The sequence below is a fragment of the Pseudomonas sp. FA-1 genome (assembly GCF_056856075.1).
Genome location: NZ_JBWXTH010000006.1, coordinates 217,312 through 273,522, shown reverse-complemented (window position 1 = coordinate 273,522; position 56,211 = coordinate 217,312). Strand labels below are relative to the sequence as shown.

Sequence of the window (56,211 nt, the reverse complement as noted above, 5' to 3'; positions counted from 1 at the left end):
AGGTGCGCAAGACCTTGACGTCGTTGACCATCGAGCGGCCGTTACCCAGGTTTCGTAGCTGAGCGCCAGTCGAGGTGACGTGGGGCCATTACGCGCCCCAGTAACGATACAAGGCCGCCCATGCAGCATCCATCGGGTGCTTGTAGAGGCGGCTTTGCGTCATGCCGGGAAACCCCGCGGTATTTGAACGATCAGTGTTGCATGTGCCCGTGGTCATGCCCCGCTTCGGCGGCCAGCGGGCGTACAGGGGCCTGCACCTCGAGGGTCTGCCTGGCGCCCTTGGCATCTTCGACGACCAGGGTCAGCGGTACCTGTTCGCCTTCCTTGACCTGCTTGGCCAGGCCCATGAGCATCACGTGATAGCCGTTCGGGTCCAGGCTTACGGCTTTGCCGGCCGGCAGCTCGACGGCCTTCACTTCACGCATGCCCATCACGTCGCCGTTCATGGTCATTTCGTGCACCTGCACGGTCTTGGCCACGGGCGAGGCCACGCTCACCAGTTTGCTGTCGCTATCGGCGGTCAGGGTCATGAAGGCCCCGGTCGATTGCTGGTGCGGCACGCTGGCGCGTACCCAGGCGTCGCTCACGGTGGTCTGGGCCAAGGCCGGCAGGGCCAGGCCCATCAGCGCCAGGGCGGCCAGGCCGTGCTTGAGTTGCATCGAAATTGCCATTAGCAGATCTCCATCAGGGTGAGCAGGTCTTCGGCGCATTCCTTGGCATTGAGGGAATGGCCCAGGCTCAGGCGCAGGGTGCCGCGCGAATCGTAGACATAGCTGGTGGACGAATGGGAGATGGTGTAGGTATCGCCGGCCGGGACCTTTTCATAGAACACCTTGAACTCCCTGGCCACCTCGGCGATCTCCTCAGGGGTGCCGGTGAGCGCCGTGAACGAAGGGTCGAAGGCCTTGACGTAGGCGTCGAGCACCTCGGGGGTGTCGCGCTCGGGGTCGAGGGTGATGAACACCACTTGCAGGAAACCGGCGTCACGGCCCATCAGCTTCTTGATCTGCACCGCACGTGCCAGGGTGGTCGGGCAAACGGCCGGGCACTGGGTGAACCCGAAGAAGATCATTGGCATCGAGCCATAGAAACTCGACAGGGTACGTTCGTTGCCTTGGGTATCCTTGAGCCGGAACTTACGGCCGAGGATTTCGTTGCTCATGTTCTTGCCGTACTTGAATTCGAGCCCCCGGGCCGGGTTGCAACCGGCCAGCAGGCCAAGCCCCAGCACGCCCATCCCGGCGACGACAGCACGCCGGGTCAGTAAATCAGTCATGGAACCATCCTTTACAGGGAAGGTGCCGGCCCCTGGGATGGACCAGCCGAAAACCGGGGCATTCTGGCATGACACCCCCTGGGCATCCAGCCGACAGAGGTCCAACCCCGCGCAAGCCATTGAATTCCGGGCTGCGTCTTGTTGTCGCAGGGGTTGATCTCGTAACACTTTGTTGCTCTACAGCATGGCACGGCACATATCCTGCTTGCGTGATTGGAGCAGCCACTGTGGGCGCGGGCTTGCCCCGCGATCGAGGGCGAAGGCCTTGTCATCCCACTGTGATGGCAGGCCCTGCCCAATCGCGGGACAAGCCCGCTCCCACAACTACGCCAGCTCCCCCAACTACCCGGCAGTACCCTTGATACCGCGGGACAAGGTCAGGGCCAGGTCTTCGATCATGTCCTCCTGCCCGCCGACCGTGCCGCGACGGCCCAACTCCACCAGCAGGTCGCGGGCCGGGATTCCGTACTTGGCCTCGGCACGCTTGGCGAACAGCAGGAACGAGCTGTACACCCCGGCGTAGCCCAGGGTCAGGGCATCACGGTCCAGGCGGATCGGCTGGTCCATCATCGGCACCACCAGGTCCTCGGCCACGTCCATGATGCGATACAGGTCTACCCCGCTCTCAACGCCCATGCGCTTGAGCACGGCGACGAACACCTCCAACGGCGTATTACCGGCACCGGCACCGAGCCCGGCCACCGAGCCGTCGATACGCACCGCACCGGCTTCGATGGCGGCCAGGGAGTTGGCAATCGCCATGCCCAGGTTGTGATGACCGTGGAAGCCAACCTCGGTAGCCGCCTCCAGGCCATCGCGCAGCACGGCGATCTTCTCGCTCACCTCGTCGGGCAGCATGTAGCCGGCCGAGTCGGTGCAGTAGATGCAGTTGGCGCCATAACTCTGCATCAGGCGCGCCTGCTCCAGCAGCTTCTCGGCGCTGACCATGTGCGCCATCATCAGGAAGCCCACGGTATCCAAGCCCATCTTGGCAGCCATGCCGATATGCTGGCCGGAGACGTCAGCCTCGGTGCAGTGGGTCGCGACGCGAATCGTCGAGACACCGTGCTCATGGGCCATCTTCAGATGGTCGAGGGTGCCGATGCCCGGCAGCAGTAGCGCCGAAACCTTGGCGTGCTTGAGCTTGGGAATCACGACACTGAAGTACTGTTCGTCGCTGTGGGCAGGGAAGCCGTAGTTCAACGAGGCGCCACCCAAGCCGTCGCCATGGGTGATCTCGATCAGCGGCACGCCCGCGGCATCCAGCCCGGTGGCCACGTCCACCATCTGCTGCAGGCTGATCTGGTGACGCTTGGCGTGCATGCCGTCGCGCAGGCTCATGTCGTGCAACAGCACATTCTTACCTTGAAGGTTCATCGCACTCTCCTCAGCGGGCCGGCAATTGCAGGGTGCCCTTGTGGGCTTCTTCGGCGAACATCTCGGCGGTGCGCAGGCCGGCGGCGGTCATGATGTCCAGGTTGCCGGCCGACTTGGGCAGGAAGTCGCCCAGGCCTTGCACCTCGACGAAGATCGACACCTTGTTGCCATCGAACACCGGGCCGTTGACCAGCGTGTAGCCGGGCACGTAGCGCTGCACTTCCTCGACCATGGCCAGCACCGAGGCGCGGATGGCGTCCTGGTCGGGGGTGTCGTCGGTCAGGCAGTGGATGGTGTCGCGCATCATCAACGGCGGCTCGGCCGGGTTGATGACGATGATCGCCTTGCCGCGGCGGGCACCACCGATGCTTTCCACGGCACCTGCGGTGGTGCGGGTGAACTCGTCGATGTTCTGCCGGGTACCGGGGCCCACGGAGCTCGACGACACGGTGGCGACGATCTCGCCATAGGCCACAGGCTGCACACGCGACACCGCCGCGACCATGGGGATGGTGGCCTGCCCGCCGCAGGTGACCATGTTGACGTTCATCGCAAGCTTGGCGGCATGCTCCTTGAGGTTGACCGGCGGCACGCAGAACGGGCCGATGGCCGCCGGCGTCAGGTCGACCATGATCACCCCAAGCTCGTTGAGCTTACGGCTGTTATGCGCATGCACATAGGCGGAGGTGGCATCGAAGGCGATGCGGATATCGTCGTCCAGCACATGGGGCAACAGGCCGTCGAGGCCTTCGGCAGTGGTCTTCACGCCCATCGCCCGGGCCCGCTTCAGGCCCTCGGACTCCGGGTCCACGCCTACCATCCAGACCGGCTCGATCCACGCCGAACGGCACATTTTCATCAGCAAGTCGGTGCCGATGTTCCCCGGGCCGATAATGGCCGCTTTCAGTTTCTGGCTCATGGGCCTTGCTCCTCGATCAGGCTCGGAAGGACACCTGGGCACTGCCCAGGCCGTCGATGGTCAGGGAAAAGCGGTCGCCTGCCCGCACTGGCTCCAGCGGCACCAGCGAACCGGAGAGGATCACCTCGCCGGCCTTGAAGGGGATGCCGAAGGCGCCGAGGGTGTTGGCCAGCCAGGCGACCGCGGTCAACGGGTTGCCCTGCACCGCCGCGCCCAACCCTTCGCTCAGCGGTTCATCGTTCTTGAACACACGCATGTGCAGCGCCGGCAGGTCCAGCTGGCGTGGGTCGACCCGTTCCTGGCCAAGCACGAACACGCCACAGGAGGCGTTGTCGGCGACGGTGTCCTGGATACGGATGCGCCAGTCATCGATGCGCGAATCGACGATCTCGAAGCACGGCGTGATGAAGTCGGTGGCCGCCAGCACGTCGGCCTCGGTGACGCCCGGGCCGACCAGGTCATGCTTGAGCACGAAGGCGATCTCGCCCTCGGCGCGCGGCTGGATCAGGCGGTTCTCGGCCAACGAGATCTCGGCACCGTTATCGAAGGCCATGGCACGGGTGATGAAGCCGAAGTCCGGCTGGTGCACGTCAAGCATGCGCTGCACGGCTGCCGAGGTGACGCCGATCTTCTTGCCGACGATACGGTCACCGGCGGCGACTCGTCGCTCGATGCAATGCAACGAGATGTGGTAGGCATCCTCGATGGTGATCTGTGGCCAGCGCTCGGTCAGCGGTGCCAGCGTCTGCCCTTCGCACAGGGCCTGGTACAGTTCGTCGCCGTGCTGGCGGCGCAGTTGCAGGCTCATGGGCGGCCCTCCTCGAGAAATGCCAGGCAGTCACGGTTGAACAGGTCACGGTGCTCGACCATCACCCAGTGGCCGCATTCGCTGAGCAGCACGAAGCGGATGTGCCGGCAGGCCTGCATCAAGGTGTTGGCACCGGAGACGGGGCAGAACTTGTCGTTCATGCCCCAGAACCCCAGGATCGGGCAGGCCAGCTCCGACAGACGCTCGGCCATGTTCGGCACCTCCATGGTGGAAAGCACGCAAGGGGGCTGCTGCGCCACCACTGCGACCCGCTCGGCCACCGTCTCGTCGTCGATCAACGACGGGTCGAACAATTGCAGGCCCAGCAGGCGCTTCATGCCGGCGGCATCGCGCAGCTCGCCGCTGGCGAAGGCCGTGGCCATGCGCTGGATGCCTTCCATCTGCAGGTAGTACTGGGCCTTGTCCATCAGGCCACCCGGGGCCATCAGCACCAGGCGGGCCACCCGCTGCGGCTGACGCAGGGCGATGGCAATGGCGATGGCCCCGCCCAGGGAGTTGCCGACCAGCGCGCAGCGCTGGATATCCAGGGCATCGAGCAGGCCCAGCAAAGCCTCGACGAAGAAATCCAGGGTATAGGCGGTTTCCGGTTTGTCCGAGGCACCGTAGCCTGGCAGGTCAGGCACGATGGCGCGGTAGCCGGCCTCGGCGAATACTGGGTAGTTGTGCTTGAAGTTGCTATGCCCGCTGGCACCCGGGCCGCTGCCATGGATGAACACCACCGCCTCGCCCGAGCCGACATCCTGATAGTGCAATTGCAGGCCACCCGGCAACCTGACCTTCTGCCCTTGCGCTGCTGCGCCCATGGGGAACCTCCCGGCTTGTTGTTGTACCGGGATTATTCAGAGCCGCCGCGCCTGGCGGCATCGTCCGACAGGACTACAGGACACTAGTCCCTTTGGACGTAGGCCCGAGGGCAGCTGCCGCCTAGCATCGAGGGACTCTTCTGACAAACGAAAGGCATCCCCATGCAAGACCCATTGGATTTTCGCGGCAAGGTCGTCCTGGTCACCGGCGGTGCCAAGGGCGTGGGCCGTGGGATTACCCGACGCTTTCTCGAATGCGGCGCGCAGGTGGTCATCTGTGGCCGCCAGGCACCGGAGCGTCTGCCCAGCGGTGGAGGCCGCCATGCCGTGTTCATGCAATGCGACGTGCGTGACCTGGAGCAGCTGGAGCACCTGGTAGGTGGCATCCTGAAGTACTTCGGCCGTCTCGATGTGTTGGTCAACAACGCCGGTGGCGCACCATTCGCCGAAGCCGCCAGCGCCTCGCCGCGCTTCAGCGAGTCGATCGTGCGGCTTAACCTGCTGGCGCCGCTGAACCTGAGCCAGCTGGCCAACCGGGTGATGCAGGAACAGGCCGAGGGCGGCAGCATCATCAACATCTGCAGCGTCAGCGCCACCCGCCCCTCACCTGGCACCGCCGCCTATGGCGCAGCCAAGGCAGGCCTGCTCAACCTGACCCGCTCGCTGGCGGTGGAGTGGGCGCCCAAGGTGCGGGTCAATGCCATCACTGCCGGCTTGATCCTTACCGAGCAGGCCGAACTGCATTATGGTGATGCCCAGCAGCAGGCCCAGGTAGCCGCCACGGTGCCCCTGGGGCGCCTGGCCGAGCCGGACGACATCGGCGACACCTGCCTGTACCTGGCCTCGCCCCTGGCCCGCTATGTCAGTGGCGCGGATGTGGCGGTGCATGGTGGCGGGGAGCGCCCAGCGTTCCTCGATGCGGCAAAAGAGCAATAACCGACGAAAGAACCCCGGGCATGTCTTCGTCTGCGCCCGGCCGCCGCATATCACACGGCTGGCCGGGATCGAAGACTCAGCGGGGCACCACGTTCACCTCGCTCCAATAGGCCTGCATGCTGCTGATAAGCCCTTGTTCGTCGAACGTCATCACGTCGATCACATGCAACGAGCAGTCTTGCCCTTGCCACTGCATGTCGACCCGAAACGGCATGGCGCCACAGCCGCTATGGCTGGCACGTACCGGCCCGGTGAGGGTCGCGCTGACCTTCATCTGACCCAACCCTTGGCGGTAGAACTCGGCGATCTGGTCGATGCCCTGCAACGGCGCCTGGCCCACCGGGTCCTCGACGGTGGCATTTTCGGCATAGAGCTGGACGATGCCATCGATATCACCGGCATCCACCCGCTCGACATAACGCTGCATGATGGCCTGGACCTGCTGTGCTGTCGGCAAGCCCATCTCAGGCCACCTCGAACAATGCAGCGGCGCCCATGCCACCGCCGATGCACATGCTCACCACCACATAACGCACGGCCCGGCGCCTGCCCTCGATCAGCGCATGGCCGACCATCCGCGCCCCGGACATGCCGAACGGGTGACCGATGGCGATCGCGCCACCGTTGACGTTGAGGCGGTCGTTGTCGATGCCCAGGGTGTCACGGCAGTACAGCACCTGGCAGGCGAACGCTTCGTTGAGCTCCCACAGACCAATGTCATCGACCTTCAGCCCATGGCGCTTGAGCAGCTTGGGAATCGCATACACCGGCCCGATGCCCATTTCGTCGGCGTTGCAGCCCGCCACCGCCAGGCCGCGATAGATACCCAGCGGTTGCAGGCCGCGTTGTTCGGCCAGGCGGGCGCTCATGAGCACCGAGGCCGAGGCGCCATCGGACAGTTGCGAGGCGTTGCCGGCGGTGATGAACCGCCCTGGCCCGGTCCACTGTCCTCCCGCCCACACCGGCTCCAGGGCCGCCAGGCTGGCGGCGCTGGTATCGGCGCGGTTGCATTCGTCCTGGCGCAGGGTCACGGCTTCATGGCGGCTTTCGCCGGTGGCCTTGTCCACCAGCAGCTTCTGGGTGGCCAGTGGCGCCAGCTCCAGGTCGAACAGCCCGGCCTGCTGAGCGCGCGCCGTGCGCAGCTGGCTCTGCAGGCTGTAGGCGTCCTGCTCCTGACGGCTGATGCCGTAGCGCTGGGCGACGATCTCGGCGGTCTCGATCATCGGGATGTAGGCCGTCGGGTCACGCTCGAGCACTAGGGCGGACTGGTTGCGGTAGGTGTTCTTGTGCTTGTTCTGCACCAGCGAGATCGACTCCAGGCCGCCGGCCACGGCGATGTCGAGCTCGTTGCAGACGATGCCTTTGGCGGCGATGGCGATACTCATCAGGCCCGAGGCGCACTGGCGCTCCACGGCCATGCCGGACACCTGTGCCGGCAGGCCGGCCGCCGTAGCGCACAGGCGCCCGAGGTTGTAGGCCTGGGTGCCCTGCTGGGCGGCGGCGCCGATGATCACATCGTCCACTTCCTCCGGCGCGATGCCGGCGCGGCGCACCGCCTCGGCTACCACATGGCCACCAAGGGTCGGTGCCTCGGTGTCGTTGAAGGCGCCACGGAAGGCTTTGCCGATCGGCGTACGCGCCGTGGACACGATCACTGCTTCGTTCATGCTCAACTCCTTGGACGGCCTAGGCCGGGTAGTAACGGCTGATGGTGTCGACCACGCAGCCAGGACGCTCCTGGCCTTCGATCTCGACGCTGACGCGAATCACTGCCTGCACGCCGTCGCCGACCGCCTCGGTCGACAGCAGCACGGCGCTGCCACGTACCCGCGAGCCCACCCGCACCACCGAGGGGAAGCGCACGCGCTCGCAGCCATAATTGACTCCCATGGCGATGCCTCGCACCTCGATGATCTGCGGCAGGAACAGGTTGACCAGGGCCAGGCTCAGGTAACCGTGGGCGATACAGGCGCCGAACGGCCCCTGGGCAGCGCGCTGCGGGTCGACGTGGATCCACTGGTGATCACCACTGGCTTCGGCGAACAGGTCGATGCGCGCCTGGTCCACCAACAGCCAGTCACTCTCGCCCAGCGCCTGCCCCACCGCCTCGTGCAGCGCCTGGGGCGCCTCGAATACTCGGGTCATGCTCAGGCCCTCTGGCTGGAAACCGACAGCACTTCGCCGGTCATGTACGAGCTGTAGTCACTGGCCAGGAACATCATCACATTGGCTACCTCCCAGACTTCGGCTGCACGGCCGAAGGCCTCGTTGGCCGCCAGCTGATCGAGCACCGCCTGGGGCGCGGAGCGGGCCAGGAAATCGTGCATGGCGATGCTCGGGCTCACCGCATTGATGCGGATGCCATGCTCGGCCGCCTCCACCGCGGCGCAGCGGGTCAGGGCCATGACCCCGGCCTTGGCCGCAGCGTAGTGGGCCTGCTGCTTCTGCGCGCGCCAGCCGAGCACCGAGGCGTTGTTGACGATGATCCCGGCATGGCGCTCGATCATGTGTGGGAGCATGGCGCGGGTCATGCGCATGGTGCCGGTGAGGGTCACGTCGATGACCCGCTGCCATTCTTCATCGGGCATGTCCACCAGGGCGCGCGAGCCGCCCAGGCCGGCATTGTTGATCAGCACGTCGACGCCGCCCAACTCGCGCTCAGCGGCGTCGACCAGCTCACGCACCTGGGTTTCGTCGGTGACGTTGCACAACTGTCCGTACACGGCCAGCAGCCCGGTGGCTTCGCGGATGCGTGCCACCGCCTCGCCCAGCCGGCCTTCATGGATGTCGCTGATCATCAGGGCCCGGCAGCCCTCCTCGGCCGCACGCAGCGCCGCGGAGAAGCCGATACCGGAGCCAGCGGCGGCGGTGATCAGCACCGATTTGCCACGCAGCAGGCCGTGGCCGGGAACATAGTGTGGAACGGACATGCAAGAACTCCTCGATCAGGGACGTGGCCGCGGTTCCCGGGGCATACCCAGGGCGCGCTCGGCAATGATGTTGCGCTGGATCTCGTTGCTGCCGCCGTACAGGGTGTCGGCGCGGCTGAACAGGTACAGCGACTGCAGGCGGCTCAGCTGGTAGGGGGCGGCCTCGAGCAGCTCGGCCTGGGGGCCGAGCACGTCCATGGCCAGCTTGCCGAGGTTGGCGTGCCAGCTCGACCAGCCCAGCTTGTAGATGGTCGCCTCGCGGCGCAGCGAGCCGTCCTGGGGCCCGGAGAGCATGCGCAGCGAGTTGTAGCGCAGGATGCGCAAGCCGCACCACGCCTCGGCCAGGCGCTGGCGCAGGTGCGGGTCGCGGTCGGCACCGTTGCGCCGGGCGATGGCGATGATCTCGTCGAGTTCGTTCTGGAACTGCATCTGCTGGCCGAGGGTGGACACCCCGCGCTCGAAGCCCAGCAGGGCCATGGCGATCTTCCAGCCCTCGCCTGGCTGGCCGACGATGTTGGCAGCCTCGGTGCGCGCGTCGTCGAAGAACACTTCGTTGAACTCCGAGGTACCGGTCATCTGTTCGATCGGCCGCACGCTGATACCCGGCTGGTCCATCGGCACCAGCAGGAACGACAGGCCATGGTGGCCGACACTGCCCGGCTCGGTACGGGCCAGCACGAAGCACCAGTCCGACTCATGGGCCAGGGAGGTCCAGACCTTCTGCCCGTTGATCCGCCAGTCGCCGTTGACGTCCTGGGCCGCACGAGTCTTCACCGCGGCCAGGTCGGAGCCTGCGCCGGGCTCGGAATAGCCCTGGCACCAGAACGTGGTGCCCTGGACGATGCCAGGCAGGAAGCGGCGTTTCTGCTCCTGGCTGCCGAAGGCGGCGATGGTCGGGCCGGCCAGGCCTTCGCCGATATGGCCCATGCGCCCCGGGCCGCCTGCGCGGGCGTACTCTTCGTGGAAGATCACCTGCTGGCTGATCGACAGGCCACGCCCACCATGCTCCGGCGCCCAGCCCACGCACGTCCAGCCACCTTCGGCGAGCTTGCGCTCCCAGGCCTTGCGCTCTTCGGGGAACATGTGTTCGTCGCCCGGGCCGCCACGAAAACGCAGGGCCTCGAACTCGCCCTGCAGGTTGGCGGCCATCCAGTTGGCGATCTCCTGGCGGAAACGCTCGTCCTGCTCACTGAAACGGATCTTCATGGCTGCTCCCCGATAATCACATTGGCGATCTGCTGCAGATGCCAGGCCGGTGCACCGAGGTAGCTCTCGCTGGCCCGGGCACGCTTGAAGTACAGATGCGGGTCGTACTCCCAGGTGAAGCCCACGCCGCCGTGCAGCTGGATCGACTCCGCCGCGCAGTGGAAGTACGCCTGGGAGCACTGCGACTTGGCCAGGGCCGCGGCCAGTGGCAGCTCGGCCGCCACATGTGCATCACCGGCAGGGTCCAGCGCTTCCTGGGCGACGCAGGCGGCGTAGTAGCAGGCCGAGCGCGCGCACTCGACCTGCAGCATCATGTCGGCGGCGCGGTGCTTGAGGGCCTGGAAACTGGCCAGGGGGCGGCCGAACTGCTGGCGCTCCTGCAGGTAGGCCACGCTCAGGTCCAGCGCCTGCTGGGCCCCACCCACCTGCTCGGCGGCCAGGCCCACGCAGGCCAGGCGCAACACGTCCTGCAACCGCGGCCAGGCGTTGCCGGCCTCGCCTAGCACCGCGTCCGGAGCCACGTACAGGCGCGTGAAGCGTATACGGCCCAGGCGGCGGGTCTGATCCATGGTCGGCTGCCACTGGCGTGCCAGGCCCGCCTGCCCGGCTTCGACCAGGAACAGGCCGATGCCCTGCTCACCCGAGCTGCCGGCCAGGCGCGCCGCGACCACCAGCAGGTCAGCGCTGTAGCCATCGATCACTTGCGCATATTCGCCATCCAGGACATAGCCGTCACCTTCGGGCGTGGCCGTGACGCTGATGCCGTGGACGGTCCAGGCACCGCCGTCACCAAAGCCCAGGGTGCCACGCACCCGGCCCTCGGCAATGGCGGGCAGCCAGCGCTGTTTCTGCGCTTCGCTGCCGGCCAGCAGCAGCGCCGGCGTGGCCAGGCAGGCGGTGGCGAAGAAGGGTGAGCACAGCAAGCGCCGGCCCATCTGCTCGAGCAGGATGGCCAGCTCGACGAATCCCAGGCCCAAGCCGCCATAGGCTTCGGGAATATGGATGGCAGGCCAGTACATCTCGCTGCACAGGCGCTGCCAGAGGTCGGTGTCGTAACCGCGTTCGCTGACCATCGCCGCGCGCACGGCGGCACAGTCGGAAACATCGGCGAGAAAGCCCTCGGCCGATGCGCGGATCATTTCCTGCTCGTCGCTGAATGCAAAGTCCATCGCGGCGTCTTCTACTCGTCTGGCGGGGGTACCTGCGAGTGTGGCCAGATGCGCGGCGGCGGGAATCGGCCAATTGGACTAGACCTTTGGGGTCTGCTTCGCGGATAGCCAGTGCACTGCAGAACCTGTGGGAGCGGGTTTACCCGCGAAGGGCGCGACGCGTGGCCTGGCACCGGCTCTGCCGGTGATCGCGGGGCAAGCCCGCTCCTACGTACAGCGGTGACAGCGAAAGGACCGCCCGGGGTCTTTCAACAGACGAAAAAAACCGCACCACCCTGGCATGTGGTGCGGTTCGCCCTACTGGCGAGAAAACGTCGAATCAGGTGCCGTAGACTTTCTGCGCCGGCACGGCGCGCTCCAACAGCTCGCCGACGGCCGCGCCCACCTCGGTGACGGCCCAGCGGCCTTGGTTGTCGACCTGTGGCCCACGGCGCCAACCGTCGGCGATGGACAGCTTGCCCCCTTCGACTTCGAACATCTGCCCGGTGACGCCTGCCGAGTCGCTGGAACCCAGCCATACCACCACCGGCGCGACGTTCTCCGGGGCAAAGTAGTCGAAGCCCTCCTCCGGCTTCTTCATCACCTCGCCGAACACGCCCTCGGTCATGCCGGTGCGCGCGGCCGGGGCCAGCGCATTGACGGTGATGCCATAGCGGGCGAGCTCGGCGGCCTGGACCAAGGTCAGCGACGCGATGCCGCCCTTGGCCGCGGCATAGTTGGACTGCCCGATCGAGCCCTGCAGGCCTGCGCCGGAGCTGGTGTTGATGATCCGCGCATCGACTTGCACGCCGTTCTTGGCCTGCTCGCGCCAATGGCGCACGGCGTGGCTGGAGAGGCAGAAGTGACCTTTGAGGTGCACCGCCACCACCGCGTCCCAGTCCGCTTCGGTGAGGCTGGCGAACATGCGGTCACGGCAGATCCCGGCGTTGTTCACCACCACGTCGAGGCCGCCGAACGCCTCCAGCGCCGCCGCGACGATGCGCCCGGCGTCCTCGTAGTGGGTGATGTCGTTGCTGTTGGCGATGGCCTGGCCACCCTGCTCGCGGATCTGCGCGACCACCGCTGCTGCGGCGTCACGGTTGATGTCGTTGACCACCACCTTGGCGCCCTCGGCGGCGAAAGCCAGGGCGTAGGCACGGCCCAGGCCGCCACCGGCGCCAGTGATGACCACGACTCGGTTGTTGCAACTGCTCATGGGTATTTCTCCTGTGCTTACAGGCGCTCGATGATGGTCACGTTGGCCTGGCCGCCGCCTTCGCACATGGTCTGCAGGCCATAGCGGCCGCCACTGCGCTCCAGCTCATGGAGCAAGCTGCACATCAGCCGGGTACCGGTGGCTCCCAACGGGTGGCCCAGGGCGATGGCGCCGCCGTTGACGTTGGTCTGGGCATGGGGGTAGCCGGTCTCGCGGAGCCAGGCCATGGCCACCGAGGCGAAGGCCTCGTTGATCTCCACCCGGTCGATGTCGTCCAGGCGCATGCCGGCACGCTTGAGGGCGTAGGCGGTAGCCGGGATGGGCGCAGTGAGCATCCAGACCGGGTCGTCGGCACGCACGCTCATGTGGTGGATGCGTGCGCGGGGCGTGAGGTTGTAGCGCTTGAGCGCGGCCTCGGAGACGATCAGCACGGCACTGGCGGCGTCGCAGGTCTGGCTCGATACGCCGGCAGTGACCCGGTCGCAGCCGAACAGGCTTTCCAGTTCGGCCATTTTCTCCAGGCTGGTGTGGCGTGGGGTTTCGTCATGCTCGACGCCGGCCAGAGGCACGATCTCGCGTTTGAAATACCCTTGTTCGATGGCACGCAGGGCCCGGCGATGGGACTCCAGCGAGTAGGCCTCCAGCGCCTGGCGGCTGAGCTGCCAATGCTCGGCAATCATCTGCGCGGCGCGAAACTGGGTCGGCGGGGTCGCGCCGTAGCGACGCACCCAGCCCTCGGAGCCGGTGAACGGGTCACTGAAGCCCAGCGGTTCGGCGGCGGTCATGGCCGACGAGATGGGAATCTGGGTCATGGTCTGCACGCCACCGGCGACCACCACATCCTGAGTGCCGCTCATCACCGCCTGGGCGGCGAAATGCACCGCTTGCTGGGAGGAACCGCACTGGCGGTCGATGGTGGTGCCCGGCACCGCCTGGCTGAGCCCGGCCGCCAGCCAGGCGGTGCGGGCGATGTCCCCGGCCAACGGGCCGATGGTGTCGACGCAGCCGAAGATCACGTCATCGTAGTCGTGGTCAGGAATCGAGTTGCGCTCGACCAGGGCGCGCAGCACATGGCCGCCCAGGTCCGCTGCATGAACGTGCGCCAGGCCGCCCTTGCGCCGCCCGGTAGGCGTGCGCAGGGCATCGACGATATAAGCTTCAGGCATCTTCTACCTCACAAAACACATCGTGTTGAATCGACGCAGACCCTGTGGGAGCGGCTTGTCCCGCGACAGGGCCAAGCCTGCCCTGCGCGAGGGCTTCGCCCTCGATCGCGGGACAAGCCCGCTCCCACACAGGCCATGCGTCAGAAGGTGGTGCCGGCACCGATGGCCAGTTCGCGATCGAACAGCGCCTCGCGGATCCGCGCCTTGTGCAGGGCGTGGTCGCCCCAGGTCTTGTCCAGCGCCCAGGCGCGCTTCATGAACAGCTGCAGGTCGACCTCCCAGGTGTAGCCCATCGCACCGTGGGTCTGGATGGCGTTGCGCGCAGCGAGCAGCGCAGCCTCGGACGTCGCCAGGCGTGCATGGGAAACGGCCAGCGCCTGCCCCGGCTCGTCGTTGGCCACGGCGTGGGCTGCGCGGTAAAGCGGGCCCTTGGCGAACTCGATGCGCACCGCGACATTGGCCATCAAGTGCTTGACCGCCTGGAACGAACCGATCGGCTTGCCGAACTGCTTGCGCTCGAAGCTGTAGTCCACCGCCAGGTCCACCATGCGCTTGGCCAGGCCCAGCAGCTGCGCCGCACAGCCCAGCGCACCGCGCTCGAAAGCCCGCGCCAGCAGCCGCGCCGCCGCCTCGCCACGGGCCACGCAGGTGGCCGCACCCGGCGTCCAGACCACCTGGAACAGCTGGCGGCTGGGGTCGACCGACGGGTTGCGTACCAGGTCGACGTCCTCGCGGGGTACTGCATGCAGTTCATCGCCGTGGCTGAGCAGCAGCAGGTCGGCGACGTGGGCGTCGCTGACCAGCGGGTTGCCCGGCTCGCACACCGCCAGGCGTGCCTGCCCTTCGGCCACACGCCCCAGCCAGTCGTGCTTGAGCCCTTCGTGGGCCTCGCCCAGCTCGGCCAGCAGCGGCACCGCCACCAGCATGGTCTCCACCAGCGGCTCGGGCAGCCCAGCGTAGCCGCATTCCTGGGCCAGCAAGACGAAGTCCAGGGCCCCCAGGCCCATGCCGCCATACTGTTCCGGTACGGTCAGGCCGGTCAGGCCCAGCTCCACCAACTGCGCCCAGAGCTGGTCGCAGCGGCCGCTGTCGGTCAGCCACAGCTCGCGGATACGTTCAGGGGTCACTTCGTTGATCAAGAAACTGCGCACATTGTCCTGGAAGAGCAACTGGTCGCTGTTGAAACTGAAGTCCATGGTCTCTCCCTCAGGCTCGCGGCATGCCGAGCATGCGTTCGGCGATGATGTTGCGCTGGATCTCGTTGGTGCCGGCATAGATCGGCCCGGCCTGGGCGAACAGGAAGCCGTCCAGCCAATGGCCGACATCGCCTGCGGCCGGGGCCTCGGGCAATAGCTCGCCGCGTAGGCCAAGAATGCTCATGGCGGTTTCGTGCATGCGCAGGTCAAGCTCGGACCAGAAGATCTTGTTGGTCGAGGACTCAGGCCCGATACGCCCACCCTTGACCAGCTGCGAGGCGGTCATGTAGGTCTGCTGGGTGTAGGCTTCGGCATCCAGCCAGGCACGCATCACCGCTTCGCCGATGGCCGGGTCGCGGTCGGCGCTCTCGCGGTTGGCCTGGTACAGCTGCACCAGGCGCCGGGCAGTTTCCTGGAAGCGCGCCGGCGAGCGCAGCATCAGGCCACGTTCGAAGCCGGCCGTGGACATCGCCACGTGCCAGCCCATGCCCTCGCCGCCCAGCACGTTCTCCACCGGCACACGTACATCGTCGAAGAAGATTTCGGCGAAGCCCGGCAAGCCATTGAGCTGGGGGATCGGCCGCACGGTGATGCCAGGGCTGTCCAGCGGCACCAGGATGAAGGTCAGGCCGTGGTGACGCTGGGAGCCAGGGTCGGTGCGGAAGATGCCGAACACCCAGTCGGCCCAGACCGCGCGAGTGGACCAGGTCTTCTGGCCATTGATCACGTAATGGTCACCGTCACGCTCGGCCCGCGAACGGATCGCCGCCATGTCGGAGCCGGCGCCGGGCTCGGACCAGCCCTGGGCCCAGATATCCTGGCCGGTGGCCATGCGGGGCAGGAAGCGCGCTTTCTGCTCCTCGGTACCGTATTCCATCAGGGTGGGCCCGAGCAGGAAGATGCCATTCTGGTTGACCCGCGCCGGGGCGTTGGCGCGGTAGTACTCTTCTTCGAAGATCAGCCATTCGATCAGGTCGCAACCGCGCCCGCCCAGGCGGGTCGGCCAGGTGACCATGCCCCAGCGCCCTTCGTTCAGGCGTGCTTCCCAGGCGCGGTGGGCGGCGAACCCCTCCTCGGTGTCGAACGAGGGCAATGGCTGGGCCGGGACATTGGCCTGCAGCCAGGCCCGCACCTCGGCGCGCAAGGCCTGCTGGGCCGGTGTGTAGGTAAGGTCCATGTTCGCTCCCTCAACCATTGAAGTTGGCGTTGCGCTTCTCGACGAACGAGTCGCGGGCTTCCTGGGAGTCCTGGGTGCGGTAGGCTTCGAGGGTGAAGCCTTGCTCCCAGCGGTACTTGTCTTCCAGGTTGCCGTCCTCGATGCCGTTGAGCGCTTCCTTGGCCAGGCGGATCATCGCCGGGCTCTTAGCGGCGATGGATGCAGCGATGCCCAGCGCGGTCTCGCGCAATTGCTCGCGCGGCACCACGCGTTCGACTGCGCCCAGGCGGTAGGCCTCGGCGGCATCGATCATCTCGCCGGTGAAGTACATATGGCGCACCTTCTGCACCGGGAACAGGCGCTGCAGGTGGGCACCGCCGCCCATGGCGCCGCGGTCCACCTCGGGCACGCCGAAACGGGCACAGTCGGCGGCGACGACGATGTCGGCGGCGCCGCAGATACCGATGCCGCCCCCCAGGACAAAGCCATGCACGGCGACGATCACCGGCACCTTGTTGCGGTGCACGGCCTTGAAGGTGTCGTAGTTGCCCTTGTTGACCGCGACGATCAGATTACCGTCGGCAGCCAGTTCCTTGATGTCGACCCCAGCGCAGAAGCCACGGCCTTCGGCGCGAATGACGATGACCCGCACCTGCTCGTCTTCGCCCAGCGCCTGGAGGGTGCTGGCGATGTCGGCCCAGCCCCGGCTGTTGAAGGCATTGACCGGGGGATGGTCGAAGACCATCTCGGCGATGCCGTTGTCAATGCTGACACTGAATGGTTGCATTCGGTTTCCCCCTTACGAAATTCGGCAGCACAGCGCGCCCAGGCGCTGCTCGGCGTCCTGGACGATCTGCGCGATCAGTTCGGCGCACCCCGGCAGGCTGTCGATGCCCGCGGCCACTTGGCCGGCCGGCAGCACGCCCTCGGCCGGGCGGCCTTCGACCATGGCCTTCTGGATGACCATCGGCGCGTTGGCGGCCATCAGGCTCTGGGCGGCGCTGAGCCCACCGTCGCGGCGCATCTTCAGGGCGCTGCCGAGCAACTGGCCCAGGCCAAGGCCGGTGTGGCGGCGGTAGGCCAGGCCGCTGCGCACGGCCAGCAGCCAGCGGCGCAGGCCGCTGCCGGACTCGAGCTCATCGAGCAGCTCGTTGCGGATCATGCGTTGCGGCAGGCCATCGATGGCCCGGCTGACGATCACCGCCGCCGGGTCCTTGACCGCCAGGTAGCGTGCCAGGGTGGCCTGGGGCACCGGACTGTCGGCGGTCATCAGAAAGCGCGTGCCCATGGCGATGCCGTCGGCACCCTGGGCCAGGGCCGATACCAGCCCGCGGCCATCCTTGAAACCACCGGCGGCCACCACCGGCACCTCGACGGCATCGAGCACCTGGCCCAGCAGCATGGCGGTGGGCACGGCGCCAGTATGGCCGCCGCCCTCGCCGCCCTGTACGGTCACCACGTCGGCGCCCATCTCCACGGCCTTCTGCGCGTGCTTGAGGGCGCCCACGGTGGGCATGCAGACCACGCCGGCGTCCTTGAGCCGAGCGATCATCTGCTTGCCCGGCGAGCGGCTGTAGCTGACCGCGCGCACCTGGTGGCGCACCACCAGCTCGACGATCTGTTCGGCGTTGGCCTGGTACATGTGGAAGTTGACCCCGAACGGGCGGTCGGTCAGGCGCCTGGTTTCGAGGATCGCGGCCTCCATCTGCTGCGGTTCGATGGTCGCCCCGGCGAGGAAGCCAAAGCCGCCGGCATTGCAGGTGGCCGCCACCAGGCGCGGGTCGGCGACCCAGCCCATGGCGGTCTGGACGATCGGGTAGCGGCACCCGAGCAAGGCGGTCAGGCGGGTATCGAGCGACACGGCCATGCTCATGCCCTCCCCTGGTCGCGCTGGGAGCTGGCCATGGCCTTGGCGTCGTAACCGCCCAGGCGGTCGCCCGACACCAGTTCATTGTGAGCATGGGCGAAGTGGTGCAGGCCGAACACCATGTCCATGGTGGCGCGCTTGCCCATCAGGTCCTCGGCGTTGTTGACCGCCTGCTTGCTCAACTGCAGGCCCAGGCGCGGCATCTGGGCGATCTGCGCGGCCAGCTCCAGGGTTTGCACCTCCAACTGCTCGCGCGGCACCACGCGGTTGAGCATGCCCATCTGGTAGGCACGCGCCGCCGGCATCGGCGCGCCGAGGAACAGGAATTCCTTGGCGATACGTGGGTTGAGCTCATGCACGTGGGCGAAATATTCCACGCCCGGAATCCCCATGCGCACCACCGGGTCGCGGAAGTAGGCATCGTCGCTGGCCACGATCAGGTCGCACACCCACGCCAGCATCAGGCCCCCGGCGATGCAGGCGCCCTGGACCATGGCGATGGTCGGCTTGGGGATGTCCCGCCAGCGCCGACACATGCCCAGGTACACCTCCTGCTCGCGGGCGTAGAGGAACTCGCCGCCCGGCTTGCCGACATGGTCGTACCACAGGCTCACGCGCTCGAAGCTCTGGTCCACGTCGCGCCCGGGCGTACCGATGTCATGGCCGGCGGAAAAGTGCTTGCCAGCGCCGCACAGGACGATGACCTTGACCTGGTCATCGGCGCAGGCGCGGGCGAAGGCGGCGTCCAGGGCGTAGGTCATCCGCGAGTTCTGGGCGTTGTGGTACTCGGGGCGGTTCATGGTGACCAGGGCCACCGCGCCACGCACTTCGTACAGCACCACCTCATCGGCCTCTTTGTTGTTTTGCTCGCTCATTACTGCACTCCGGCAAGGCGGTTGGCGGGTACGGGCTGTCAGCGCGCCTGGCGCTGGCCCGGTGGGTTGTCCTTGAGCTGGCTGGCGCGCAGGTTGTGCGGGTCCAGCTGCTGGATCAGCTGCAGCTGCGCCTCGGTGGGCGCCGGGGTCACCGGGCAATGCTCGGGCACGTGCAGGGCAAAGCCTGTGTTGTCGCGCACCTCGTCCAGGCTCACGCCCAGGTGCAAGGAGCGCACCCGCACCTGGTGTTGCGGCCCGAGGAAGTCGAGCACGCACAGGTCGGTGACGATCAGGCGGATGTCGATGTCGTCCAGCGACCAGCCACGGGCCAGGCGCGCGGGGTTGTAGCCCACCGAGGCGACCACGTCGCACTCGCCCTCGACGAATACCCGGCGGTTGTGGCTGGGTACGTAGAACGAGTTGGCATGGCTGATGGAGTTGCCCGGCAGGCCACGCACGCCGAGCATCTGCGCCTTGGGCTTGTGGTAGTCGCCGCCGATGCAGGAAATGTTGGCCTGGCCGAAGCGGTCGACCTGGATCGGGCCGATCATGGCGTGGCGCTTGCCGCTCCAGACGTTGTCGAAGATGCGCGAGAAGCCCATCCAACTGTCGCGCTTGGGCTCATAGCCGTTGCGCGGGCCGACCGGCACCGGCTCGGCGACCATGTAGGCTTCCGAGTCGGTCATCATCAGCTGCGGGTTGTTGTCGAGCATGCTCAGGGAGGCGGCCAGGCGTGGGATCACGCCGATACCGGTGGCCAGGACTTCGCCGTCGTCGCGCCAGGCCTGGGCGGCGGCGCAGATCATCAATTCGGCGAGGCTGTAGGAGGTTGCAGGGGTCATGGCGTTCCTCGCTTAGAAAACCGGCAGGGGCAGTCGACGGATGGCCTCGAGGCCCCCGCAACGCTCCAGGTACTGGGTGTGGGAACAGGCCACGTACTGCTCGACATAGGCCTGCCAGCCCTCTTCGCTCTGCGCCGAGGCCACGTAGGCCTTGAAGTGCGGCACATCGAAGCCATACAGCGGCGCGCAGGAAGAGGGGTGCGCGCCGCCGGGCACATTGGCCACGGCGGTGGTCAGGTTGCGCTCCCAGAACACCTGGTGGGCACGGGCCGGGTCGGCGTGGAACCACGCGCTGTCGACCAGCTCGTCGCAGGTGACGAAGGTGTGTGCCGCGGCCCGCACGAACAGGTCGTCCATGTAGTGGTCAGGGCCGGCGATCTGGCAGATGCCACGTGCATCGGCGCGGTCGACGTGCACCAGGGCAGCGTCGAGCTTGAGCGCAGGCATCGCGACCCAGTCGCGACCATCGGCGTAGGGCGAGGCGATCAGCTTGATCTCCGGGTTATGGCGCAGCACGTCGGTGCCCAGGCCCACTGCGGTGGGGATGAACGGCACGTTCATGGCGGCGGCGCGCAGGCCCAGCAGCAGCATGCCTTCATCGATTTCCATGACCTCGATGGCCCCGTCCTGGCGTGCCTTGCGGAAGTACGGCTCGAGGGGGATGAAGTCGAGGGAGACGAAGGCGAAGATCAGTTTCTTCACCTTGCCGGCAGCGCACAGCAGGCCGACATCGGCACCACCGTAGGCGACGACGGTGAGGTCCTTGAGGTCCGAGCGCAGGATCTCGCGCACCAGCGCCATGGGCTTGCGGCGCGGGCCCCAGCCGCCGATACCGATGGTCATGCCGTCGCGCAGCTGGGCGACCATCTGGGCCGTGGTCATCTGTTTATCCATGGGTACTGTCCTCACTGGCGGCCGACACTGAAGTCGTGGCCCCATTGGCTGACCACCGTGCTCTCGAACGGTGTATGGCGGCTCCAGTCCACCACCAGGCCGTCGCAGCCGTACTCCAGGTCGAACCCGGAGGGGGTCTTCATGTAGAAGGAAATCATCTGGTCATTGGTGTGCTGGCCCAGGGTGGCCGAGAGCTTCACGCCATTGGCGTGCATGCGGTCCAGAGCGCGACCCACGTCCTCCAGGCCATCGACCTCGACCATCATGTGCACGCAGCCACTGGGCACCGGGCATTCGAAGATCGCCAGCGAATGGTGGCGGCCGTTATTGCAGTGCATGAAGTGGATGCGCTTTTCCGGCTCGGCAGGATCCGGGGTGAAACGCACTTTCATCAGGTCCGACAGGCCGAAGCCCATCACCTGTTCGTAGAAGTCGCGGCAACGGTCGAAGGTCGGTGCCGGCAGCACCACATGGCCCATGCCCAGGGCATCGCTGACGAAGCCGCGCACGCCCACCGGGGACACGAAGCGGGCGAAGTCCTGGCGCGGGCCCCAGTACAGCTCGTGGCGATTGCCATCGGGGTCGGCGAACAGGGCCAGCGCCTGCACCTGGCGCAACGCGGCCTGCTCGGCGCTGCCCTGCTCCACGGCCACACCAGCAGCGTGCAGTTCGGCCACGGCCTGGTCGAAAGCGGCCTGACCGGCCACTTCCCAGCCGCAGGCGCCGAAACCGTCCTGGGCGCTGTGCTGCACCAGGATGCGGTACGGGCGCTCGTCCATCTTCAGGAACAGGCGTTCGCCGCTTTCGTCCTCGACCACCATCATGCCCAGCACCTGGCTGGCGTAGTGGCGCCACTGCGCGAGGTCGGTGGAACGTACGGTGACGTAACCCAGGCCACGGATATCCATGCACGATCTCCTCATGTTGTTCTTGTCACGAGCCGCTGGGGCTCTTGGATGGTCGTATTCAAGCCAGTTGGCGGTGGAGCGTCATCGTCCAATAGGACTACCGGCCAAGGGGTTGCCATGCAGCCCAATCGCGGGACAAGCCCGCTCCCACAGGGGTGACGCAGGTCCCTGTAGGAGCGGGCTTGTCCCGCGATTGGGGCGCAAAGCGCCCCTGGAGTTATTGCTTGTTGCGGAAATGCGGAATGACCTTCTCGCCGATGTTGCGCAGGGTCTCCAGCTGGGCCCACTGCGGCACGGTGCCCATCTGGCAGATGAACAGGATCTCGTCGGCGCCGGCATCGATCAGGCGCTGCACGTAACCGATGCAATCCTCGACGGTGCCGTAGGCGTGGTTGGGGTTCATCATCGCCATGGTCGGGTCGGAGAAATCGACGCGCACTTCCTCGGAGGCGAAGCGCGACTTGATCACCGCCTGCCCGTTGCCGTCGACGTAGGTGTCGTCCTTCCACTTCTCCGGGTCAGGGCGCTCACCACCGCCGTACCAGTAGCCCAGCGACTCCATGAAATAGCGCTGGCCACGGATGCCGATGCGGCGCGCGGTTTCGTTGTCGTCCAGCACGATGGCCGGGCACAGCGCGGCGATGTGGCGGTTGGGGCGGAAGCCCACCTGGTTGCGGGCATCACGGTTGTCGAAGGCCTGGTGATACACCTCGACCTTCTTGGCAATCTCTTCAGGGCCACCGAAGCCCAACACCAGCGCGCCCATGCCACGCCCGCCAGCGTTCTTCAACGAATCGGTGTTGGTGCAGGCCAGGTACATCGGCGGGTGCGGGTCCTGGTACGGCTTGGGGTGGATCGGTCGCTTGGGGATCTTGACGAAGTCGCCGTGGTGCTCGATCTCGTCCTGCACGAACATCTTCGGAATCAGGTACATGGCTTCGTCGATCTGCGGCTGCAGGGTCGCCAGGTCGTAGCCGAATGTGCCGGCCTCCTGCTGGGTGCCGCCCTTGCCCACGCCGAAATGCACGCGGCCCTTGGACAGCAGGTCGAGAGTGGCGATGCGCTCGGCCACCTTGACCGGGTGGTTCATCGCCGGTGGCAGGCACACCACACCATGGCCGATGCCGATGCGCTCGGTCTTGCCGGCGACGAAGGCCAGCATGGTTTCCGGGGCAGACATGTGCGAGTAATTGGTCAACGCGGTGTGCTCCACGCACCAGAAGGTGTCGAAGCCCAGCTTGTCGGCCAGCACCGCCTGCTCGACGGTGTCATCGAAAATCTTGCGGTCACCCTCGCGGCTGGCATCGATCGTCTGGGCTTCGTAAATCAGCGAGAATTTCATGTGCGTTCCTTGTTGTTCTGTGGACGTTGGCCGGCACGCGCCGGCCTTGGTCACATCCTCAGGCATCGCAGGTGGGCTCGAATCCCTAAAACGGACTAGCCGGTTTCGGTGAGCAGGCTGCGGCCTAGAGGAAGAAGTCCGTGGTGTCCTGGCCCATGCTCACGCCACCGAGGTTCCAGGCGTACTTGGCCGGGCTGTTGGCCACGTGGGCACGACCGGTATGGATGTCGCGGAACGCCCGGTTGATCGGGTGGCTACGGAAGATGGTCGAGGCGCCACTGTTGAACATCAGCTCAGCCACTGCCTTGGCGCAGCGGTCGGCCACCAGCGCCGAGTCGTAGCGCATCTTCACCCGCAGTTGCATGTCCAGCGGCGTGCCGCTGCGGGCGTTGTCGAGCATCAGCTCGAAATTGCGCAGCAGCACGGTGCGGCATTCGTCGACACAGACCATGGCGTTGGCCAGGGCGCTTTGCGCGGCCGGGTCCTGGAGCACCTTGCGGCCATCATTGACCGCCACCCGCGCCTTGTTGTGGGCGATGAAGTGGTCCACCGCCCCCTGCAGGGCGCCGATGGCCGACGAAGACACCGCGCGCACGAAGATCTGCCCGAACGGCAGGCGATACAGCGGCGAGGTGTTGACCGCATTGCCCGGGCTGTCCTGCATGAAGCCATCGACGGCGCGGTGGGTGCGGTACTCAGGCACGAAGGCGTCTTCGACCAGCACGTCATGGGAGCCGGTGGCCTCCAGGCCCATCACGTTCCAGTTGTCGATGATCTGGTAGTCGGCACGCGGCACCAGGAAGGTGCGGTAGTCTGGCGCACCGCCCGGCTCAGCCGGCGGCACCATGGCGCCGAGGAAGGCCCATTGGCAATGCTTGCTGCCCGAGGAGAACCCCCAGCGCCCACTCAGGCGGAAACCGCCCTCCACCCGCTCGACCTTGCCCACCGGCATATAGGAAGAGGAGATCAACACGCTGGTGTCCTGCCCCCAGACATCCTGCGCGGCGCGGTCGTCGAACAGCGCCAGCTGCCAGTTGTGGATGGCCACCACGCCCAGTACCCAGGCCGACGACATGCAGCCTTCGGCGAGGATCATCTGCACCTCGAAGAAGTCCTTCGGTTCGAGCTCCAACCCCTGCCAACGGGCCGGCTGGAGGATGCGGAAGAAGCCCGCCTCGTGGAAGTCGGCGATGGTCTCCTCCGGCAAGCGGCCCATCTGCGCGGCCTGTTCGGCGCGCTCGCGCAGCACGGGCACCAGCTCACGGGCGCGCTGGCGCAACTGTTGACGCATGAGGTCTTGATTCATCTTCTTGTTCTCCTCTGGTCGCCCCGTTCCCCGGGGCGTGCGAGAGAGGCGCTGTGCCTCCACCGTGGGCATTGCAACAAGGTGAATCGGGCGCGGCATCCCTCAAACGGACCATGCGCGGCCTGCATCGACTAGTCCCGTTGGACGATGTTGGGGCTTGCCCCCCTTGCAAGAATCCATCGCACTGAAACAGCCAAACCGAGGGCGTGCGATGAACGACAACAATAATTTGAAAGCCGACATGCTCCAGGCCATGCGCCGCCTGGCCAAGTCGGTGACCATCATCAGCACCAGCGATGGCAGCCAGCGTTACGCCATGGCCGCCACCGCGGTGGACTCGCTGAGCACCGAGCCGCCGTCACTGCTGATCTGCGTCAACCAGAGCGCATCACCCCACGCGGCGCTGGCCGCCGGCGCGAGTTTCTGCGTGAACATCCTGGGCCTGGAGCAGCAGCACCTGGCGCACCTGTGCAGCGGCAGCATCAAGGGTGAAGCCCGCTTCGGCCAAGGCCAATGGCTGACCAGCGACGAAGGCATCCCTTACCTGGCCGACGCTCAATCGTCGATTCTCTGCCGCCAGGACGGCCAGTTCGCCTACGGCACCCACACCGTCTTCATCGGCCGCATCCTGCGCATCCACACCACGCCGACCATCACCCCGCTGGTGTACCTGGACGGGCACTACACCACCACCGCCAAGCCTGTGCCCCTCGCGGCCAGTGCCAGCTGAGGCGCAAGCATGAGCGAGCAGGCGGTGCAGGCACCGCTTCGCGTCGACAACGCCGAGCAGTTGCAATGGCAGCAACGCGCCGACCTGGTGGTGGTGGGCTTCGGCGGGGCCGGGGCCAGCGCCGCCATCGAGGCCGCCAGCCGTGGCCTTTCGGTGCTGGCCCTGGAGCGCTTCGCCGGCGGTGGCGCCACCGCCCTGAGCGGCGGCGTGGTGTATGCCGGCGGTGGCACACCGCAACAGCTGCAGGCGGGCTACCCGGACAGCAGCGAGGCGATGTTCGACTACCTGCTCAGGGAAGTCGGCGATGCGGTGAGCGAACAGACCCTGCGTACGTTCTGCGATGGCAGCCTGGAGCAGCTGGCCTGGCTGGAGCGCCAGGGCGCGGTGTTCGAAGGCAGCATGGCGCCGCACAAGACTTCCTACCCCAGCGACAGCTACTACTTGTATTACTCAGGCAACGAGGCAGTACCGGCCTACGCCGTAGAGGCCGCCCCGGCTCCCCGCGGCCATCGGACCAAGGGCACCGGCATGTCCGGCTCGGCCCTGTTCCGTGCCTTGGCCGACAGCGCGCGGCGCCGCGGCGTACGTGTGCGTACCCAGTGCCAAGTGCGGCGCCTGGTGGTCGACCGGGACGGCCAGGTGCTAGGCGTCGAAGCCTGGCAACTGCCAGCGGGCAGCCGCGCCGCACGTCAGCATGCCCGCCTGACGCGCTGGGCCGCGGCGGTACATATGTACGCCCCGGCGGTGTCCGCACGGTTGCGGGCACGCATGCACCGCATCGAACAGCGACACGCCCTGCCCCTGCTGGTGCGTGCTGATCACGGCGTGCTGCTGGCCAGCGGCGGCTTCGTGTTCAACCGCCAACTGCTCGGCGAGCATGCGCCGCGCTACCTCGACGGCCTGCCCCTGGGCAGCAGTGGCTGCGACGGCAGCGGCATCGAGCTGGGCCGCAGCGCCGGCGGCAGCCTGGGACGCATGGACAAGGTCAGCGCCTGGCGCTTCATCAACCCGCCGCTGGCCTGGGCTCGCGGGCTGATCGTCAATGCCCGGGGCGAGCGCTACTGCAACGAAGAGCTGTACGGCGCCACCCTGGGCCACGCCATGGTCGAGGAGCAGGACGGCCGCGCCTTGCTGATCCTCGACCGCAGCTTGCGCAACCAGGCGCTGCAGCAGGTCGGGCCAGGCAAAGTGTGGTCGTTCCAGCGCCTGCCAGTACTGCTCAACCTGCTGTTCAACTGCCGCCGTGGCAACACCCTCGAGCAGCTGGCCCAGCGCTGCCGGCTGCCGGTCGAGGCCCTGCGCCGCAGCGTCGATGTCTACAACCGCGCCGCGCGCGGCGAAATCGCCGACCCGCACGGCAAGTCACCGGCCATGCTCCATGATCTGGGCCAAGGCCCCTGGTACTGCCTGGACCTGTCCTACGACAGCCGCCTGTACCCCTGCCCGACCCTGACCCTGGGCGGGTTGCGGGTGTGCGAGCAGAGCGGCCAGGTACTCGACCCGCAAGACCAAGCCATCGAGGGCCTGTACGCGGCCGGCCGCTGCGCCGTGGGCGTGGCTTCCAACCTCTACGTTTCCGGCCTGTCCCTGGCCGATTGCGTCTTTTCCGGCCGGCGCGCCGCGGCCCACGTGGCCGGCCTGGCCGCCGGCCACCGAGCCTCACAAGGAGAACAACCATGCAACGTGTAGAAGGCAAAGTCTGCCTGGTCACCGGCGCCGCCAGCGGCATCGGTCGCGAAGATGCCCTGCTGCTGGCCAGCGAGGGCGCCCGGGTGGTGCTCACCGACCTGAACGAGCACGCCGGTCGCCAGGCCGCTGCCGAGATCGGCGAGAACGCGCTGTTCATTCGCCACGACATCGCCAGCGAAAGCGATTGGCAGCAGGTGATCGCCACCACCCTGGCGCATTTCGGCCGCCTCGATGTGTTGGTCAACAACGCCGCCATCCTGGCCACCGGCACCATCGAGGACACCAGCCTGGAGCTGTGGCAGAAGGTGCAGAAGGTCAACGGCGAGGGCTATTTCCTGGGGTGCAAGTACGCCATCGAGGCCATGAAGAAGACCGGTGGCGGCTCGATCATCAACATGTCGTCGGTCGCTGCCCTGGGCGCCATGCCGATGTTCTGCGCCTACTCTGCCTCCAAGGGCGCGGTAGCGGCCATGACCCGCTCCATCGCCTTGCACTGCAAGCAGCAGGGCTACCGCATCCGCTGCAACAGCGTGCACCCCGATGGCGTCAACACGCCGATGACCCAGGCCCTGGCCGGCGGCCAGCCGATTCCCCAGGCGTTGCTCGACCAAGACCCGATGAACCGTATGTGCGCCCCGCGCGACATCGCCAATGTGGTGCTTTTCCTGGCCAGCGACGAGTCCCGTTTCGTCAACGGCGCGGAGCTGCGGGTGGACAACGCGCAACTGATCAGTGGCATCTGACATGAACATCCAGGCTGCTGCAGACCAGGCCCAGGCCAGCGCATCCCCTGCCAGCGACTTGCGCCTGCAGGTGTGCGCGGTGATCGACGAGACCGCCGACGCACGCTCGCTGGTGTTCGACGTACCTGAGGCGCTGCGTGGGCGCTTCGCCTACAAACCGGGGCAGTTCCTGAGCTTTCGGGTGACGGTGGACGGCAAGCGCTTGACCCGCTGCTACTCGATGTCCAGCTCGCCCTGGACCGACACCCGGCCCAAGGTGACCATCAAGCGGGTCGAGGGTGGCCGGGTGTCCAACTGGATGAACCAGCACGTGCAAGTCGGCGACTGGCTCGAAGTGCTGCCGCCGGCCGGGCACTTCTGCATCGACCCGCGCCAGGCCGCCGACGCCAGCCGGCCTCTGGTGCTGTTCGGCGGGGGCTCCGGCATCACGCCGGTGTTCTCCTTGCTCAAGGCCGTGCTGCACAGCGGGCAGCGCCCGGTGCTGCTGGTGTATGCCAACCGCGACGAAGCCTCGGTGATCTTCCGCGACGAGCTGCGCGCGCTTGCCAAGGCGCACCCGGAACAGTTGCAGGTGGTGCATGTGCTGGACTCGGTGCAGGGCTTCGTCGATGCCGCCCAGGTGCGCCAGCTGGTACGCCACTGGCGCGGCGCGGACTACTTCATCTGCGGGCCGGGGCCATTCATGGATACCGTGGAAGGTACCCTGCTGGCCTTGGGCGAAGCGCGTGACGCCATCCATGTGGAGCGCTTCGTCTCACCGCCCGACCCGGACAGCCAGGAAGCCGTGCCGGTACAGGTCGAGGGTGCAGGGTGCGAGCTGCTGGTGGTGGAGCTCGATGGCGTGACCCACGAGATCGTGCCACGCCCAGGGGATACCCTGCTGCAAAGCTGCAAGGCGGCCGGGCTGGATGTGCCATTCTCGTGCGAGGAAGGGTTCTGCGGCGCCTGCATGTGCACCGTGGAGGAAGGCCAGACGCAGCTTTCGCGTAACGATGTGCTCAGCAAGGCGGAGTTGGAGGCCGGGTGGACCTTGGCGTGCCAGGGGCATCCGCAAGGGGCGCGGGTGCGGTTGAAGTTTCCGGCTTGAGGTCGAGCGGGGCTGCTTTGCAGCCCAATCGCGGGGCAAGCCCGCTCCTACAGAGGGCGCGTTGAAACTGTGGGGCTTGTCCCACGATTGGACCAGTGCGGCCGGGCCTAGTCCCTACAGACGATCCTGCCTGTCCTGCATTACAGGTAGACTCGCCACAGCAACAGCTCCACAACAATAAAAGACAGAGGCTCGAATATGGCTCGTTTGCAAAACAAGGTCGCAGTGGTCACCGGCGGTGCGTCGGGCATCGGCCTGGCCTGCGTGCGTCGTTTCAGCGCCGAAGGCGCCCAGGTGGTCGGGCTGGATGTCGGCCAGCCGCCAGCGGACTTCCCCGGCCTGTTCATGACCCTGGATGTCCGTAACGAAGAGCAGGTACAGCAGGTGATGAGCGAAGTCATCCAGCGCTTCGGCCGCCTCGACGTGTTGGTCAATGCCGCCGGCGTCGCCAGCCAGGGCAGCGTCACCAGCGCCAGCACCGCCGACTGGCAGCGGGTGCTGGACATCAACCTGACCGGCAGCATGCTCACCAGCAAGCATGTGCTGGGGCAGATGCAGGCACAGCGCAGCGGCTCGATCATCAATATCGGCTCGATCTTCGGCCTGCAGGGCTGCGACGGCAACGTCGCCTACAACGTCTCCAAGGGCGGCATCAACCAGCTGACCCGCAGCATGGCCATCGACTATGGCCACGCCAACATCCGCGTCAACGGCCTGTGCCCCGGCCTGATCGAAACGCCGATGACCAGCATGGTGCGTGAACAGCAGGCATTCCATGACTTCTTCGCCTCGCAGCACATGCTCAGCCGCTCCGGCCAGCCTGAGGAAGTGGCCAATGTCGCACTGTTCCTGGCCTCGGACGAAGCCTCGTTCGTCAGTGGGCAGATGATCGCCGTGGATGGCGGCTTCTCCGCCGGCCGCCGCTTCGCCCCGCCCAGCGCCTGATCCACTCGGCCGGGCCGGTGCCCGGCTCTCCCCTTCGTTCATCGATCCTCTGCCTGAGGAGGCCACATGCCGTCCGTGGAAAACGCCCAGACCTTCCCGCAACTGTTCGCCCTGGCCGCCCAGGCCTATGGCGAGCGCCCGGCCATCGAAGACGCCGGCCCGCCCATCAGCTACCAGCGCCTGGACCAGCTGCGCCGCCAGGCGGCGCGCGCCCTGCTGGCCCTGGACGTGCCGGTGGCGGCGCGGGTGGCGGTGTGGGCGCCCAACCTTTGGGAATGGATCGTCGCCACCGGTGCCCTACACAGTGTCGGCGCTACCCTGGTGCCGCTCAATACCCGCATGAAAGGCGCCGAGGCGGCCCAGGTGCTGCGTGACAGCGGCACGTGCGTACTGTTCTGCATCAGCCGCTTCCTCGACACCGACTACCCGGCCTCGCTCGCCGACCAGGCGCTGCCAGCGCTGCGTCAGGTGATCCACCTGCGCCCCCAGGGCGAGGTGGCCGACGGCCTGGCCTGGGACGACTTCCTCGCCCTCGCGGAGCTGGTGAGCGAGGCCCAGCTGGCCGAGCGTGAACAGCAGGTGAACGGCGATACCCTGTCGGACCTGCTGTTCACCTCCGGCACCTCGGGCAAGCCCAAGGGCGTGATGAGCAGCCATGGCCAGAACCTGCAGGTGGTGCGCGACTGGAGCGCGATCGTCGGGCTGCAGGCCGGGGACCGCTACCTGATCGTCAACCCGTTCTTCCATTCCTTTGGCTACAAGGCCGGCTGGGTGGCAGCGCTGATGCGCGGGTGCACCCTCCTGCCGCAGCAGGTGTTCGACACCCAGGCCCTGCTCGACTGCATCCAGCGCGAACGCATCAACGTGCTGCCCGGCCCGCCTACCTTGTACCAGTCGCTGCTGGCCCACCCCCGGCGCGGCGACTATGACCTGGGCTCCCTGCGTATCGCCGTGACCGGCGCGGCATCGATCCCGGTGGAGATGATCCGGCGCATGGGCAGCGAGCTGGGCTTCGCCACCATCGTCACCGCCTATGGCCTGACCGAGGCCTGTGGCTTCGTCACCATCTGCCGTGCCGGCGACAGCGCCGAGCGGGTGGCCACCACCTGCGGGCGAGCCATGCCGGACGTGGAAGTGCGCTGCGTCGACTCGCAGGGGCAGCCAGTGCCGGCCAACCAGCCGGGCGAAGTGCTGGTACGCGGCTACAACCTGATGCGCGGCTACCTGGACGACCCGAAGGCCACCGCCGAGGCGATCGACGCCCAGGGGTGGTTGCATACCGGGGACGTGGGCGTGCTCGATGAAGGCGGCTACCTGCGCATCACCGATCGCCTGAAGGACATGTTCATCACCGGTGGGTTCAACGTGTACCCCGCGGAGATCGAGCAGACGCTGGTGCGCTACCCGGGCGTGGCCCAGGCGGCGGTGATCGGGATTGCCGACGAGCGCCTGGGCGAAGTGGCCATGGCGTTTCTGTTGCCGGTGCCGGGGCAGCGTATCGACGAGGCGGTATTCCTGGCCTGGTGCCGTGAGCAGATGGCCAACTACAAGGTACCGCGGCGGGTTCGAGTGCTCGACCGCATGCCGCTCAATGCCACCGGGAAGGTGGCCAAGCAGGTGTTGCGCGAACTGGCGTGAATGGCTGGGGGCGCTTCGCGGCACAAGGCCGCTCCTACAGGGACAGCGCGATACCTTGTAGGAGCGGCCTTGTGCCGCGAAAGGGCTGCAAGGCAGCCCCGGCTAGATAACCCGTGCCGGATGCTGCTGGCGTGGCTCACCCAGCATGGCCCGGTGCGATGGCGGCTGACGCCCGCCCGCCTCGGTGATGCCATAGCGCGGGGCGATCTCGGCGGTGATCAGCGTCTGCCCGCTGTAGTCGGCCAATTGCGGATCGTTGAGCAAGGCATGAATCACGCGCCCGTTGAACTGCGGCGTCTCGGCATTTTCCAGGAACGCCCGGTACTGCTCGCCATGCTGCTCGCCGGCGATGCGCGTGCGTTCGGTCAGTTGCGGGCCCAGCCACAGCGACACCGCGGCGACCCCTCGCCCTTCGAAGTCGATGGCCATGTCCGCCGCCAGCTTGTCGCTGCCGGCCTTCTGCGCACCATAGGCCGGGCCATGCATGTAGCAGCCGGCACCGAACGACGAAGTGAAGCACACCAGCGCGCGCCCGCTGCGCAGCAGCAGGGGCGCCGCGTGGTAGCTGGCGACATAGGCCGAGCGCAGGCCGACATCGAGGATGCGCACCAGCGACAGGGGCTTTTCCCAGAACGGGCCCGGCTCGATCAACTGGTCGTGGATATGGGCGACGTTGTTCACCAGCAGGTCCAGCTTCCCGTATTCGCGGTCGATGCGCGCGAACAGCGCGCGGACCTGCTCATCGTCACCGTGATCGCAGGCCACGGCGATACCACGCCCGCCGGCTGCGTCGATAGCGGCGGCGGTGCCCTGCAGGTCGCCTTCCAACGCCTGGCCATAGAGGGTTGAACCGCCCTGCCCTTGCAGCCTTCCGGTGACATACACGGTCATGCCGGCCTCGCCCAGGGCCAGGGCGATACCGCGCCCGACCCCTCGGCTGGCGCCGGTTACCAGGGCAATCTGTGGCGTATCTGTCTGCATGCTTACCTCCCGGTGAGGGCCAGGGTCGATGGCCCCTGGCGTTGTTGGCTGTCGGCACGGATATGCTCGGCCGCCAGGTAACCAAAGGTCATGGCAGGGCCCAAGGTGGCACCGGCCCCAGGGTAGGTACGACCCATCATCGACGCGGCGCTGTTGCCGATGGCATACAGGCCCAGGATCGGCTTGCCATCCTCGTGCAACACCTGGGCATGGGCGTTGGTGAGCAGGCCGCCCTTGGTGCCGATGTCACCGGCATCCACCCGCACCGCGTAGAACGGCGCCTTGTGCAGCGGCGCCAGGCACGGGTTGGGTTGCACGCTGGGGTCGCCGTAGTAGCGGTCGAACAGCGACTCGCCCTTGCCGAAGTCATCGTCGCGGCCACAGGCAGCCATGGCGTTGAAGCGCGCCACGGTGCGGCCAAGGCCCGCACCGTCGACCCCGATCAGCGCCGCCAGGGCACCGAGGTCGTCGGCCTTGTACAACACCTTGCGCAGGTGCTCGGGCAGGCGCCAGTCGGGTTGGGCATAACCTGGCAGCAACGGGCCGCAGGGGTACTTGCGCCGGTAGTCGGCATCGAACACCAGCCAGCACGGCACGCTGGTGGCGCCTTCGCGATTGTGCCGGTACATGGCGTAGACGATGTCGCTGTAGGGCGCCCCTTCGTTGACGAAACGCTCGCCGGCCGAATCGACCAGAATGCAGCCAGGCAGGTTGCGCTCGATGAACAGCGCGCGCTGTTTTTCCTCGCCCGGCACCTGCACCGTAGGCGCCCACCAGCTGTGCCCCATCAGTGCCGTACCCGCCCCTACGGCCTGGGCGGCGCGGATGCCATCGCCGGTGTTGCACGGTGGCGTTGCGCTCCACTGGGCCTGGGAGGGTTGCGGGTGGTACTGCGAGCGCATCGCCTGGTTACGCTCGAACCCGCCGGCGGCGATGATCACACCTTGGCGGGCCTTGATGTTCAGCCATTGCCCGTCACGCAGCACGCGGGCACCGCCGATACGTTCACCGACGATCAGCAATTGCTCGAGCGGGCAGTTCAGCCACAGCGGCACACCACGGTCGAGCAGGGAGCAGCGCAGGGCACCGACCAGGGCGTTGCCCAGGGTCAGGAAGCGGTCACGCCGCGACAGCTTGCGCCCTTCCCGGTCACGCCAGTAGCGCCACAGCACCTTGGCAGTCAGGCCCAGCCAGCCCTTGCCGCGGCATAGCAGCACTCGAGCTTCCTTCATGGTCATGGCCATGCGGCCCATCATCAGGGTGCCGGGCGATGGCGCGCGCATGCGCAGGAACTCCTCGCCCAGGGCGGCGGCGTCGAACGGCAGCGGGTCCATGGAGCGGTAGCCGGGCTTGCCGCCCGGCAGGTCGGGGTAGTAGTCGGTGTACTGGGCCTGGGCTTCGAAGCGCACGCGGGTGTCGCGTTCGAGGTACTCGACCATGTGCCTGGCATGCTCGACATAGGCCTCGATCCGCCCATCGTCGATCTCGCCGTGAGTGGCCGCCTTGAGGTAGGCCACCGCCTCGGCCGGGCAGTCTTCACCGCCCAGGGCGCGGATGCGGTGGTTGTCGGGAATCCAGATACCGCCGCCGGAGACGGCCGACGTACCGCCATACTGCTCGCTCTTCTCGATCAACAGCGTATCGAGGCCCAGGTCATGGGCACGTAGGGCGGCGGTCATGCCGCCGGCCCCCGACCCGATCACCAGCACATCGCAACATTCGTCCCACCTGATCATGCGGACCTCCCTCGGGGCAGACAACCACGGCCCACGCCGAAAAGGCGGCCGGGGCATGGGCCTGGGGATTGTCCGGCGCCCCCTGTGACCCGGCATCGTCCAATGGGACTACCGGGTCAGGGGCTGCTACGCGTAGTCCACTTGGACGATGTTGCTGCCTGGGCGGCGTCCCATAGTCGGCCCTGCTCCACCTCCCAAAACCGGAACGTCGGTCGGGCAGGTAATGCCCGCGCATGAGGACGACAATGATAAAAACAACAATCGCCCCCCAACCCCTTAACACGTACGTGCGCCTTTCCCTGTTGCTGTTGGCCGGCGGCCTCAGCCAGCAGGCCAGTGCCTTGTCCTTCCAGCCCAGCGACGACCTGAGCGTGGACTGGGATACCACCCTGACCTACAGCCTTGCCTGGCGTACCGAGAAGCGCGACCACAAGCTGGTGGCCAACGCCGATGGCAACGACGGTGACAACGCATTCGACCGGGGCAGCCTGATCACCGACCGGGTGGGCTTCCTTACCGAGGCCAACCTGCACTGGCGCGAGAACTATGGCCTGTTCATGCGCGCCTCGGGCTTCTATGACCGCGTCTATGACCGTGGCAACGACAACGACACCGGTACCTCCAACTGCTTCGCCAGCGGCGTGTGCAGCCGCCCCGACCGCTTCTCCAAGGACACCATCGACCAGCACCGCGACGACCTGCGCCTGCTCGATGCCTATGCCTACGGCACCTGGGACATGGCCGGGCACAACCTGAACCTGCGCGTGGGCGACCAGGTGGTGAGCTGGGGTGAAAGCCTGTTCTACCCCGGCGTCTCCGGCGCGCAGAGCCCGGTGGATGCGACCAAGGCGACCACCCCGGGTGTGGAGGTCAAGGAAGTGCTGCTGCCGGTGGGCCAGGTCTTCGGCCAGCTGAGCCTCACCGACGAGCTGGATGTGGAGGCCTACTACCAGTACAAGTGGGAGAAGACCGACCTGTTCGGCGTGGGTAGCTACTTCTCCACCACCGACTTCATAGACCGCGGCGGCTACAGCGACGCCAGCGGCTTCGTCAAGCGCCTGAAGGACGACGAGCCCAGCGACAGCGGCCAGTACGGCCTGGCGCTGCGCTACAGCGCGGCCTCGCTGAACAACACCGAGTTCGGCCTGTACTACGTGCGCTACCACGACAAGACCCCGACCCTGGACTTCCAGAGCGACCTGGGCTTCTACCGCGCCCGCTATTTCGACAACATCGACCTGTACGGCGTGAGCTTCGCCACCGTGCTGGGCGACACCAGCCTGGCCGGGGAAGTGAGCTACCGCGATGGCCAGCCGGTGATGGTCGACAACGGCTTCTCCAGCGCCGTCAGGGCCGAGACCTTGCAGGCACAGGTGTCGGCGATCCATGTGTTCGGCCCCAGCGCCTTCGCCGACAACACCACCCTGACCGGCGAGCTGATCTACAACACCGTGCTCACCAACGACACCTCCGACCCGCTGACCCTGGCGCCCGGCTTCTCCCTGCCCGGCACCGACTCGCTGGTGGGCGACCGTGATGCCTGGGGCTACACGGTGCAGGTCAACCTTGACTACAACGACGTGTTCAGTGGCTGGGACATGTCGGTGCCGATCAACTTCAGCACCGCCGCCCAGCACGACAGCGCCCTGACCGGCTCGATCAATTACGGCCAGGGCGACGACCGCGCCAGCATCGGCACCACCTGGCGCTACCTCGGCAACTTCACGGTCGAGGCGCTGTACAGCGCGTACCTGGGCAATGCCAACAACTCGCCCTGGGCCGACCGCGACAACATCGCGCTCAACTTCAAGTACCGCTTCTAAAGCCCTGACGGAGGATCACCGAAATGTCTGATCTCAAGCATCCCTGGTTGCGTACCACGCTCGCGATCGCCCTGCTCGGCAGCAGCCTGGCCCTGCAGGCCAATGTCAGTGGCACTGACGCCACGACCCTGGGTCCGGACCTGACCCCGATGGGCGCCGAGCGTGCCGGCAACGCCGACGGCAGCATCCCGGCCTGGACCGGCAAATGGCGCGGCACCCCGCCCCAGGTGAAGTTCGCCGGCCCCGGCACGCCCTACCCGGACCCGTATGCCGACGAAAAGCCGCTGTTCGTCATCACCGCCCAGAACATGGAGCAGTACGCCGCCAACCTCACCGATGGCCAGAAGGCGCTGTTCAAGCGCTACCCGAACTCGTTCAAGATGCCGGTCTACCCCAGCCACCGGGATTTCCGCGTCGACCCACAGACCGAGGCGGCCATCGCCCGCAACGCCCAGACCGCCAAGCTCAGCAGCGATGGCAACGATGCCCTGGATGCCTTCGGCGCTTCGCCGTTCCCGGTGCCCAAGAACGGCAACGAGTTGATCCTCAACCACACCATGCAGGCACGCGCGATCACCGAGGAGGCCAACTACAACCAGGTGGTGGTGTACGCCGACAACAACCGTGTGTTGGAGAAGGTCAACTACAAGATCTACTCACTGTGGTCGGACCCCAAGCAAAACGCGCAGAGCACCAACGGCGTGTTCACCGACTTCCTGCTCACCACGCTGGAGCCGGTGCGCAAGAAAGGCGAGATCGTGGTCGGCCATGAGTTCATCAACGCAGCTGCCCAGCCGCGCCAAGCCTGGCAGTACACCCCTGGCCAGCGCCGTGTGCGCCGTGCGCCGACGGTGGGCTATGACTCCCCGACCGGCGCCGGTGGTTTCCGCGTCTATGACGAAGACCGCCTGTTCAACGGTGCGACCGACCGTTACGACTGGAAGATCGTCGGCAAGAAAGAGGTCTACATCCCCTACAACAACTACAAGATCGACAGCCCGAACGTGACCCAGGCCGAAATCATCAATGCCGCCGGCCACATCAACCCGGACCTGATGCGCTACGAGAAGCACCGTGTCTGGGTGCTGCAGGCAACCCTCAAGCCGAGCGCCCGACATATCTATGCCAAGCGCATGTTCTACATCGACGAGGACAGCTGGGCTGCGACCCTGGCGGACAACTACGACTCCCGTGGCCAGCTGTGGCGCACCAACATGCAGACGTCGGTGTATGCCTATGACATCCAGCGCTTCCATGCACGCCTGGGGCTGTACCACGACTTGATCGCAGGCTCCTATATGGTTGACCGCCTGCTCGACGACCAGAAGCCGGCCAAGCTCAACGCCAGCAACTTCGGGCCCGACGAGTTCACCCCGGGCAACCTGCGTAAGCTGGGTACGCGCTAAACCTCCCACGCCAAGCCCCCGGCCCAAAAAGCCGGGGGCTTTCTTTTATCTTGAGCGCCTCGGGCTGCGTTGCAGCCCTCCGGCAATTTCCAAGCGATCGCCCAACCGAATAAAAACGCCCCAGGCTTGCCGGCCCGGGGCGTTCTTGTTTCAAGGGCTTTACGCCCAAAGCCTGGCTCAACCGGGGTAACACGCCACCAACCGATCCGCCAGCTCAGGCAGTTGCTCCACGCCCAGCCGATTGATGCCAGCGGCACGAACCCGCCCACCACCGCCAGGGAACTGCCGGCAGAATGCATCGGCCGACCACACCGCACCTTCCGGCACCCGCAGGCTGAACATCCAATCGCCATCGGGCTTGGCACTCAACATCCCCAGTGCACGCCCAGGCGCGGCAGCGGCAAGGTCGTTGGCCAGCACGCCGCTGACCCGACGGGCCCACGCCTGTGCCGGCAGGCGGTACAGGCGCATGCCGGCTCCCTCGCGCCAAGGCGACAACCCCTGGGCGGCGGCCATGTCGGCCGCATAGCCTGCGCGCAACACCGCGAAACACTCGCTGCTGCGCACGAAGTCCAACGGGTCGGCATAGGGACGCAATTGCTCGGCCAGGAGCAGCGGTTCGACATGCAAATCGGCAAGGCTGTCGCCATAGGCGTTGTAATTGAGTAACCGGCCCAGCTCCGCCAGGGCCGCGACATCCGCCTCGACCAAGCCATGGCGCTCGGCCAGGGCCCTGGCCGGCCCCGGCATGCCATCGCCAAACGCCGCGACCACCGCCCAACGGTGCGCCCTGCCCTGCAACCAGGCATCGACCAGCAGGCTGGTGCACACGTGCGCGGCAGTGTCGATGTGCGCCTCGAAGGCTGGATGCTGGGGCAGTTCACCCGGATAGTGGTGGTCGAAGTAGCGCACCTGGGCACCATCGGCGAGCAGGCGCTGGACATCTTCGCGGTTCTGTTCGTGGGCAATGTCCAGTACGGTCACTCGGTCGCCAGGCCCGGCCTGGACCCGTCGCAGCAGTGCGATGTCGCGCTTGACCCCGCTGACCAGACGTACCGCCGGGTCGAGCTCACCGGCCAGGCGCAGTTGCTGCAGGGCGCACAGGCCGTCGGCGTCGCCATTGAAAGCACAATGATCGATCATGGCGTTGCCCTCAGTTCATCAGTTCGCCGCCATTGGCATCGAGCTGCGCACCGTTGATCGCGCTGGCGTAATCCGATGCCAGGAACAGCGCCGCACGGGCGCATTCATCGTCGGTACGCATGCGCCCACCGGGGATGCCCGCGCTGAACTCGGCCTTGGCCTGCGCCTCGCTGATGCCCCGGGCTTCGGCGCTCTGGCGCACCACGGCCTGTACCGGCTCGCCCCACATCCAGCCACAGGCCAGGGCGTTGACGCGGATGCCGTGTACCGCCTGTTCGCTGGCCAGGTAGCGCACGCTGGCAGCCAGCGCAGCCTTGGATGCCGAATAGGCGGCGCCACCCTGGTAGGGCTTGCGCACGCCCAGGGTGTTGATCATCACGATGGCGCCCTCGCCCTGTTCGCGCATGGCCGGCAACACCGCCCGCGACATGTTCAGCGAACCCAGCAGGTTGACCTCCAGGGCCTCGCGCAGCGGCCCATTGTCGGCCTCGTCCACAGCCTGGAAGCCGCCATGGGAAAAGGCGCTGTTGACCAGTGCATCGATGCGCCCGAACGCCTCCACGGCAGCCTTGGCGAACTGCGCACAGGCCTCGCTGTCGGTGATGTCGGTCGGCACACACAACACCTGGCACTCATGGCCCAAGGCGAGAATACGGGCGCGGGCCTGCTCCAGCCGCTCGGCGCTGCGGGCGCCGATGGCCAGGGCGCGAGCGCCTTGGCGCGCCGCCTCCAGGGCCAGCTTGATACCCAGGCCCGGGCCTATCCCGGAGATCATCACGACCTTGTCTTGCAATAGCATGGTGGGTTCCTTCTTGTTGTTGTGTCAGGCATTGGCCCGCAGGTGACGGGAACGGTATTCGGCGTAGTCGCGCTGCAGGATGGCCTCGCTCAGGCCAAAGCGCTCAGGGCTGTACTGGTGGCTGGCGCGCTTTTCGCGGCCATTGTCGGCCAGCCAACGAACGATCGCGTCACGTACCGTGGCGCTCAGCTGCAGGCCGGCGAACCGGTAGATGCGTTCGACCACCGCCAACGGCTGGCCCACGGTGTCCTCGAAATGGATATCCAGCACCCGTGCTTCGGGCAGGGTTTCGCGCACGGCCATGGCATGGCGCATGGCACGCGCCATGCGGCGGTTCCACTGCTCGCCCACAGCCTCGGCGTCGGCATGGTCGCTGTACAGCTGCCACAGGGTATGGATGAAGCTGGCCAACGACGGGATGGTGCTGGCCGGCTCGCGGTGGGTGAGGATCACCTGGGCGCCGGGGAACACCTTGAACAAAAGCTCCAGGGCATGCAGGTGCTGCGGGCTCTTGAGCAACCAGCGCCGGCCTGGGGCGACGCCCCGCAGCCGCTGCTGCCATTGCAGGAACTGCAGGCAGCGTTTGAGGTAGTGGTAGACCTGGGTCTGGTCCTGACGGTCGAGCCAGGCGGTGTAGCTGGGCACGTTGACGTAGGAGTCCATGGCGCACAGGAAGCTGTGCTCCATCAACATGAACTCTTCGTCGGCCTGCTCGGCGTCCAGCGGGTGGATGGCCAGCAACTGCGGCAGGAACTCGACCATCGACGCCACTTCGGCGCGCGCCTTCAGAATGCGCGCCTCGGGGCGGGCGGGGTCTTCGCCGGGCAGTGGCGCCGGGTAGCGGGTCTCCCACCACAGGGCCTTGTTGAACTGCGGGTCGACCGCCAGGGTACGTTGCAACAAGGTGGTGCCGGTGCGCGGCAGGCCGACGATCACCAAGGGGTCGTCGATGGGCTGCTCGAGGATCTGCGGGTAACGCGTGCAATGGTCTTCCACGACCAGGCGGTTGACCAGTTGCGCCAGCAACTTTTCACGCAGCATCCCCCGCCCGGCCACGGACAACCGGGCCTCGTGCTCCAGCGCCTCGGCCAACACCGCCAGGCCTTCACGGAAGTTGCCCGGGCCAAAGTCCTGCAGGCCACCGGCACGGGCACTGGCCTCGGCCATCAGGCGTTCTGGGGCGAATTCACTGATCATCAGGCAAGCTCCTCGAGTTCATGTAGCTTCACGACACGGGTGCTGGGATGTACTGGGGTTTTCGCGCCGACCCAGCGCAGGCACAGGGTGCCGTGGGGGTGGCCGGCGGTTTCCAGCCAGTTCGCAAGGCCTGGGTCGCGGGCGCTGAGCACCATGCGCAAACCGCCGTCGGCGTCCAGTTGCGCTGAATGTTTGTTCAGACAGATGCGGTGGTAGCGGTAGTCCAACGACTCCATCCAGTAGTTGTTGATCTGCAGGTTCCAGAAATCGCAATCGGGTACCTGCTCCACCTCGATCAGCAAAGCTTCGTCGTCGGCCAGGGCCCAGTAGGAGTGGTAGTAGAAGATGTTCGGGTCGCCGCCCACCGATTGGCACAGTGGCTGATCAGCCGGCGGCAGTTGGTTGGCATGGGCCTGGTAGCCCTGGGCCCAGTCAGCGAACAGGCGCGCGGTGTTCTCGACGAACGAGGCGGCGCGTTGCAGGCCTTGCTGCAACAAGGCCGGGTCCAGGGGCGGTGGAGCCTGGTCGGCATCCAGGCGTTCGATACGCATCTGTGCCGGTTGCTCGGTGGTGCGATCGAGGAAGGTCTGGCGCACGATCAGGGCGTTGCTTTCCGGCTCCAGGCGCAACCAATTGCCTGTGCCCTGCGGGTGCTGGCTGAGGATGATCTCGAAGGTGCCATCGGCGTCCAGCTGCAACTGGCTGGCATCGATGAAGCCGGTCTGGATCATTTTGCCGTTGGTCTCGTAGCCGCCCTTCTGGGTCCCGAAGCTCAAATAGGCGACGCTGCCGCGCTGTCCGCTGACCCGATAGCGCTGGGCACCGTTCAGGCGAGCATAGCGGTACAGGTTATCCGGGTTGTCGGCGCCGATCTTGGCGGTTTCGTGGGAGGGGGTGATGAAGCCTGGGAAGTCCGGGTCGGCGAACTCCAGGTGCATTTCCAGGGCGATACGCAGCAGGCGCGTGAGGTAGCGAAAGCCCTCGGCACGGGTCTGCGCATCGGCAGGCGCCTCGGCGCGCAGGATCTGCTCGCCGCTGCGCCTTAACTGCTCGCAGAAATGGTTCCAGGTTGCGCCGCTGCATACCTGCTCGGTGGGGTCGATGGCCATGATGGTCTCCGTGGGGGCGGGATGCCGCCGGTGGGGAGACCATAGAAATCGCGACCATCGAGTACTACGTCCGAGCGGACTAAAATGTGCGGCCCGGAAAAATCATTACAAGGGGCCCGCATGACCATATAGATATGCGTTGGCCTGAACGCGGGCCTATAGGTCAGCGCCTGTTATCACGTGGAGCGCAATGCCTTGCCGTTCCTCATGTCAGCCGCTTGCTGGCCAGCGGCGACCATTGCCCCGCCGAAATTGAAAAGCGCCCCTATCACACGATCCTCGAGGGGAGATTCATCGAATAGCCAACCAAAACTCGACGAGAGGAACGCTGTTGCATTACTGATTTCACCCTTCTGAACTGCTCGCGTAAGTTGAACGTATTGATCGCGCTTGGTCGGGGAAATATCGCGGGCATCGTTACTCGCCAAATTATTATTGACCATGGCTACGGCGGACGTGAACGTTTCAAGTGCGCTATTGGAGTCAATCTGCAACGCGAGCTCATGACGGTTCGGCACTTCCTCGGGTCGCATCGGCCGAGATCCAGGTATCAGCGAGTTCATTGCGGTTTTGGCGAACCTGGACAGTAGTCCGCCCGCAGTGACGGGGTCGCTGGGTATCGACACGTCGGTACCATTACGCATGACAACGACAGGGGGGGCCTGAAGATCGGGTTGCTTGCCAGCGCTACTTGTTACGTTTCTGAAGCGCGACTGGCCTGGCTCAAGCGAGGTGGGGCGTACCGCGTCCGTTCTTTGCTCTGTGTTATCCAACGTTTTGGCAGTGTGAGGTGTTGGCAGAGACTTCTGGTAATCCAAGGCGTAGCGCCAGGGTCTGAAATTCGTAGTGGCGGGCTGTTGCACAGGCGGCTGCGGCGTCGCGCTTTGTTGACCATGATCGGGCCGCTGGTTCGTGTTCTTCTTCGTCAAGCCGCGCTCATCTATAAGAGTCGATGGGTTATTGCCCACCATCTTGAACAGATTCAACCCGTCCACCGTACCGGCCGGATCCGCGCTCAACCAGCGCCCCGCCCAAGGCTGGTAATAGCGATAGCCGTAGTAGTACAGGCCTGTGGCATCTCGCTCCTTGCCTGAATAGCGCACGGTCTTGTAACTCGCCTCGATTTCATTACGCGCAACCCATACCGCCGTGCCGCCAAAGGGGTAGTACTCTTCCTGGCTGATCAGGTTGCCGGCGCCATCGACTTCCAGTGCGCTGCTGCCCAGCAGGTTGTCGTAGCTGTAGCGCAGTTGGTCGTTCGGTAGGTCGTCGGGTTTTCCTGCCGCCCAGTGCAGTACCCGCACTTGCGCACGACCGGCCTGCCCGACCGTCATCACCTGCAGGTCCTGGGTGAGTGTGTTGCCGTTGGTGTGGGTACGCAGCTCCAGCCCTGGCAGGTAAGTCACCCGCTGGGCCTGGGTGCTGCGGGCTGTTCGCTGGGTGCTGGCTTTCAGCACGCGCTGGCTACGGCTGTCATAACGGTAGCTTTCGCGGTCGTCCGTAGCACCTTCGCGCTTCACCGACACGACCTGCTCGAGCTCGGCACGCATGGTCCAGGCCAGGGGTTGCCCCGGCAACAGCACGGCCTGCTGCCCGCCCGGAGTGAACAGTGCCTCGACAGCCGACGGGTCCTGGGCCAGCGTACTCAGCACGGCCCGGTTGCTGCGGTCGCTGACGATGATGTCGGTGGTGTAGTTGTGGTTCGTGGCAGGGGCGCTGTGGCGGATCTGCAGCAGGTTGCCTGCGGTGTCGTAGCGGTACGTGCGGGTGTATGGAGTGTAGGTGGTGCTGTCGAAGGGGGTGACGTGCGGGAGGTGGCGACCTGGTTGGCCGGCGTTGGCCATTTCGCGGCCCGTGGCACTGGCCAGTTGGTAGAGGCTGTCGTAGCTGTAGGTGTTTTCCGGCACCACTTTCTGGTTGCGCCAAAAGCGGGTGGCCTCGGCGTCGTTGCGGATCTTCAGCACATTGCCCACCGGGTCGTAGGCATAGCGCAGTTCCTGCAGCACCTTCGCGCCAGTGCCCTGGCGCTCGGTCTTGATCGACGACAGGCGCTGGGTGTCGGGCTCGTAGGTGTAGGTGGTCACCACACCGTTGCCATGCACCTCGCGCAGCTTCTGTCCGGCGGCGGCATAACTTACGGACCGGACGATGGCCTGCTCGGCCTTGCCCGCGATCGTCAACCAGCTGCCACTGAGCTGGCCGGCCACGTCGTAGGCCACCCGTTGCAGGTTGCCTGCGGCATCCAGGGTCGTCAGCATCGCGCCCGTGGCGTCTGCCGTGGTCTGGGTCGTATAGGCCTCGGAGGCCAGTCGAGTGTCCCATTCCGCCGCCTCTTCGCCCCGCCAGTCGGCGGCGATATCAGGATGGTCGGCATCCTTGAGCAGCTGCCGGGTCGTTGAGATCGGCACACCCGTCAGGGCAACGCTGTTCGCCTGCACCAGCCCCGCCGGGTCGTAATGGCGGGTCACCTGCCCGAGCAGATTATGGTCCCGTGCCTGTTGCGTAACCGGTGCCCAGACGAACCGCTCGGCAATCCGCGCCTCGCTGTCGGCCACCTGCTCCGTCACGCCCAGCGGTCGGCCGGCCTGGGACGGGGCCTCGTACTGCCAGGTACGGGTAACCGCCTGGCTCAGGTCGTCGTTACCCCCTTCGTCGGTAGCAATCTGAGCCACCTCCATGAAAGGGCGCCCGGCGGCATCCCTGAGGGTTATCGAAGTGCCCGCATCGACACTGCGGGTGCGCAAGGCCGTCCCGGCGAGGTCCGACAGATAGGTGAAGTTTGCCCGGCCAGCCATCGCCAGCCGAGAATCGGCACTGCGTGCCAGGACGCCTCGGGCGTCGTGTTGGTGATGGGTGATACGTTCGTCCGTCACCTCAGGTTTATCTGGCTGACGGTAATAATCGATAGTGCGTACAACCAAGCCACGATTATCGACAACCGTGACGGACGGGGTATTACGAAAAGACAACATGGAAAGCAACTCCTGTTAATGACTATTTCCTGCGCCGCTAGTAATTCACAAACAACAAAGCCGGCGCAGCACGCCAAAAACAGCGAGCCGCGTAGGAAGCATATAAATCAAACAGCGATAATTACCGTCCCAAAAAACTTCTCACACCCCAAGTAAAAAGTTCTGCCACTTACTTACAAGCAGGAAGTAAAAAGTACTAACACCCAGACGACCAACCCAATACTCCCCTTATCCAAACGGACGAAGAACCCAAAGCGCCAACCGACCACGATGCCTCGTTGGGCCACACGGCTCCCCTGCGCCACGCCTCGGCGTGGGGCCACCCTACGAGGAATCATCGATGACAACCGACAAGAACCTGGTTCGCTCCGTCACCGTGGACATCGCCGCCCCCGCCGAGCTGGTCTGGTCGATCCTGGTCGACCTGCCTAACTACCCGCAGTGGAACCCCTACACGGTCAAGGTCGAATCCACCCTGCGCCTGGGCGAGCCGGTCAACCTGTTCCTGCCCAACCCGGCCGCGCCCGGTGAGCTGCTGCATGTGGTCGAGTACCTGGTGGACTTCGAGCCACACCGCCTGCTCGCCTGGGAAATGCGCTCGAGCGCCAGCGACCCGGACGCGGCCCGCCGCGAACAACTGATCGAACGCACCGGCCCGAACAGCTGCCGCTACCACACCACCGACCAGTTCCTCGGCCCCACCGCCGACGCGGTCATGGCCAACCATGGGGCGTGGGTCAAGCAGGGCTTCGATGCCGTGGCCCTGGCCGTGAAGGCCCGTGCCGAGTCGCTGCACGCCACCGCGGCCTGATGTTGGCACCACCGCCGCACTTCGTCCGAGCAGACGAAGAGGCGCCGGTGGTGCATTGCCTACCTTGGCGTCAACCGGGCCCGTACCCGGAAGATCACGAGGAGGTATCCGATGTTGACTCATCTGCAATGGCTGGAGGCCGAGAGCATCCAGATCATCCGCGAAGTGGTAGCCGAGTGTGAGCACCCGGTGATGCTCTATTCCATCGGCAAGGACAGCGCGGTGATGCTGCACCTGGCGATGAAGGCCTTCGCCCCGGGCAAGCCGCCCTTCCCCCTGCTGCACGTGGACACCACCTGGAAATTCCGCGAGATGATCGCCTTCCGCGACCAGACCGCCGAGCGCCTGGGCCTGGAGCTGCTGGTGCACATCAACCCCGAAGGTGTGGAAAAAGCCATCGACCCCTTCACCCACGGTTCGGCCCTGCACACCGACGTGTGGAAGACCCAGGGCCTGAAGCAGGCGCTGGACAAATACGGCTTCGATGCCGCCTTCGGCGGTGCCCGCCGCGACGAGGAAAAATCCCGTGCCAAGGAGCGCGTGTTCTCCCTGCGCTCCGAACAGCACCGCTGGGACCCCAAGCAACAGCGCCCGGAGCTGTGGCGCCTGTACAACACGCGCAAGCGCAAGGGCGAGAGCCTGCGGGTGTTTCCGCTGTCGAACTGGACCGAGCTGGACATCTGGCAATACATCTACCTGGAGCAGATCCCTATCGTGCCCCTGTACTTCGCCAAGGAGCGCCCGGTGGTGGAGCGCGACGGCACCCTGATCATGGTCGACGACCAGCGCCTGCCGCTGCGTGACGGCGAAACCCCCGAGATGCGCAAGGTGCGCTTCCGCACCCTGGGCTGCTACCCGCTCACCGGCGCCATCGACAGCGACGCCGACGACCTGCCGGCGATCATCGGCGAGATGCTGGTCAGCCGCACCTCGGAACGCCAGGGCCGGCTGATCGACAGCGACTCGGCCGGCTCCATGGAGAAGAAGAAACAAGAGGGGTACTTCTGATGAACGCGATCACCCACGCCCGGCACGACGACCTGACCGCGTACCTGCAGGCACAACAGCACAAACAACTGCTGCGCTTCATCACCTGCGGCAGCGTCGACGACGGCAAGAGCACCTTGATCGGGCGCCTGCTGTACGAGTCCAAGGTGCTGTTCGAAGACCAGCTCGGCCAGCTCGAAGCCGACTCGAAAAAACTCGGCACCCAAGGCGAGGACCTGGACTTCGCCCTGTTGGTGGACGGCCTGGCCGCCGAGCGCGAGCAAGGCATTACCATCGACGTGGCGTACCGTTTCTTCGCCACGGAGAAACGCAAGTTCATCGTTGCCGATACGCCCGGCCACGAACAGTACACCCGCAACATGGTCACCGGCGCCTCCACCGCCGACTTGGCGGTGATCCTGGTAGACGCCCGCCAAGGCCTGCTGACCCAGACCCGCCGGCACAGTTACCTGGTGTCGCTGCTGGGGATCCGCAAGGTGGTGCTGGCGGTCAACAAGCTCGACCTGATGGGTTACTCGCAGGAGGTGTTCCAGCGCATCGAGGCCGACTACCGTGCCTTCGCCGCGCAGATCGGCCTGGACGACATCCAGTGCATTCCACTCTCTGCGCTACGCGGCGACAACATGCTCAGCGCCAGCCCCAACACCCCTTGGTACACAGGCCCGAGCCTGCTCGCCTACCTGGAAGACGTGCCGCTGGAGCAGGCCCACGCCAGCCAGGCGGCGTTCCGCCTGCCGGTGCAGTGGGTCAACCGCCCCAATCTGGACTTTCGTGGCTACTCGGGCAACATCGCCGCCGGCAGCATCAGCGTCGGCGAACGCATCCGTGTGCTGCCCTCGGGCCAGCAGAGCGAAGTCACCGACATTCTCGGCGCCAGCGGCCCGCAGCAGCGCGCCGAGTGCGGCCAGGCCGTGACCTTGGTGCTCAAGGACGAGATCGACATCAGCCGCGGCGACCTGATCGCCCTGGCCGACGCCCCGCCCGCAGTGGCCGACCAGTTCGAAGCCACTTTGGTGTGGATGGACGAAGAGCCGTTGCTGCCCGGACGCCCGTACCTGATGAAGATCGGCTGCCGCACCGTGGGCATGAGCTGCGCCAACCTCAAGCACCGCGTGGACGTGAACAGCCTCGACCAGCTCGCCGCCAAGACCCTCGAGCTCAACGACATCGGCGTATGCAACCTGAACCTGGACCGCCCGATCGCCTTCGATGCCTATGCCGACAACCGCGACACCGGCGGTTTCATCGTCATCGACCGCCTGAGCAACCGCACCGTCGGCGCCGGCATGCTGCACTTCGCCCTGCGCCGGGCGCAGAACGTGCATTGGCAGGCCATCGACGTCAACCGCGAGGCCCACGCCGCGCTCAAGGGCCAGGCTCCGCGGGTGCTGTGGTTCACCGGCCTCTCGGGCGCCGGCAAGTCGACCATCGCCAACCTGGTGGAGCGCAAGCTGCATGCGCTGGGCAAGCACACCTACCTGCTCGATGGCGACAACGTGCGCCACGGCCTGAACCGCGACCTGGGCTTCACCGAGGCCGACCGGGTGGAGAACATCCGCCGCGTGGCCGAAGTGGCCAGGCTGATGCTCGATGCCGGTTTGATCACCCTGGTCTCGTTCATCTCGCCGTTCCGCGCCGAACGCGACATGGCCCGGAGCTTGGCCGGGGAAGGCAACTTCCTGGAGATTTTCATCGACGCGCCGTTGGCCCTGGCCGAGCAGCGCGACCCCAAGGGGTTGTACCAGAAGGCCCGCCGGGGTGAGCTGAAGAACTTCACCGGGATCGACTCGCCGTACGAGCCGCCGGTGAATCCAGAGCTGCATATCGATACCCAGAGGGAGACGGCGGAGGCGGCGGCCGAGCGGATCGTCGAGGCGTTGCTGCGCCTTTGAGCAAAGCCAGAACAGGCCCTATCGCCGGCAAGCCGGCTCCCACAAGGTGCTGCATGCACGAACGGGGTGGGAGCCGGCTTGCCGGCGATTGGACCAACGCAAGTTTCATGCTGCATGACAAAGCCCGCAGCTTGGCTCTTGCTAGTCCGAACAGACGATTTACCCAGCCCTTCTCGCATCAATACTGCCCCCACCCCTCACCCACGAGGCGCAGCATGACCGCCCACCACCCAGCCCCCATCGCCACCGAAGCCCTCAGCGCCCTGCTCACCCTGGCCTACCAGGGCCCGTTGGAAGCCACACCCTGGGCCAGCTTCCTGGAGCAGCTGCGCCAACGCCTGGACGCGAGCTTCATCACCCTGGTGCTGCGCAACCCAGAACACGAACGCCCCGGCCTGATCGTCAACGCCTCGGTACACGGCGCGCTGCTGCCCGGCGAGCCGTCCTACAGCGAGTACTACTATTCGATCTGCCCGTTCCTCGAATGGCCCGCCGACAAGGTGGCCACCGCCGACCAGATGCTCGGCACCGAGCCCTGGCTGGCCCACGACTTCTACCGCAACTACCTGCAACCGCTGGACCTGCGCCATGTGCTGGTGGCCAACATGGTCACCACCGCCGGCATGCACTGCGCCCTGTTCGCCAGCCGCGGCCATACCAGCCACGACTTCGAGACCGACGAGATTGCCCTGGTCCGCCTGCTGCTGCCGCACCTGCAACAGGCCGTGGACCTGCATTCGGCGGTCGACCAGCTCGACTCCGAACGCCAGCTGTACGCCGCGACCATCGACCGGCTGATGGTCGGTACGGTGATCCTCGACGAGAACGGCCGAACCCTGCGCTGCAACAGCGCGGCACAGCGCCTGTTCGTCAGTGGCGATGGGCTGGTGTGCAAGCAGGAGAAGCTGTGCGCCTTCGTCAACCATGAGAACCGCGCGTTGCAGCAATCCATCCAGACCGTCCTGAGGCACCGTCAGCGCGGGCTGGACGAGCTGGAAGTGCTCACCTTGTCCCGCCCGAGCGGGGAAATGCCGCTGAACCTGCTGCTACGCCCCATCCCCCTGAACTACCAGGCCCGCAAAGGCGCACGACGGCCAGCGGTGGCGCTGTTCATCCGCGACCCCGCAGACTCGCCCCAGGCCTCGCGCCACCTGCTGCGCAGCCTGTTCCAGCTGACGCCCACCGAGACGGAGGTGGCGATGTTGGTGATGGATGGGCAGACCCTGGACGAGACGGCCGAAGCGCTGAACGTGTCGCGCAATACCGTACGGGCGCACTTGCGCGGGGTGTTCGCCAAGACCGGCGCCACGCGGCAGGCGCAGCTGGTGAAGACATTGCTCAACAGCGTGGCCTCGCTGGGTTGAGACATTCAGTGTGCCATTAGATAATTGGCAATGCCCCAATCATTCACCACTTAAGCATCATCGGCTGACTGCCCTTTGGTTCCGCCTTTTATTACAACAGCCTCCGGCAGTTTTACTACATCGCTGCTCTGGGTGAGGATGCATGCCCGTGAACGCTCCGGCCAATCACCCAACCGGGTGTCTGCCAACCGACCAGGGCATAACAATAGGACATCACCGAGTGAGAACAATGGGAACGCCGACACAATCGGCAACCCATTTGTTGCCTCGGTGACGGTCCAGGAGGCCGTGGCAAAGTCGGCCACATCATAATTCTTCAGTAGCCGGTACTGTTGAACAGTCGTATCTCGTACGCCCATCATGCTTGCCGACTTGTAGACAATGGTCGAGGTCGCGCCCGGGTACATCACGATCACAGCCAGCGTAGCAATCAAGGCGACGGCAACGGCCTGGATGACCCGTATGGCCACACGTTTTTTACTCACGAAAAAAATAAGTGCTGGAATGAACAACAAGAAAACCGTGACCATCGAGATGATCGTTAGAGTATTTACTGCCTCGGGCGTGTCTTGGCCGGTGTAAGAATGCAGCAGGATGACCATTGGGTAAACCGCTGCAAAAGCAGCGAAACACAACAGTAAGTAGGTAATCCCGAAAATCCCAGCCTGACGCCATTTCTTCACGTCACCTGGGCCACTGATCAATGTCACGATTTCCAGGGCCATCCTGAATCGCTTGGACAATAGCAGTAAAAACATGATGCCCAACATGCATGCCATGATCGTCGCGGCAACGATACCATGTCCCAACTCGGGTAGTTGAAAAACGCTGCCTACGAAAAGCACCGAACCTAACGTGGCAGGGATGAGCAGCAATCTTGCGATATGAGGGCGCAACGTAGGCGTTTGGTTGAAGAGCGAAACAGCCAACGCATAAATAGTCGTTGTGGTCAGGAAAAGCGCCATGTAGAGCGAAAACACAAAGCCCACGAATCCCATCCAAGGCAAAAGCGCAGAAAATTTCTTATCGAACACCACCGGTAGCAAGTCGATACGTCCAATGGCTTTCGAATAGGTCATTAATATTCCAAAGCTCAGCAAGCCGCTGGCGACAGCGCCTATGGTCCCGATCGCGGCCCAGTGCTTAATCACCAAGCTCAGTATCTGATTCAGGTCCTCCCGAAAGGTAGCCAAACCTGTATTACTTTTCTTGACTTGCTTGTCCATCGACCCATTCCATTTAATAAACCCGTCCGAACCGCAACGGTATTCTATAAAAGGCAAACATCGCCAGCCAAGAAGGCCTACGATAATTACCCGACACAAGATTCATTTGAGAAGCGTCCTTCAGAGCGCGATATTGCCCCATAAAACGCATCGCATGCGATGACGAGGCGATTTCACACACCTCCCCACCTCTTCAGCGGTTACATGCAATGACTCTCCTCTACCTCAAGCTCATCGTCACACCGCTGCTGATGTGGGCCGTCTCGCTCGCCTCCCGGCGCTGGGGCGGGCTGCTGGGCGGCCTGCTTTCAGGCCTGCCGATCACCTCGGCGCTGGTGATGACCTTCCTGTGCCTGGAACAAGGCACCGCATTCACCCTGAACGCAGTCCCCGGCGCCCTGGGCGGCCTGGCCGCGGTACAGGCCACCTACACCTGCTACCTGTACGCCACCCGACGCGCCGAAATCGGCCTGGCCGTACTGCTGGCACTGGTGTTCTACGCCCTGGCCGCCTACGCCTTCACCCATTGGGGCAGCCTGTACCTGTCGATTGCCGCCTCCCTGGCACTGATCGCCTGGTTGATCCGCGCCACCGCCCACGAGCCCAAACCCGACATCCTCGCCAAACCTCGCCACCGCTACTGGGAAATCCCCCTGCGCATGGTGGCCGCCACTACCCTGCTGATGGTCACCACCGGCTTCGCCAGCTGGCTGGGGCCAGCGGCCAGCGGCATGCTGGCGCCGATTCCGGTGATTGCCTGGCCATTGGTGGTGTTCGCCCATGTGCAGAGCGGGCGCGCAGGGATGGCAGCGATGGTCCGCGGGAACGCCATCGGGGCGGTGGGGGTTATTGCGTTCTACCTGGCGGTGGCGGGTTTGCTTGAAACGCTGGGGATCGCGGCGACGTTTGCCCTCGCGGTTGTGTTGGCGGTGGTGCTGACCGTAGGCCTGGCGGCGGCATTGCGCTCACGTAGATGATCAGAACACCGACCACCCAATCCGTGAGCTGAGCAACTCGAGCGCGGCCATCCCGGCAAGGGAGTTGCCAGCAGCATTCAACTCCGGCGACCACACACAAACGGTAAACTGGCCCGGTACGATCGCCACGATCCCTCCACCTACACCACTCTTGCCAGGCAACCCTACCCGATAAGCGAAGTTGCCGGCTTCGTCATAGAGCCCGCTGGTGGCCATGATCGAATTCACCTGCTGGGTTTGGCGTTGGGTCAGGATCTGGTTACCGCTGTGCTTGCAGTACCCATCGTTGGCCAGGAAACAGAATGCCCGGGCCAGATCCAGGCAATTCATCTGCAGCGCGCAATAGCTGAAATAACTGCGCAACACCGCCTCGACTTCGTTATGGAAGTTACCGAACGACTGCATCAGGTAAGCCATGGCCGCGTTGCGTGCGCGGAACTGATACTCCGATTCAGCCACACGGGTATCGATCGAAATGTGCGGGTTGCCCGACAACCGCCGGACGAAATCGCGCATCGACAATGTAGGCGCCGCGAAGCGCGACTGGTTGATATCACAGATCACCAGTGCCCCCGCGTTGATGAAAGGATTACGCGGCCGCCCGCGCTCGAACTCCAGCTGCACCAGTGAGTTGAACGGCTGGCCCGAGGGCTCATGACCCAACCGCTCCCAGATCGCCTCCCCCGAGTGGCCAATCGCCTGAACCAGGCTGAACACCTTGGAAATACTCTGCACCGAAAACGGCACCCGCGCGTCGCCTGCGCAGTAATAGCTGCCATCGTTGCCATAGACGGCGATGCCGAGCTGGTTCGCCGGGACATCGGCCAGCGCGGGGATGTAGTCAGCCACTTTGCCCTTGCCGATCAAGGGACGCACTTCGTCGAGAATTTCGTTCAACAGCGTTTGCATGGAAGGCCTTATGTATCAGTCCCCCAGACGACAGCAAGGGGTGGCATTCTTGACGCAGACTGTTGGGGAGAAATCACATGTTTTGCGAAGAAATGGCTGTCGCTATCCGCTGTGTGTAGATCGCCTGGGGCCTACACCCTTTTGCTCGAGCAGAGCGTTCATTGCACTCGACCCCAAAATGACTGCCCTAAAATGGAGCGGTCTTGTGCCGCAAAAGAGCCACGACAGGCTGCTCCGACATTGGCGTCGATGCGTTTACACCATCCCCGTAAGCTTGGCCAACACGGCAACCAAGTAAGCAGAAAAAATACCCAGTGCCCATTTCAAGATGCGTTTCATCCGTGAGTCTGGCGGGGCTTCAGGAAGCTGTAGGTTCAAGATATTCAATTGGGCAATGTGTATGGCATTGGTCGTAGTACACGTACTCGACTGAGAGGACGCTCTCCACCCCGCCTCCTCCAGCTTCTCAAGCTCTCGCTTGACCCTCGTCTTCAAGGCTCTGCCAGCTTTGGTCAGATAACTGCCCAACATGGCAACGGCCAGAAGGCCCAGCATGCCCAAATTGCCGTAGCTAAACGGGTCTGTCTGGCTGATAGGCAAAGCGCATTTCCAGACAAAACCAATGTACGGAGCGGTGACCTGATACAGCTTCAAGACTGCTTCGCTGAGCATCCAGAAAAAGTGCCCTCCTATCAGAGCGTCACTGAATTCTCGCGCCTGCCAGTAGACAAACGACAACGCTGAAACCACATAAAGAAGCAGCGTGCCTATTTTCAATGCACACCCAGTGACGTAGAACGCCCGGTATCTAAAAATCGCCTCGTTCAACGTCATCCTTACCCACCTAATGAACACCGCCTCTCACCATGATGAGCCGGGACTAGTGGTTATATCCAAGCAGCAGCTTGGATCCAATCAAACCTAATGTTTTTGCTCCGTCCTTGTGAACATTTTTGCAGGTGACTACTCCGCATCCTACAGGTGCAAAGGAATCCTCCTACGCGCTTCCGCATTTTGTCTGAAGAAAGTAAGGTGTCGAGCATCTGCAACATAGGCGAACACAGCGGTTCCTGCCCTTCGCCTGCATCGCACGCAAGGACGCCTCCATGACCGCCCCAACCATGCATCCGCCCAGCCCTATCGACGGAAAACAAGGCAACGAGCATCGCTCATTACCCACCGAAGTGTCATCCGGGATAGTCGCATCGAAGCAATTGGAACCGGGCACCGTTTATACACGGGCAGATCTGCGCGCACTTTTTGGTATCCACGACGCCACGCTCAATACAGGGATTTTCCGCCCCAAGGGCTATGACTCCGTGTGGCTATTCATAACCGAGCAGAAGACGTCTGACAGAACCCAGTATGTAGACACCCTGGCAGGCGACACCCTTCACATGGAAGGACAACTCAAAGGGCGAACCGATGCGCTCATTCTTGACCACCGCCAGCGTGGCCTGGAACTATTGGTTTTCTACCGGAAAGCCAAATATGAACATCCCGGTGCGGGCTTTCGTTACGAAGGCGTCTTCACATACGAAAGCCATTCCGGCAGCGGTCCCACATCGTTCGTATTGAAGCGCGAACAGCCCGATGAAGGGCTCCCAGCCGTAGTCGAGCAAGAGCTTAACAACCAGGGCACCTTCAAGCCCGACGACCTCAGCGATGCCCGCAAACGCACCCTGGCATCGATCGTCCGCCGCCGCGGCCAACCGCAATTCAGGAAGGCGTTACTCAAAGCCTACCAAGGCCGTTGCGCCATGACTGGCTGTTCATTGCTGCAGGTATTGGAAGCTGCCCATATCCACCCCTACCTAGGCGAGAAAACGAACGTAGTTTCCAATGGCCTATTGCTGAGGGCCGACGTGCATACCCTGTTCGACTTGGGTTTATTGTGGGTCAACCCAGCCGATTTGCGGATCGGTATCGCCGAAGCGTTGAGACACAGCGAGTACGTTTCCCTAGAAGGCCAACCCTTACGCCTGCCAAAAAACGAAGCGCACCACCCAAGCCGCCCGACACTGGCCTTCCGCTTCAACGCCCTAACGTCTTCCTCAAGCACACCACCCCTCGTGTAAAAGTAGCCTTGTGCCGTGAAAGGGCCGCAAAGCGGCCCCGCGATGCAATCCGATCACCGCTTTCCAGCCTGTCCCCGCCTAAACACCTTCACCTACCACAAAAACAAACGCCCCCAGCATCAGCCGGAGGCGCTTGAAAACCCAGGTGTTCGCCGCTCAACACTAACCAGGGCAACCAAACCGACCTACGCAACCCTACGCAGGTCTCTGCCCGTAGCCTGGCCAGCCCTCGTCAGTGAAGAACGACGAACATTGCGAGACTAGATCATCTGAATAGGCTCTATGAGGGAACTAGCGCAATTTCGGAAACGGACTACAGGTGCTCAGTGCTGTGCCTGTATACGAGATCGAAGCGGTAAACAAGGTATCGGCCACCGATTCACGCAGACCGGTTCTGACCATATTGAAGAGGAGAATTGGATGAGGAAAAAGGCGAAGTCACTCGAAAAGTCACTATGCCTAGAAATAACAAAGCCACCCGAAGGTGGCTAAGTCATTGAGGTATTTGGTCGGGACGGAGTGATTCGAACACTCGACCCCTTGCACCCCATGCAAGTGCGCTACCGGGCTGCGCTACGCCCCGACATCATTCTCGATGTTGCTGAGAACGGTGAAGAATTTACCCTAACCTTTTGAATAATGGAAGCTTTTTTTCAAAAAAATCAGGTCACTTCTTCAACACCACCAGCACATCCTCCAACTCCGCAATCATCTGCCGAATCAGTTGCTTGTACTGGGTAGTGTCATCCTTGGCTTCATCACTGGAGAGGCGCAATCGCGCCCCGCCTATGGTGAAGCCCTGGTCATACAGCAGCGCGCGGATCTGGCGGATCATCAGCACGTCTTGGCGCTGGTAATACCGCCGGTTGCCGCGGCGCTTGACCGGGTTGAGCTGCGGGAACTCCTGTTCCCAATAACGCAGCACGTGCGGTTTTACCGCACAGAGCTCACTGACCTCACCGATGGTGAAGTAGCGCTTGCCCGGAATGGGGGGCAGCTCGTCGTTATGGCTTGGTTCCAGCATAGGCCTCAACCCGGGCTTTCAATTTCTGCCCTGGACGAAAGGTGACGACACGGCGAGCGGTGATCGGGATCTCTTCCCCCGTTTTGGGGTTGCGGCCCGGCCGCTGGCGTTTGTCGCGAAGGTCGAAGTTGCCGAAACCGGACAGCTTGACCTGCTCGTTCTCTTCAAGTGCGTGCCGAATTTCTTCGAAAAACAGCTCGACCAGCTCCTTGGCCTCTCTCTTGTTGAGCCCCAGCTCCTCGTACAGCCTTTCGGCCATCTCAGCTTTCGTCAGAGCACCCATACGCTATTTCCTTAACGTGGTGTTCAACCTTTGTTCAAGCGAGGTGAGGATGTTTTGCAGGGTAGTGTTCACCTCATCGTCGTTAAGAGTGCGCGATGGATGCTGCCAGGTCAAGCCGACGGCCAGGCTTTTTCTATCAGGATCAATACCTTTACCTTGGTAGACGTCAAACAGCCTGAGGTCTGTGAGCCATTCGCCCGCATTGTCACGAATTACTTCAAGCACCGAGCTAGAAGCTACATCACGTCCTGCGATCAACGCCAGGTCACGCCTCACTTCCGGGAACTTGGACAGTTCGCTGAACTTCGGCAGGCGGCCTTCGACCACGTCGCCCAGTACCAGCTCGAAGACGAACACCGGGCGCTCCAGGCCCAGGGTCTTGGCCAGCTCGGGATGGATGGCGCCGAGGTAGCCGACTTCCTTGCCGTCGCGCTCGATGCGGGCGGTCT

Annotated in this window: 53 protein-coding genes, 1 tRNA gene and 1 pseudogene (2 of these 55 cut by a window edge); 17 read left to right on the top strand and 38 right to left on the bottom strand. The window is 65.0% G+C overall.

Features of this window, described 5'->3' with window-relative positions; all coding sequences use genetic code 11:
* Positions 1-62, top strand: partial view of a hypothetical protein gene (locus AC1MHZ_RS13790; protein ID WP_043206911.1) — the 3' end only. 166 nt of this gene lie to the left of the window's left edge; only the last 62 of its 228 coding nucleotides appear in the window; the start codon falls outside the window, past its left edge; it ends in the stop codon at positions 60-62.
* Positions 63-191: 129 nt separating this feature from the next.
* On the opposite strand, the gene AC1MHZ_RS13785 is transcribed toward AC1MHZ_RS13790, so the two are convergent.
* The 6 genes from AC1MHZ_RS13785 to AC1MHZ_RS13760 form a co-directional block, all read right to left on the bottom strand.
* Positions 192-665 (bottom strand): copper chaperone PCu(A)C, encoded by a 474-nt coding sequence (locus tag AC1MHZ_RS13785; RefSeq protein ID WP_482966514.1) that lies wholly within the window; start codon positions 663-665, stop codon positions 192-194.
* 5 nt (positions 666-670) lie between these two features.
* The gene (locus AC1MHZ_RS13780) at positions 671-1,276 is read right to left on the bottom strand and encodes an SCO family protein (RefSeq protein WP_084857958.1); all 606 of its coding nucleotides are present in this window, start codon (positions 1,274-1,276) and stop codon (positions 671-673) included.
* Positions 1,277-1,618: 342 nt separating this feature from the next.
* Entirely contained in the window at positions 1,619-2,653 is a 1,035-nt protein-coding gene (gene dmpG / locus AC1MHZ_RS13775; protein ID WP_084857957.1) for a 4-hydroxy-2-oxovalerate aldolase, read from the bottom strand.
* Between the two features lie 10 nt (positions 2,654-2,663).
* Entirely contained in the window at positions 2,664-3,572 is a 909-nt protein-coding gene (locus AC1MHZ_RS13770; protein ID WP_084857956.1) for an acetaldehyde dehydrogenase (acetylating), read from the bottom strand.
* A gap of 16 nt (positions 3,573-3,588) precedes the next feature.
* Positions 3,589-4,380, bottom strand: coding sequence for a fumarylacetoacetate hydrolase family protein (locus AC1MHZ_RS13765; RefSeq protein WP_480463341.1), 792 nt, complete (start codon positions 4,378-4,380; stop codon positions 3,589-3,591).
* Positions 4,377-5,204: an alpha/beta fold hydrolase gene (locus tag AC1MHZ_RS13760; RefSeq protein ID WP_084857954.1), complete on the bottom strand. Its 828-nt coding sequence runs from the start codon at positions 5,202-5,204 to the stop codon at positions 4,377-4,379. Before AC1MHZ_RS13760 ends, AC1MHZ_RS13765 begins: the two co-directional genes overlap by 4 nt.
* A 162-nt stretch (positions 5,205-5,366) precedes the next feature.
* On the opposite strand from AC1MHZ_RS13760, the gene AC1MHZ_RS13755 reads away from it, so the two are divergent.
* Complete coding sequence (locus tag AC1MHZ_RS13755) at positions 5,367-6,140, top strand: SDR family oxidoreductase (protein WP_482966496.1); 774 nt, start codon at positions 5,367-5,369, stop codon at positions 6,138-6,140.
* A 76-nt stretch (positions 6,141-6,216) separates the two neighbouring features.
* Here the strand turns inward: AC1MHZ_RS13755 and AC1MHZ_RS13750 are convergent, their stop codons facing one another.
* From AC1MHZ_RS13750 to AC1MHZ_RS13665, 18 genes are all read right to left on the bottom strand, one after another.
* Positions 6,217-6,597: a steroid Delta-isomerase gene (locus AC1MHZ_RS13750; RefSeq protein WP_482966513.1), complete on the bottom strand. Its 381-nt coding sequence runs from the start codon at positions 6,595-6,597 to the stop codon at positions 6,217-6,219.
* A 7-nt stretch (positions 6,598-6,604) separates the two neighbouring features.
* A complete protein-coding gene (locus AC1MHZ_RS13745) occupies positions 6,605-7,807 on the bottom strand; it encodes an acetyl-CoA C-acyltransferase (RefSeq protein ID WP_084857952.1) in 1,203 nt (400 codons plus the stop codon).
* A gap of 19 nt (positions 7,808-7,826) precedes the next feature.
* Complete coding sequence (locus AC1MHZ_RS13740; protein ID WP_084857951.1) at positions 7,827-8,285, bottom strand: MaoC family dehydratase; 459 nt, start codon at positions 8,283-8,285, stop codon at positions 7,827-7,829.
* A 2-nt stretch (positions 8,286-8,287) separates the two neighbouring features.
* Positions 8,288-9,070: an SDR family oxidoreductase gene (locus AC1MHZ_RS13735; RefSeq protein ID WP_084857950.1), complete on the bottom strand. Its 783-nt coding sequence runs from the start codon at positions 9,068-9,070 to the stop codon at positions 8,288-8,290.
* A gap of 15 nt (positions 9,071-9,085) precedes the next feature.
* Positions 9,086-10,276, bottom strand: a complete 1,191-nt coding sequence (locus AC1MHZ_RS13730; RefSeq protein WP_084857949.1) for an acyl-CoA dehydrogenase family protein — start codon at positions 10,274-10,276, stop codon at positions 9,086-9,088.
* On the bottom strand, positions 10,273-11,445 hold the full coding sequence (locus AC1MHZ_RS13725) for an acyl-CoA dehydrogenase family protein (protein WP_084857948.1): 1,173 nt from the start codon (positions 11,443-11,445) through the stop codon (positions 10,273-10,275). The genes AC1MHZ_RS13730 and AC1MHZ_RS13725 overlap by 4 nt, the downstream gene beginning before the upstream one ends.
* Positions 11,446-11,764: 319 nt before the next feature.
* Positions 11,765-12,640 carry an SDR family oxidoreductase gene (locus AC1MHZ_RS13720; protein WP_084857947.1) on the bottom strand — a complete coding sequence of 292 codons (876 nt, stop codon included), beginning with the start codon at positions 12,638-12,640 and terminating at the stop codon, positions 11,765-11,767.
* A gap of 17 nt (positions 12,641-12,657) precedes the next feature.
* Positions 12,658-13,806, bottom strand: a complete 1,149-nt coding sequence (locus AC1MHZ_RS13715; protein ID WP_084857946.1) for an acetyl-CoA C-acetyltransferase — start codon at positions 13,804-13,806, stop codon at positions 12,658-12,660.
* Positions 13,807-13,946: 140 nt separating this feature from the next.
* Positions 13,947-15,002, bottom strand: a complete 1,056-nt coding sequence (locus AC1MHZ_RS13710; protein WP_465002111.1) for an acyl-CoA dehydrogenase family protein — start codon at positions 15,000-15,002, stop codon at positions 13,947-13,949.
* 10 nt (positions 15,003-15,012) lie between these two features.
* Positions 15,013-16,179, bottom strand: coding sequence for an acyl-CoA dehydrogenase family protein (locus tag AC1MHZ_RS13705; protein WP_084857944.1), 1,167 nt, complete (start codon positions 16,177-16,179; stop codon positions 15,013-15,015).
* A gap of 10 nt (positions 16,180-16,189) precedes the next feature.
* Entirely contained in the window at positions 16,190-16,945 is a 756-nt protein-coding gene (locus AC1MHZ_RS13700; RefSeq protein ID WP_084857943.1) for an enoyl-CoA hydratase family protein, read from the bottom strand.
* Between the two features lie 12 nt (positions 16,946-16,957).
* Positions 16,958-18,025 carry an NAD(P)H-dependent flavin oxidoreductase gene (locus tag AC1MHZ_RS13695; protein WP_324813419.1) on the bottom strand — a complete coding sequence of 356 codons (1,068 nt, stop codon included), beginning with the start codon at positions 18,023-18,025 and terminating at the stop codon, positions 16,958-16,960.
* A 2-nt stretch (positions 18,026-18,027) separates the two neighbouring features.
* Complete coding sequence (locus AC1MHZ_RS13690; protein ID WP_084857942.1) at positions 18,028-18,900, bottom strand: enoyl-CoA hydratase; 873 nt, start codon at positions 18,898-18,900, stop codon at positions 18,028-18,030.
* A 38-nt stretch (positions 18,901-18,938) separates the two neighbouring features.
* Positions 18,939-19,742, bottom strand: coding sequence for a CoA-transferase subunit beta (locus AC1MHZ_RS13685; protein WP_482966495.1), 804 nt, complete (start codon positions 19,740-19,742; stop codon positions 18,939-18,941).
* A gap of 12 nt (positions 19,743-19,754) precedes the next feature.
* On the bottom strand, positions 19,755-20,636 hold the full coding sequence (locus tag AC1MHZ_RS13680) for a CoA transferase subunit A (protein ID WP_224458926.1): 882 nt from the start codon (positions 20,634-20,636) through the stop codon (positions 19,755-19,757).
* 11 nt (positions 20,637-20,647) lie between these two features.
* A complete protein-coding gene (locus AC1MHZ_RS13675; protein ID WP_465002108.1) occupies positions 20,648-21,544 on the bottom strand; it encodes a VOC family protein in 897 nt (298 codons plus the stop codon).
* A 217-nt stretch (positions 21,545-21,761) separates the two neighbouring features.
* A complete protein-coding gene (locus AC1MHZ_RS13670) occupies positions 21,762-22,886 on the bottom strand; it encodes an LLM class flavin-dependent oxidoreductase (RefSeq protein ID WP_084857938.1) in 1,125 nt (374 codons plus the stop codon).
* Between the two features lie 124 nt (positions 22,887-23,010).
* Positions 23,011-24,192, bottom strand: coding sequence for a flavin-dependent monooxygenase (locus AC1MHZ_RS13665; protein ID WP_084857937.1), 1,182 nt, complete (start codon positions 24,190-24,192; stop codon positions 23,011-23,013).
* A gap of 211 nt (positions 24,193-24,403) precedes the next feature.
* Here AC1MHZ_RS13665 and AC1MHZ_RS13660 point away from each other — a divergent pair, with 211 nt between their 5' ends.
* From AC1MHZ_RS13660 to AC1MHZ_RS13635, 6 genes are all read left to right on the top strand, one after another.
* The gene (locus tag AC1MHZ_RS13660; protein WP_084857936.1) at positions 24,404-24,922 is read left to right on the top strand and encodes a flavin reductase family protein; all 519 of its coding nucleotides are present in this window, start codon (positions 24,404-24,406) and stop codon (positions 24,920-24,922) included.
* Positions 24,923-24,931: 9 nt separating this feature from the next.
* Positions 24,932-26,611 carry an FAD-binding protein gene (locus AC1MHZ_RS13655; RefSeq protein ID WP_084857935.1) on the top strand — a complete coding sequence of 560 codons (1,680 nt, stop codon included), beginning with the start codon at positions 24,932-24,934 and terminating at the stop codon, positions 26,609-26,611.
* Entirely contained in the window at positions 26,599-27,354 is a 756-nt protein-coding gene (locus AC1MHZ_RS13650; RefSeq protein ID WP_084857934.1) for a glucose 1-dehydrogenase, read from the top strand. The genes AC1MHZ_RS13655 and AC1MHZ_RS13650 overlap by 13 nt, the downstream gene beginning before the upstream one ends.
* Position 27,355: 1 nt before the next feature.
* A complete protein-coding gene (locus AC1MHZ_RS13645; protein WP_324813406.1) occupies positions 27,356-28,441 on the top strand; it encodes a ferredoxin--NADP reductase in 1,086 nt (361 codons plus the stop codon).
* Positions 28,442-28,639: 198 nt separating this feature from the next.
* Positions 28,640-29,386, top strand: coding sequence for an SDR family NAD(P)-dependent oxidoreductase (locus AC1MHZ_RS13640; protein ID WP_084857932.1), 747 nt, complete (start codon positions 28,640-28,642; stop codon positions 29,384-29,386).
* A gap of 66 nt (positions 29,387-29,452) precedes the next feature.
* Entirely contained in the window at positions 29,453-31,024 is a 1,572-nt protein-coding gene (locus AC1MHZ_RS13635) for a FadD3 family acyl-CoA ligase (RefSeq protein ID WP_324813411.1), read from the top strand.
* A 102-nt stretch (positions 31,025-31,126) separates the two neighbouring features.
* Here the strand turns inward: AC1MHZ_RS13635 and AC1MHZ_RS13630 are convergent, their stop codons facing one another.
* Both AC1MHZ_RS13630 and AC1MHZ_RS13625 read right to left on the bottom strand, forming a co-directional pair.
* The gene (locus AC1MHZ_RS13630; RefSeq protein ID WP_084857930.1) at positions 31,127-32,005 is read right to left on the bottom strand and encodes an SDR family NAD(P)-dependent oxidoreductase; all 879 of its coding nucleotides are present in this window, start codon (positions 32,003-32,005) and stop codon (positions 31,127-31,129) included.
* A 2-nt stretch (positions 32,006-32,007) separates the two neighbouring features.
* On the bottom strand, positions 32,008-33,741 hold the full coding sequence (locus AC1MHZ_RS13625; protein WP_482966494.1) for an FAD-binding protein: 1,734 nt from the start codon (positions 33,739-33,741) through the stop codon (positions 32,008-32,010).
* Positions 33,742-34,028: 287 nt separating this feature from the next.
* On the opposite strand from AC1MHZ_RS13625, the gene AC1MHZ_RS13620 reads away from it, so the two are divergent.
* Together AC1MHZ_RS13620 and AC1MHZ_RS13615 are read left to right on the top strand one after the other, a co-directional pair.
* Positions 34,029-35,564 (top strand): DUF1302 domain-containing protein, encoded by a 1,536-nt coding sequence (locus AC1MHZ_RS13620; protein WP_482966493.1) that lies wholly within the window; start codon positions 34,029-34,031, stop codon positions 35,562-35,564.
* Between the two features lie 23 nt (positions 35,565-35,587).
* Positions 35,588-36,970, top strand: coding sequence for a DUF1329 domain-containing protein (locus tag AC1MHZ_RS13615; protein ID WP_084857927.1), 1,383 nt, complete (start codon positions 35,588-35,590; stop codon positions 36,968-36,970).
* A gap of 177 nt (positions 36,971-37,147) precedes the next feature.
* Here AC1MHZ_RS13615 and AC1MHZ_RS13610 read toward each other — a convergent pair whose 3' ends face one another.
* The 5 genes from AC1MHZ_RS13610 to AC1MHZ_RS13590 all read right to left on the bottom strand — a co-directional run bounded on the left by AC1MHZ_RS13610 (position 37,148) and on the right by AC1MHZ_RS13590 (position 44,190).
* Positions 37,148-38,113: an acetyltransferase gene (locus AC1MHZ_RS13610; RefSeq protein WP_084857926.1), complete on the bottom strand. Its 966-nt coding sequence runs from the start codon at positions 38,111-38,113 to the stop codon at positions 37,148-37,150.
* Positions 38,114-38,123: 10 nt separating this feature from the next.
* Positions 38,124-38,912 (bottom strand): SDR family oxidoreductase, encoded by a 789-nt coding sequence (locus tag AC1MHZ_RS13605; protein ID WP_084857925.1) that lies wholly within the window; start codon positions 38,910-38,912, stop codon positions 38,124-38,126.
* Between the two features lie 24 nt (positions 38,913-38,936).
* Entirely contained in the window at positions 38,937-40,109 is a 1,173-nt protein-coding gene (locus AC1MHZ_RS13600) for a sulfotransferase family protein (protein ID WP_084857924.1), read from the bottom strand.
* Entirely contained in the window at positions 40,109-41,218 is a 1,110-nt protein-coding gene (locus AC1MHZ_RS13595) for a DUF1214 domain-containing protein (protein ID WP_482966492.1), read from the bottom strand. The genes AC1MHZ_RS13600 and AC1MHZ_RS13595 overlap by 1 nt, the downstream gene beginning before the upstream one ends.
* Before the next feature lie 176 nt (positions 41,219-41,394).
* A complete protein-coding gene (locus AC1MHZ_RS13590; RefSeq protein WP_482966491.1) occupies positions 41,395-44,190 on the bottom strand; it encodes an RHS repeat-associated core domain-containing protein in 2,796 nt (931 codons plus the stop codon).
* 340 nt (positions 44,191-44,530) lie between these two features.
* On the opposite strand from AC1MHZ_RS13590, the gene AC1MHZ_RS13585 reads away from it, so the two are divergent.
* The 4 genes from AC1MHZ_RS13585 to AC1MHZ_RS13570 all read left to right on the top strand — a co-directional run bounded on the left by AC1MHZ_RS13585 (position 44,531) and on the right by AC1MHZ_RS13570 (position 49,265).
* Positions 44,531-45,001, top strand: coding sequence for an SRPBCC domain-containing protein (locus AC1MHZ_RS13585; protein WP_324817840.1), 471 nt, complete (start codon positions 44,531-44,533; stop codon positions 44,999-45,001).
* Between the two features lie 93 nt (positions 45,002-45,094).
* On the top strand, positions 45,095-46,009 hold the full coding sequence (gene cysD / locus AC1MHZ_RS13580; RefSeq protein WP_301178462.1) for a sulfate adenylyltransferase subunit CysD: 915 nt from the start codon (positions 45,095-45,097) through the stop codon (positions 46,007-46,009).
* Complete coding sequence (gene cysN, locus AC1MHZ_RS13575) at positions 46,009-47,901, top strand: sulfate adenylyltransferase subunit CysN (protein WP_482966490.1); 1,893 nt, start codon at positions 46,009-46,011, stop codon at positions 47,899-47,901. Before cysD ends, cysN begins: the two co-directional genes overlap by 1 nt.
* Before the next feature lie 215 nt (positions 47,902-48,116).
* Positions 48,117-49,265 carry a helix-turn-helix transcriptional regulator gene (locus AC1MHZ_RS13570; protein WP_482966489.1) on the top strand — a complete coding sequence of 383 codons (1,149 nt, stop codon included), beginning with the start codon at positions 48,117-48,119 and terminating at the stop codon, positions 49,263-49,265.
* A gap of 50 nt (positions 49,266-49,315) precedes the next feature.
* On the opposite strand, the gene AC1MHZ_RS13565 is transcribed toward AC1MHZ_RS13570, so the two are convergent.
* Positions 49,316-50,491: a hypothetical protein gene (locus tag AC1MHZ_RS13565; RefSeq protein WP_482966488.1), complete on the bottom strand. Its 1,176-nt coding sequence runs from the start codon at positions 50,489-50,491 to the stop codon at positions 49,316-49,318.
* A gap of 209 nt (positions 50,492-50,700) precedes the next feature.
* Here AC1MHZ_RS13565 and AC1MHZ_RS13560 point away from each other — a divergent pair, with 209 nt between their 5' ends.
* A complete protein-coding gene (locus tag AC1MHZ_RS13560; RefSeq protein WP_482966487.1) occupies positions 50,701-51,468 on the top strand; it encodes a hypothetical protein in 768 nt (255 codons plus the stop codon).
* Here AC1MHZ_RS13560 and glsB read toward each other — a convergent pair whose 3' ends face one another.
* Complete coding sequence (glsB, locus tag AC1MHZ_RS13555; protein WP_084855582.1) at positions 51,469-52,377, bottom strand: glutaminase B; 909 nt, start codon at positions 52,375-52,377, stop codon at positions 51,469-51,471. It abuts the gene before it with no gap.
* A 255-nt stretch (positions 52,378-52,632) separates the two neighbouring features.
* A complete protein-coding gene (locus AC1MHZ_RS13550) occupies positions 52,633-53,211 on the bottom strand; it encodes a hypothetical protein (RefSeq protein ID WP_482966486.1) in 579 nt (192 codons plus the stop codon).
* 272 nt (positions 53,212-53,483) lie between these two features.
* Here AC1MHZ_RS13550 and AC1MHZ_RS13545 point away from each other — a divergent pair, with 272 nt between their 5' ends.
* Complete coding sequence (locus AC1MHZ_RS13545; protein ID WP_482966485.1) at positions 53,484-54,455, top strand: HNH endonuclease; 972 nt, start codon at positions 53,484-53,486, stop codon at positions 54,453-54,455.
* A gap of 346 nt (positions 54,456-54,801) precedes the next feature.
* Positions 54,802-54,879, top strand: a pseudogene (locus AC1MHZ_RS13540) (integrase); the annotation flags it as partial.
* Positions 54,880-54,961: 82 nt separating this feature from the next.
* On the opposite strand, the gene AC1MHZ_RS13535 reads toward AC1MHZ_RS13540, so the two are convergent.
* The 4 genes from AC1MHZ_RS13535 to pheT all read right to left on the bottom strand — a co-directional run.
* A tRNA-Pro gene (locus AC1MHZ_RS13535) sits at positions 54,962-55,038 on the bottom strand.
* A gap of 84 nt (positions 55,039-55,122) precedes the next feature.
* Positions 55,123-55,479 (bottom strand): MerR family transcriptional regulator, encoded by a 357-nt coding sequence (locus tag AC1MHZ_RS13530; protein ID WP_043213594.1) that lies wholly within the window; start codon positions 55,477-55,479, stop codon positions 55,123-55,125.
* Complete coding sequence (gene ihfA, locus AC1MHZ_RS13525) at positions 55,460-55,762, bottom strand: integration host factor subunit alpha (protein WP_003250679.1); 303 nt, start codon at positions 55,760-55,762, stop codon at positions 55,460-55,462. The genes AC1MHZ_RS13530 and ihfA overlap by 20 nt, the downstream gene beginning before the upstream one ends.
* Positions 55,763-55,765: 3 nt before the next feature.
* Positions 55,766-56,211 carry the end of a phenylalanine--tRNA ligase subunit beta gene (gene pheT, locus AC1MHZ_RS13520; protein ID WP_482966484.1) on the bottom strand. 1,936 nt of this gene lie beyond the right edge of the window, so the window shows 446 of its 2,382 coding nt (coding positions 1,937-2,382); its start codon lies off the right edge, out of view — the gene reads right to left on this strand; its stop codon occupies positions 55,766-55,768.

Coding starts and splice junctions, on each gene's coding strand:
- AC1MHZ_RS13715 (WP_084857946.1), bottom strand. CDS start 13,806: ATGCCTGAAGCTTATATCGTCGATGCCCTGCGCACGCCTACCGGGCGG.
- AC1MHZ_RS13565 (WP_482966488.1), bottom strand. CDS start 50,491: ATGGACAAGCAAGTCAAGAAAAGTAATACAGGTTTGGCTACCTTTCGG.
- AC1MHZ_RS13720 (WP_084857947.1), bottom strand. CDS start 12,640: ATGAGCAGTTGCAACAACCGAGTCGTGGTCATCACTGGCGCCGGTGGC.
- AC1MHZ_RS13740 (WP_084857951.1), bottom strand. CDS start 8,285: ATGACCCGAGTATTCGAGGCGCCCCAGGCGCTGCACGAGGCGGTGGGG.
- AC1MHZ_RS13655 (WP_084857935.1), top strand. CDS start 24,932: ATGAGCGAGCAGGCGGTGCAGGCACCGCTTCGCGTCGACAACGCCGAG.
- AC1MHZ_RS13780 (WP_084857958.1), bottom strand. CDS start 1,276: ATGACTGATTTACTGACCCGGCGTGCTGTCGTCGCCGGGATGGGCGTG.
- glsB (WP_084855582.1), bottom strand. CDS start 52,377: ATGCAAACGCTGTTGAACGAAATTCTCGACGAAGTGCGTCCCTTGATC.
- AC1MHZ_RS13605 (WP_084857925.1), bottom strand. CDS start 38,912: ATGCTATTGCAAGACAAGGTCGTGATGATCTCCGGGATAGGCCCGGGC.
- AC1MHZ_RS13705 (WP_084857944.1), bottom strand. CDS start 16,179: ATGGACCTTACCTACACACCGGCCCAGCAGGCCTTGCGCGCCGAGGTG.
- AC1MHZ_RS13550 (WP_482966486.1), bottom strand. CDS start 53,211: ATGACGTTGAACGAGGCGATTTTTAGATACCGGGCGTTCTACGTCACT.
- AC1MHZ_RS13560 (WP_482966487.1), top strand. CDS start 50,701: ATGACTCTCCTCTACCTCAAGCTCATCGTCACACCGCTGCTGATGTGG.
- AC1MHZ_RS13625 (WP_482966494.1), bottom strand. CDS start 33,741: ATGATCAGGTGGGACGAATGTTGCGATGTGCTGGTGATCGGGTCGGGG.
- AC1MHZ_RS13660 (WP_084857936.1), top strand. CDS start 24,404: ATGAACGACAACAATAATTTGAAAGCCGACATGCTCCAGGCCATGCGC.
- AC1MHZ_RS13590 (WP_482966491.1), bottom strand. CDS start 44,190: ATGTTGTCTTTTCGTAATACCCCGTCCGTCACGGTTGTCGATAATCGT.
- AC1MHZ_RS13635 (WP_324813411.1), top strand. CDS start 29,453: ATGCCGTCCGTGGAAAACGCCCAGACCTTCCCGCAACTGTTCGCCCTG.
- AC1MHZ_RS13710 (WP_465002111.1), bottom strand. CDS start 15,002: ATGGACTTCAGTTTCAACAGCGACCAGTTGCTCTTCCAGGACAATGTG.
- AC1MHZ_RS13600 (WP_084857924.1), bottom strand. CDS start 40,109: ATGATCAGTGAATTCGCCCCAGAACGCCTGATGGCCGAGGCCAGTGCC.
- AC1MHZ_RS13695 (WP_324813419.1), bottom strand. CDS start 18,025: ATGGCCGTGTCGCTCGATACCCGCCTGACCGCCTTGCTCGGGTGCCGC.
- AC1MHZ_RS13545 (WP_482966485.1), top strand. CDS start 53,484: ATGACCGCCCCAACCATGCATCCGCCCAGCCCTATCGACGGAAAACAA.
- AC1MHZ_RS13735 (WP_084857950.1), bottom strand. CDS start 9,070: ATGTCCGTTCCACACTATGTTCCCGGCCACGGCCTGCTGCGTGGCAAA.
- AC1MHZ_RS13650 (WP_084857934.1), top strand. CDS start 26,599: ATGCAACGTGTAGAAGGCAAAGTCTGCCTGGTCACCGGCGCCGCCAGC.
- AC1MHZ_RS13770 (WP_084857956.1), bottom strand. CDS start 3,572: ATGAGCCAGAAACTGAAAGCGGCCATTATCGGCCCGGGGAACATCGGC.
- AC1MHZ_RS13595 (WP_482966492.1), bottom strand. CDS start 41,218: ATGGCCATCGACCCCACCGAGCAGGTATGCAGCGGCGCAACCTGGAAC.
- AC1MHZ_RS13700 (WP_084857943.1), bottom strand. CDS start 16,945: ATGCAACCATTCAGTGTCAGCATTGACAACGGCATCGCCGAGATGGTC.
- AC1MHZ_RS13665 (WP_084857937.1), bottom strand. CDS start 24,192: ATGAATCAAGACCTCATGCGTCAACAGTTGCGCCAGCGCGCCCGTGAG.
- AC1MHZ_RS13645 (WP_324813406.1), top strand. CDS start 27,356: ATGAACATCCAGGCTGCTGCAGACCAGGCCCAGGCCAGCGCATCCCCT.
- AC1MHZ_RS13765 (WP_480463341.1), bottom strand. CDS start 4,380: ATGAGCCTGCAACTGCGCCGCCAGCACGGCGACGAACTGTACCAGGCC.
- AC1MHZ_RS13675 (WP_465002108.1), bottom strand. CDS start 21,544: ATGGATATCCGTGGCCTGGGTTACGTCACCGTACGTTCCACCGACCTC.
- cysN (WP_482966490.1), top strand. CDS start 46,009: ATGAACGCGATCACCCACGCCCGGCACGACGACCTGACCGCGTACCTG.
- AC1MHZ_RS13585 (WP_324817840.1), top strand. CDS start 44,531: ATGACAACCGACAAGAACCTGGTTCGCTCCGTCACCGTGGACATCGCC.
- AC1MHZ_RS13680 (WP_224458926.1), bottom strand. CDS start 20,636: ATGGATAAACAGATGACCACGGCCCAGATGGTCGCCCAGCTGCGCGAC.
- AC1MHZ_RS13685 (WP_482966495.1), bottom strand. CDS start 19,742: ATGACCCCTGCAACCTCCTACAGCCTCGCCGAATTGATGATCTGCGCC.
- dmpG (WP_084857957.1), bottom strand. CDS start 2,653: ATGAACCTTCAAGGTAAGAATGTGCTGTTGCACGACATGAGCCTGCGC.
- ihfA (WP_003250679.1), bottom strand. CDS start 55,762: ATGGGTGCTCTGACGAAAGCTGAGATGGCCGAAAGGCTGTACGAGGAG.
- AC1MHZ_RS13640 (WP_084857932.1), top strand. CDS start 28,640: ATGGCTCGTTTGCAAAACAAGGTCGCAGTGGTCACCGGCGGTGCGTCG.
- AC1MHZ_RS13530 (WP_043213594.1), bottom strand. CDS start 55,479: ATGCTGGAACCAAGCCATAACGACGAGCTGCCCCCCATTCCGGGCAAG.
- AC1MHZ_RS13760 (WP_084857954.1), bottom strand. CDS start 5,204: ATGGGCGCAGCAGCGCAAGGGCAGAAGGTCAGGTTGCCGGGTGGCCTG.
- AC1MHZ_RS13690 (WP_084857942.1), bottom strand. CDS start 18,900: ATGAGCGAGCAAAACAACAAAGAGGCCGATGAGGTGGTGCTGTACGAA.
- AC1MHZ_RS13730 (WP_084857949.1), bottom strand. CDS start 10,276: ATGAAGATCCGTTTCAGTGAGCAGGACGAGCGTTTCCGCCAGGAGATC.
- AC1MHZ_RS13615 (WP_084857927.1), top strand. CDS start 35,588: ATGTCTGATCTCAAGCATCCCTGGTTGCGTACCACGCTCGCGATCGCC.
- AC1MHZ_RS13725 (WP_084857948.1), bottom strand. CDS start 11,445: ATGGACTTTGCATTCAGCGACGAGCAGGAAATGATCCGCGCATCGGCC.
- AC1MHZ_RS13670 (WP_084857938.1), bottom strand. CDS start 22,886: ATGAAATTCTCGCTGATTTACGAAGCCCAGACGATCGATGCCAGCCGC.
- AC1MHZ_RS13745 (WP_084857952.1), bottom strand. CDS start 7,807: ATGAACGAAGCAGTGATCGTGTCCACGGCGCGTACGCCGATCGGCAAA.
- AC1MHZ_RS13630 (WP_084857930.1), bottom strand. CDS start 32,005: ATGCAGACAGATACGCCACAGATTGCCCTGGTAACCGGCGCCAGCCGA.
- AC1MHZ_RS13570 (WP_482966489.1), top strand. CDS start 48,117: ATGACCGCCCACCACCCAGCCCCCATCGCCACCGAAGCCCTCAGCGCC.
- AC1MHZ_RS13755 (WP_482966496.1), top strand. CDS start 5,367: ATGCAAGACCCATTGGATTTTCGCGGCAAGGTCGTCCTGGTCACCGGC.
- AC1MHZ_RS13610 (WP_084857926.1), bottom strand. CDS start 38,113: ATGATCGATCATTGTGCTTTCAATGGCGACGCCGACGGCCTGTGCGCC.